A 44,499-nucleotide genomic window follows, 5' to 3' on the forward strand; every position below is an offset into this window, starting at 1 on the left:
CATTCGGTGCGGTTGCAAAGGTCCAGCTTGTATGGGATTTAGCGGATTTATTTATGGGCCTTATGGTTATCGTAAACTTGATTGCTATTACATTGTTATCAAAAATAGCCTTTGCCGCTTTAAAAGATTATGTACAACAGAAAAAAGCCGGCAAGGATCCTGTTTTTTATAAAGATAGTATTGACGGCATCGAGAATGTTGAATGCTGGGAAGAATCCCCAGAGTCCTCCAGAAGAGCGAATGCCATATAATAATGAAAGCTGCTAAGATAACATCTTAGCAGCTTTTTTTGCTATTTCACTGAATTGTCTTTAAAAGCAGCTTTTTTAACAAAGGCTTAATTTTCAGCCGCAAATCCTCCGCATGATTCGCAACGAGGAAGTGATGGTTATAAATGTTTTTCATCAATTGATACGTTTCTTCCTTTACCTCTCCCTCTTCAATGAAGATACCGATAACATCTAATCCGCTTTTGCGGGCAAGCTTCACGGCTTCATGCGTATCCAAGATGCCGTCTTGATTATAATCGAGCGCAGAAGGTTCACCGTCTGTAAAGATAAGAAGGAACTTGTGCTTCTCCCACCGTTTTGCTAATGCTTCGGATACAATTCGGATGATATAGCCATCTCGGTTATCTTCTTCTTCGCGAAGCTGCATAATTTCCGGTCCGATGCTTGGAATACCAGAGTTTTGGTACGTGATAACTTCATGAATGACGTTTGGTTTATATTCCTTTTTCGCATTGGATGCATCTTCCCAGAAGCCGCTGATTGCATGCGGGATTTTCAAGGATTTTAACGCTTCATGAAACAGGACGACGCTTTTTTTCGTTTCTTCCATTTTGTTATACATCGAGCCGGAGCAGTCAATCAACAGATGAAAGGCAACATCAAGCTCCTTTGATTCTTGTCCCTTCTTATAAAACATACGCGGCTGTTTTTCTGTGTAAATACGAAGGAATTTTTTCCCTAGGCGGCCGTAAAATTTCTCCGTATGTGCATTCGTTTTGTTTTCAATCGTTTTTTCGATTGTTTTCTTCAGTTCTTTTACATCTTTATTTACAAGAGATTTGATTACTTGATATGCTGCTTTTTCATCTGTTCGCGGCTTGCGGGCTTTTTGGAACGTGTGAGCTGCACCGATATTGAACTTGCCGTATTGTCCTTCACCGCCGGCAGAAGCCTGCGAGGCACGAGCATCCTTTGCGTCGGCTTGCTGGAAGTTAGTTTTTGTGCTTTGTTTGGAATTGCCTTGTACGGAGCCCAGCGCCTGATCTTGATCCTCAGATTCACGCGCAGCATTGCCCATCAAATTTGTTTTCGTTCCGCTTTCGAGCTCGAAGCGCAGAAAGTTTTCAGTCTCGTTGTTTTTATTTTCGCGGTGCCATGTGGAGAAGGATTCCTCCATTTTGTTTTTCTTTTCGTCATCCTCGAGCTCCTGCATATCACAGTTTGCCAATTTTTTGGCGCGGTCTTCTTTTTCGATTTCTGCCGCGCTGCTGTTTAAGGGGGCAAGACCAAAGTAGTTATTAATCATGTCACCTGATAACAGTTCTTCTAGACGATAGCGGATTTTTTCAACGGTATACATCGTGTCTTCCGTATTACGGGAGTGGAATGCTTCATATAAAATTAAATCGATATGCTCTAAGTGCTCGTTGTTGAAGCTTTCGTATTTATCGTTTGTCAGCGTTAAGTAGCATAAACAGAAAAGCATATCTGCCTGATAGTTTCGGATTCGATTGATTTCATACTGCGACTCAAAGTAGCTGCGGTATACGTCTTTGCGGCGTGCAAAGATGGCTTTCGTTCCCGGACGAGCTGCTTTGATTTTCTCTTCTACACGCAAGTCTTCAAGCAGCACGAACAGCTGCGTTAAAAAACTGCGAAGCGGAGAATCCTGCAGTTCATTTCCATATTTGCGAACGATCTTCATATTAGAATAATGCTTATAGCCAAGAGCTTTTAAGTACACTTCGCTTTTTAGACCAATTGCTTTGTCTTCAGCGCTGCGGTCATCCCAAAAGTGGCTGACAACGACTTTGTTGTCCAGTTCATCGTAGTAAGCTTGAAAGCCATACTCTAAATAAGCGTTTTTTTCCTTCAAGAGCGCGTACATTAAGTTTTCCATCCGCAAAAAAAGCGATGCATCAATTTTCTTTTCATTGAATATCTGTCTCATGCCTTATCCCTCAAGGAAGTAGCTTTCCGCGAGCTCACGAAGCGTCATTTGTTCTGTGTCATCGCTCATCTTCGCGATAATGCTGCGTTCGATGGCACGCATAACCGGGATATAAACGCTTAAATCGCATGCGTCAATAATGCCGCGTATACTCGCCGCTTCTTCGCTGATGCGCCCATCTCTGGCAAGCGGAATCAAATCGCTTGAAAATTGAGCGAACTTCCCGATAACTGCTGTGTTCGTTTGCTTGGACTCAGTTAACAGCAGCTCTTTTAGTGTATCACCTTGAATATAAGGCACTTCAATAATAACGAAGCGATTTTTCAGCGCTTCGTTCAATTCGCTCGTGCCGACATAGCCTTCGTTGATTGCGGCAATTACCCGATACTCCTCATCGCCGTACACAACTTCTTGGGTGAACGGATTTGTAATCATTTTGCGATAATCTAAAGCTCCATGAAGCAACGGAAGTGTTTCCGGCTTCGCCATGTTAATTTCATCAATATATAAGAAGTGACCATCTTTCATTGCCTTCATAAGCGGTCCGTCCACGAAAACGACTTCAGATGCGCCGTCATTTGTTTTTAATGTGTTATAGCCGAGAATGCCTTCTACGTCCAAATCAACAGAACAGTTAATGCTGTGCATCGGCTTTTGGAATATATAAGAAAGCGTTTCGGCCAGCACAGTTTTCCCGCTTCCTGTCGGCCCTTTTAATAGAACATTTTTGCCAAGAAGCAAAGCGGTAATCGCATCTTCTAAAATGCTTGCATCCTGTGCTTTATAAAGTTTGCTTCCAATTAGGGCTGTGTCTTTGCCTGCTTTTGTTTTATTTTGCTCATGCATGTTCATAAGGTGTTTTTGTAATTGTTCATTTATGTGAAACTGCTCCAGCATGTAATTCCCACCATTCATTAATTTCTTAGTACTTCTGCTATGATAACGCGTTTTCTTCCATGGTGCAAAGGAAAGGGCGGAAATATGCAGAAGAAGCCCTTCTCTGAAAAAGGGCGCCCATAGTTTGTTTATAATTTAATACCATCTTTGGCGGCGGGTGCATTATTGGGACAAGGCTTCGACAGAGATTATTCATATGCAGCACCGTATCCGTACGGCGTGACAATGCAGTATTTAAGAAAGTTTAATGTAACGTCTCGCATTATATAGTTACCTTCTTAATCTAAAGGATGAAAAAATTGTATTCTTCTTGTAATAGAGGAGATTTTTAGTGGAAAAAACGTGTTGACTCACATATAATAAAACTAATATATTTAGTTTTATTATTAATTAAATTAGTTTTAGGTTGATATTGTAAACAAACATTTTAAACAAAGGGGATGTATTATGATAGGGATACAATATGCTAACTTAGCGCTGCGGTTTCTTTTGGAATTGTGCGCATTAGCGGCGCTTGGATATTGGGGGTTTCAGGTGAAAGGCGGAATAATCATTAAGACGGTAGCAGGAATTGGTGCTCCGCTGCTGGCAGCGGTCATTTGGGGAATGTTTGTTGCACCGCGTGCATCGATGCAACTGTCAGGCTGGATGCATTTTATTGTGGAGTTGCTCGTTTTCGGAAGTGCAGCAGTTGCCCTATATGCAGCTGGACGTCATGGTTTAGCGGGAGCCTTCATGTTGGCAGCAGCGGCAAATCGCATTCTTATATATATATGGGGACAATGAGAATCGAATTTCTTTGGTTTCTATTTTGCTTTTTGTAAACAAGTTGTAATCAAAAAGAAAGATTTTAACACTTTTCATATCCCCTGGTGTTCGATAGGATAGTATAGGCAGCATTCCTTCTTTGGACGAAACGATTGCCATATTGTTGTATAAAAAGGAGGGATATCATGAAATTTTCAGTCAAAAAAGACCAAGTTCTTACAGGAACGGTATTTGCGCTCGCGCCAATCGGTTTGCTTTTATTCATTTTAGGCATTGTCGCAAGCGGATTTATCGCATTTTTTGCTGCTTTGATCGGAATTGCAGGCATGGCGGCAGGCGGTTTCCTTATATGGTCGCTTTCTCGTTCTTATATAGAAATTACGGATGAACATGTAGTCAATCACTTCGGACCGTTTCAAAGACGAGTTACGCTGGATCGTGTACGGGCTGTTCGGTATATAAAAGAAACGTCCCTAGACGTTACATGGTCCTTTATGCGCGTGCAGCTTTGGCTGTTTCCGCATGATGTAGTTACCATCGGCATGCCGGAAGACGAAGAGGCATTTTTAACGGCGCTGCAGCAAAAGGTCCCGGATGTGAACATTACCGATATTCATGCAGCATTGTAGCAGCTTATAGGTATATTTATATAAGCAGAGCTTGTTAGGCAAACAAGCTCATTTTTGTGTCTTTAATTAATTGAAAATACTGACAATTAACAGACTCATGTGATATCATTCTTTGTATATTACATTTTAAAAAACGATTTTCAAATCATATAAAATAAATCGTAATTAATTCGATTTGGGGTGATATAATGTTAAAAAGCTTGTCTGTAAAAAGGAGCTATGAACAGTTGATTTTATTTCGTATAAAATCGTAAAAAACTATATAAAACTATATAAAACCGTGACCTTTAGGCTTGTATAGTCTGTTCCTTGCTTTCAAGCCCCAGTGAGTGTAGAAGCAGGAAACTGTTTCAGCACGATGAACTATCCTAAAGCGTTATGGATTGAAACCTGTAACATTAATCTGGAGATTTCAAAATATATATTGGTTCTAAAAAATAAAATGAGAGAGGAGGACTGGTTGATTTGAGATGGTTTTATATGTTTTTATATATTTCAAATTAACCAGGAGAAAATGTTATGGGGAAAACCATTCCTGTATACGTTCTGAGCGGTTTTTTAGGCAGCGGAAAAACAACGGTACTTCTTCAGATGATCGAGGCGTACAAGAAGCGAAATGAGAAACCGGCAATTATCTTAAATGAGCTTGGCAAGGTGAATGTAGAAGGACATTTATTTTCAGAAGACCGCGTTAATGAACTGCTGGATGGATGTATTTGCTGTACGATTCAAAGCAATTTCCGCAGTGTGCTTGATCAGTTGGCGGAGGATATAAGCGAAATTGATGCGCTTATTATTGAAGGGACTGGAGTAGCCAACCCGATTGAGCTGATTGAAGTGTTGACGGAAAGCCGCTACAATGAGCATTTTCATCTGCAATCCATTATCGGTGTCGTCGATGCAGCGCGTTTTTTGGAGTATTTAAACATCTTTTTCAGTTCCAGTGCCATGCGCAAGCTATTCAAGGATCAAATTAAATGCGCATCTTATATCATTCTTAATAAAATAGACATGATATCTGAGAAGAAGCTCATGGATGTTGAAGTAAAACTGCGCTCCTTTACTGCAGAAGGCGTGCCTGTGTATAAAACAACCTTCGGAAACATACAGCCGGAAGAAATGTTCCAAAAACGTATTATGGCTTACGAGCCGACAGAAGATGAAACAGCCGGTACGTCTCGTCAGCATCATGCGGCAGTAAAAGCAATTCGCTTGGAAAGCTTTCCGCCGCTCAATCAGAAGCAATTGAAGGATTGGATGAAGAGATTGCCCGATAACATTTACAGGGGAAAGGGCATCGTTCGTTTGGAAGGAAAAGAGGGGCTGTATGAGCTGCAATATGCTTCCGGGGTGCTGCACATGCGACATATGTATGTAGAGAATCCGAACATTGCATCAAGTCTTGTTTTCATTGGAGAAGGAAATGCAGTGAAGGAACTTGCCACATCCTTTGAGGAGCAGTTTATCATACGAGAAACCGTCTAGGAGATAATCTGAGTTGGCGATAGAATGCGTAGGTATTAGAATCGCTGAACATGTAATGGAAGTATTGTAAACGAAAGTACCGATCTCTTTTAAAAAGCGGACTGCTGCATTAATAAATGAAGCTATCTGTTCCATGCAGTGCAGGAGCAGATAGCTTTATTTTTGGTTAAAACAGAGAATTTTATAGGTGAAAGGTTGTGCCTTTCTTAGGGAGGCTGTTTATATACGAATCGACTTAGACTACACTTCCTTTAACAGAATTGGAATCGATAGCATCCGGGTCTGCAACACCGGTGATAGGGATATAAATTGGAGAAAGATCACCGTTGACCTCTCCAAACCCCTGATTACGTTTTACAGACACGAAAATATCCACTTGTTGATTTGGCCCTATAACTGCAGTGGAAGCCTGGTCCATTACATTAATCTTAAATCCTAGGAAGTTAACGACCATAGGCGCAAAATTCATTGTATCAATCCCTTTCTTCTGGAGTTGTAGGGACAGAATTAAAGGTAGACAAGGAGTCCATAAGATCTTTATCATCGACAAAGCTGCGGTTTGCCATAAATTCACTTTGATCTCCGAAGCTTTGCCCGAAGCCTTGATTTTTCTTATCGGAATTATGCCAATCGGCCAGTAAATTTTGTCCTATGTTAACCGCTGAAGCATTTTCAAAGGAATTAATCTTCAGTAAAAAAATATTAATATTAATATAAGGGGTTGGAGCAGGCATATAGAACGCCTCCTTTTTTGCTTTCAAATATATGCTTCTTTGCAATGAATTATGATAGCGGTGAGGGGGGATAGAGTGGACGTAGAAAAACTTAAACAGCTGATGGAGCTTGCAGCCAATGTATACGGAACAAATTTCTGGCAGGACATTTTCGACCAAAATTATACAAATCGATTGATGGGTGAAGGGCAAGGAAAAATGGATTTTTTAAAAGGTGTCATGCCAAATGCATTTGAAAATGCGGGGGTAAGTTCAACTCAAAATCCTAATCCACATTCTAAAAAAAATCAAGATCTAAATAGAAGAGGTGAGTTTCCCCCAATTGACATTATAAAAAAAGCGGGAAAAATTGTTATTCTTATAGATCTGGCTGGCATTAATAAAGAGGATATTGAATTAATGTTTAACAAAGATTATTTAATTGTAAAAGGTGTTCCCGGATCAAGGTTTAAAGAAGGGGAAATTGAAGTGATTTATTCGGAACGCCAGCATGGAGCATTTAATCGTCAAATTCCGTTACCAGAGCCGACAGATGGAACAAATATATCAGCTAAATTTTATAACGGTGTACTGCAAGTCAGCTATCCATTAATGGAACAAAAAGGGGATATTATTCCGATAGAATAATATCCGATGGGTTCATTATACTTTTGTAGAGTTATTATCAATCAAGTCCTCATCATCTCCAATGGATATATGATGATATATTGCAACTTCATCTCCATTTTGTTCCCCGAATCCAGAGGTCTTTTTGTTAACAGCATTTTTGTTTCTTTGGACAGTAGAGCCGGCAGATACACGGCAGCCCGTTCCGACAGTGTTTATTTTAATATGCCCCATATTAATTTTGGAAGGTAAAAAAAACATTTGGAAACCTCCTTTTCTTATTAAATGCGATACAAAAATAGGACATGTTATAGGACTTCATACATATACATTATATATGAGGACAATAAAGTAAAATCAGCTATACAAAGTGAGGACTTAGTATGTCACTAAAAAAGTTATTCTTTTTTACAAATAAAAATTCCAATATAGAGAAAAAATTAGAGTCGTTGGAGCAAGAAATAAAAAGATTAAGTCTTCTGCAGCAACAAGGAAATCAAGTACAGCCTCCTGTTGTAATAGAAAAGGTGAATATAGAAAAAATAGCAGTAGATAAATTTGAGTTAAATAATAATTTTGGCCAGCTTGGAATAAAAGAGCTGAAAGGCCGATTGAATATAGGAGCAACGTATGGGGGAGATTCTATTTGGCCTGAGGACATGATGGACCAGAATGATGAAAAAGATAAAGTGAAAAAAGATGAGAGAAAAGAAAAAACAACAGAGAAAAAGCCTGCAGATGGTCCTAAAATTAATATTCAGCCGAGAAAATCTAAATAAAGGCCGTTGTTGCTTAAGTTGCGTGAAAGTTTACTCAGCTACATTGTCTTTCCATTTGGCACTCAGTGTAAGTGGGGGTATCAGCGTTATCGCCGCATCCATATTATATCTCTGGAACAAATGCAACAAGGAATATTACGTTGAAAGTCACGCCTAAGGGAGGCGTGATATTTTTTTATGTGCAAAATTAAGAAATCTTAAGAATTTGTCTCATGGTATTTTAATGTTTGCCAGGTAAAATATATACAAGTGAATAAAAAACCACCTTTTGATAGTGGGGAGAGATTAAAAGACGTGCAGAAGCAGTCAAACCTTTGGTTCGTGCAAGGGTAAACCAGAGAGAAGAAGCATATCATACTCCCTTTTGGTTGCACATCGCACATGGACATGTCGAAATTATCATTCACTCATATATAGACATTGCACTTTAACGGAAAAGAGGGGAACGATATGAACGCCGTTTATTTTATCCAGCAATTCATAAGAGAGCCTAGAACAGTCGGTGCGGTGGCGCCGAGTTCCAAATATTTAGCGAAGCAAATGATTGCGCCGATCGATTTTGCGAGTGCAAAATGTATTATAGAATACGGTCCGGGAACAGGTATATTTACGGAACAGCTTATTCAGCATAAAAAGAAAGAAACCGTGCTGTTCCTTTTAGAAACAAACGATCGATTTTACATGGCGCTGCAAGAAAAATACGGGCATCTGCCAAATGTTCATATTATTCACGATTCAGCGGAGTGCGCAGGTTATCACATGAGAAAATACGATATGAAACAGGCTGATTATGTTGTGTCAGGCCTGCCGTTTACGAGTCTGCCTAGAGATGTAGCCAAGCGTATTTTAAGCAAGACGGCAGAGCTGTTAGGAGAGAATGGGGAATTTATTACCTTCCAATATTCAAAGGTAAAGCAGCGATTTTTTCAGTCATTCTTTCCTAAAATCGAAAAGAAGCGCGTACTTTTTAACTTGCCGCCTGCCTATGTGTTTACATGTCGGAAATAGATTATTCTTCTCCTCTTGAGCCCCATCACCATCAAGCTGAGAAACTATTACACCTTCAAGATGATTAAAAAGCTATGCTTTTTGTAAATGATTACATAAAGTATAGCTTTTTTCTATTTGGAGGTATCTGAAAATTGTAACTTGATAGATGTGTGGCGGTACCCCATGCCCATCAAGCTAACAAAAACAAATGTCCCAAAACGACAAAAATACCCCATCCTTTCTGTATATGTTATCGAAGGAATAGTGTTTTTGTCGTTGTATGGCTTAGCTTCTTAACTTGATAGGCATGTGACGGTGCTCCTAAAATAACAAAAAACAAGTTTTTTAGTATCATGAAAATGCGGATTTACAATGATAAGAAAAGAAATTCTCTAAATTGTTGTTTCAAAACAAAAGTTTTTAGTTTTGAAACAAGTCTTATGGGGACAATATAACTTTCTGTTTTATAATGTTAATATATATTAATGTGAATATATTAAAAGTATTGTATTTATAATTCGTGCAAATTGATTAGTTAGGTGGTTATTATTATGAACTCTATAAAGAACATAATATCTAGGCGTTTAGAAAATATTACTTATGCTCGTTATGCATTCTTTATTGTTTTATTTTTGAGTATATTGTTAAATGGATTTGTTTTTTCCAATTTTACCTTAGCACCATTTTTTCATCTTAGTATAATGTTGTTAGGAATTGCTTTTTGGAATAAATCAAAATGGTTTTTGTTTATTTTCACTAGTTTAATCACCTTTTGTCGATTTTATTTCTCTCATGAAACGTTTCCATTATTCGAGGTAGTGGTTCTCTCTCATTGGATTACTTACTTTTTAATAACCTTAATGGCAGCTAGTCTAACAAAGAATTCCTTAAAAGCGAAAAAAAATTCCATTGATTTGGTACAGGCTTTAGCGAAATCCTTAGATGCAAGAGATCCTTATACAGCTTTTCATTCAAATAATGTGGCAAATTATGCCTTAAAAATCGCTGAAGAAATTGGGTTGCCGAAGTCAACACGTGAATCAATTTACATTGGGGGATTGCTTCATGATATTGGAAAGATTGGAATTCCTGAGAATATTTTAACGAAGTCATCACGATTAACTGAAATAGAATATGATACTATCAAAAAACATCCGACCATAGGGTATGAAACTCTTAAACACATATCATCGCTTCAAGAGAACCGTATTTTAGATATGATACGTTATCATCATGAAAGATATGATGGATTAGGATATCCAGAAGGATTAAAGGGAGATCAAATACCTTTAGTAGCTCGTATTATGGCAATTGCTGATTCTTTTGATGCCATGACATCCAAACGTTCTTACCGCTCTGAACAAATCCTAGAATTTGCAAAAAATGAAATACAGAAAGGGTTACACACACAATTTGACCCAGAAGTAGGAAATATATTTCTAGATATTTTAAAAAGAGAGGGACCGAATATTTTACAAAAAAAGGAATGGGATGATAATCCTAAGAAGATCATACAATAATAAGCTGCCGATAAGACGATTATGTAAACCTAAAGAAACCACCATATGGCAGTTTATATATACAAGTGAATAAAAAAACGTCTTTTTTATTCACTTGTATATAACGCTGTCGGCTATGCCCTGTCACTTAAGAACCTCGAAGACTCCGTTTTTCTTACCATCCCATCCGCAGGCGAAGAGAGGTAATATGGGCTGTGTGATGCTTTCCATGCCATGCGTACAGCGCTAAAGTTTTATCGAGCTTCATCGTTCCAAGTTCAGGATGACGGAATGTGCGGCCGAAATCCGCCTCGCTTAAGGAACGAAGAAGAATGGTCCATCTCCCGTGCAATCCTTCAAGCAGAGATAGAGAAAGGTCAACGGGCACGTTTTTTGCATCCTCCAACAAAGCCCAGCGCTCTTCGTAATATGGTTTAATCGTTGGATCTTCCTCTGTTAATGCCAGTTTAAATCGAATGAAGCTGTTCATATGACTGTCTGCCATATGATGAATAACTTGGCGAACTGTCCAGCCGTCCGGTCTATAAGGCGTATCAAGCTGTTCTTCGGATAACCCTTCAATCGCACGCCTCACAGCGGAAGGATTCTTTTCAATATCGCGAATCCAGCGCTCGCGCTGTTCATCTGTCATTGTATTTGGTGCTTCAAATTTTCCGATTGGATAGCGTAAGTCCATGTATGTTCCCCCTCTGACAATGTCTCTTCTACTAATTAGAGAAACAAAGGATTTTTCCTGCCGATATATATAAATTCATCTTAATTTTCCAACATATCCAAACTCGTCCCATATACGCATGCAACACAGGTAAACATGTGCTGCGAAAAGATATTTCCTCGTTTACACGAATATCCATAACATGCAGCCGTACAGCGGACATCTTGAAGGGTCTGACCGCTTCTGCACGTCTTTTGATCTCTCTCCACTATCAAAAGACGTTTTTTTATTCACGTGTATATAGAAGGTATTGCCGAGAGGACAGTCAATATATCTTGTGTGGATATGGTAAACATGACATTTATTTAAAACTTTGTTTACAGAAATGTCATCTCATACTATAATAAAACAGGAATTATATTGATAATAATTATCAATTTCAACGAGGTGCGTTATAATGTATATAAAACCATGGAAAGTTATGTCAACGTTTACAATTGCAGCGTCTCTTTTAATTACAGCAGGCTGCGGTCAACAACAAGCGTCTGGCGAAGCAAAGAAGAAAGAAGATTATGCTGTTCCCGTTACGGATTATACATTTGATACGGCGGGTAATATGTTTGCATACGCAGAGTTTGAGCTTTCAGGAGAGCCGCTTGCGGAAACTTTAGGATTAAACTTGGATCTATTAGATCCTAAGAAACGCAACAAGCCGACAGAGTTTGACTACATAGCGGGTATTGAATCTTATGAGTACTCTGAAGAAGGAATGTACGAGGTAGTAGAAAAATCCGGTCTTGGTTTGCACTTAATTAATGGTCCTATTGTCGAAAAATTGGCAAAAGAAGGCGGGAAGCAAACGCCGCAAATATTGGAAGAACGCTTTTATAAGCTGGCGGACAGCACAGGCTATCCGAAGGAAGAAATCTTTAGAAATATGTATCCTACATTTATGGAATACAGCAGCGGCGATCCGCATTATGTACAAAAGGTAGATACATCCGAATACGCAGAAAATGATGATAAAACATATACGCCAGTATATCAAGTAGACTTTAAAACTTTGCGCTGGGACCGCGATAAGATGAGCAAAACATTGACACCGGCAGCATACGGCGGAGCATTCTTGAAGCAAGCGCTTTGGACGGGCGACTTCTTAGGCGGCTTCCATACAGTAGACAAGGATGAAGAGCTGGAAGCAACTGCAGCTGATCAAGATAAAGACCCGAACATCCGCCTTGGCGTAAGCACGGCTGATGGTTTCCAAGGTGTTGTCTTAGCAGAAGAAATTTGGAATAAGCTTGCGTATATTCGTGACGGGCTCTTTTACGATGCAAAAACGAAGCAGCTGACAAGCGGGGCAGGCAGCCAATACAATCCGGCAAACGGCTTTGTATACTTGCCGCATGAAATTAAGGTAACAGAAGAAGGCAAAGACGCGGCAAAGGCTTCTAAGCTGGAAGTTTCCGATTCTCGCAGTCTATTGCGCGACCAATGGATGATGCTTTGGCCAGCTTCCGAGTTTTACGGCACAACAGATCAGCGTCCTGACAACAAAAACGTAAACCCTGCATTCCAAGCTGTATTTGACGGTGCACCGTTTGCAGCTGCACCGAAGGAAAATACAGATGGCACAGCGGAGAACGATGTAAAAGCGCAAGATCCGTATTCTGTAAACCGTGATGTATTGCTTCAAGTGTTTAAAAACTTAGAAGCGATGCACTTCAATAAAGAAATCGGCGCGTTCATCAGCACGAATGACGGCCAAAAACAAGGCGACTACGTAGATTCATTCGATGCGGGCTACACGCTTGAAGCATTGCGTATTTTCCAGCGTGCCATTGACGGTTTGCCTGTAGGATATGCAAGCGGTGCAGATGCACAAGGTTTGCAGACAGAAGAAGGAAAGCGTGCGATTGAGATGATGAAAAAGCAAGCGGACTTTATGATGGATAAGATGATGACCAAAGACGGTCTTATCGCAAATGGCTTTACAGTGGGTAAAGGGCCGGATGAAAAGCCTGCAGCACTGGAAGCGCAGCTTGGCGCAATACGCGGCTTGACTGCAGCGTACCTTGCGACAAAAGAGGACAAGTACCGTGAAGCGGCACGAAGCCTTTATAACGCGGTTGACACAAAAATGTGGGATAAAAAATTGAAGGTATACAAAACGGTAGACGGGAAAATGCAATATACGCCGTATACAGCTGGAAGTGTATCCGCAGCTCTTCGCTTGGCGCTTTTAAATCTTGGCAACACAGAAGCTGATAAACAGCAATACCCGTCTCTTGATAAAGAAACTGTTATTTCCCGTTATGTAGACTTCTATAATAGAGTAATAGATGGTCCGTCCTTGCAAGAAGGAATGCAAGCCAGCGAACTTTGGGATACGGGAGACTCCTATAAAAAAGGAGACAAGAGCGGCAACACTGATAAAGATACTGTGCCGCAAGTGCAAGCAGGACACGGCAAGTACGGCATTGCCCCTGTTCTTGTGAATGTAGAAGTGAAAAATAAACAATAAAGAAGGGTCATGAAATGAAAAAACTCTCTCTTTTCTTGCAAACGCTCCTATTCGTAGGGGCGTTTGCGGGTTGCAGCATACAAGCGTCAAATGAACAAGCTGCTCGCAAAACGGCGGTGCATAGCGACAATATCATCATGAGCAAGGATGAAAAGCACATTTATACCGCGAATCTGGATGCCAATACAGTCTCTATTACTGATGCAGCTACAAAAAAGGTAGAGAAAGAGATTAAGGTCGGAAAAGAACCGCGGCAATTAACGTTAAGCCCGGATGAATCGCGTTTATATGTTTCCTGTATGCAGGATGACCGGGTGGATGTAATAGATTTGGAGAAAAAGAAGGTTGTAAAGCATTTAAATACGGGAATTGAACCGTTCGGATTGGTAACTAGCCAAAACGGAGAACTTTTATATGTTTCGAATTTTCGCTCCGGCACTGTATCAGTCATCGATATAGAAAAGGAGAAAGAAATTAAGTCTATCGCAATCGGCGATCGTCCGCGTACATTAACGATGACAGCTGACGGTAAGAAGCTGTACGTTCCGCATTACTTAGACGGGAAAATCAGTGTGGTGGATCTTGCACATAACAAAGTGCAAAAAACGATTCAGCTCGCAGCTTCACCGGATAAAGAGGACCGCAAGAAAAGCCAGGGCATTCCAAATACGCTAGAGCAGTTCGTCATTGCACCTGACGGTAAAACAGCGTGGGTGCCGCATCTGCTGACAAATGTAGATACACCTATCCATTTCGAGGAAACCATTTTCCCGGCAATCTCAGTCATTGATTTGGAAAAAGATGAAGAAATCACAGGTGAGCGGAAAGAATTGTTTGAAGAAATGAACGTAAAAGACAGCAAAAATGCTACGATTATCATGGCTAATCCGTATGACGTAGCTTTCGATTCAAAAGGAACAAAAGCATTTGTCATCATGTCCGGAAGTGAGGATCTCGTTGTATTCGACTTAACGCGCGGCGGAAATGCTTCTCAGGTTGTAAGACGCATTCCGGGGGATAACCCGAGAGGAGTCGTTTTTTCTAAGGAAAAGGATGTATTATTCGTTCATAATGCGATGAGCCATGATTTGGCAGTTTTGCAAGCGCCTGAGTCAACTTCCTATGCGAAGGTAAAGCTGACAAATGACAAAATTAAGCTGATTGGAAAAGATCCGCTTTCTGCGCTTGTTCGCGAAGGGAAAACGATTTTTTACAGCGGCAACTCGGACGAGTTTGCAGCACCCATTACGGGAAACAACTGGATGAGCTGCGCATCCTGTCATAGCGACGGCGATATTAACTCGCTGACACTTACAACGGCGAAAGGGCCAAGGAATGTAACGAGCAACATTCTTACTACAAAAACAGGATTGTTTATGTGGGACGGATCGCGCGATGACTTTACAGACTATATTCATACTGTGCAAGGTGAAATGGGCGGCATGATGAATGTTGATCCAGGTCAGCCGATCCCTGCTGATGTACAGCATATGTATGATGCGCTGCTTGCCTTTTTAGATGATCCGTCTTCATTTCCGGTACCGAAAAGCCCGTATCGGGAAAACGGCAAATTGACAAAAACAGCGCAACAGGGCGAAGAGCTGTTTAACGGAAAAGGAAATTGCTTAAGCTGTCACGGCGGCGACTATTTCACTTCAAGCGTAAAAGCGGTTGATGCAGCCGGAAAACTCACGACAGCCAACACGCAATTTTTATATGATATCGGAACAGCAGGTGTTACCGATAAAGATTCATCAGGTGATGCACGCGCCGGCTTCAGCAATCCGAGAAGCCGCACGAAGTTCGATCCGCCAACGCTGAGAGGCGTGTGGGCAACAGCGCCGTACTTGCATGATGGCAGCGCTAAAACAATTGAAGAAGCGATTGAAAAGCATCAGTATGAAGAGAGAAACACATTATCCAAGCAGGATGTGCAAGCGATCGCTTCTTACGTAAAATCACTGGAATAATATAAAATCCTTGCATGGATGAACCATGCAAGGATTTTTTTCATTCTCCCTTTGCATTCAGGGGTACTTTGCAATATGATTAGTAATACTGTATGGTAAATAAACCCAATATACGATAAGGAAGGGGGATGGGGATGCACGCGAAGCAACATTTGGACTATATAGCGGAACAAGATCGTCTCGTTTTTACAAAATCATATATTCAGCTTGTGTTGGAGGCAGCCCGGAACAACGAGAGAGAGTACAGGGAGCATATACGTCAAGCAATCATGAATTTGAATTCCGCAGACAGCTCCTTGGGCTATATCAGCCTTTTGACGAACGCAAAGTTTTTAGAGATGACGGAGCGGGAGCACCATCATTTAGAGCGCATTCAGCACAGACCGTATTTTGCGAGAATCGATTTTCAAAACGTATCACAGAACAGTCCGGAAACCTTATACATCGGAAAGATTTCTTTATTTGACAGAGAGTCACAGGAAGATATTATCGTAGACTGGCGTTCGCCGATTGCAAACGTGTATTATGACGGCAGATTAGGGAATGTGTCCTACGAAGTGGAAGATGAAGTGATTGAAGGCAGCTTGTCCTTAAAAAGACAATATCTCATTGAAGACGGAGAGCTCAAGGAGATACGCGATATTGATATTACTACAAAGGATGAACTTCTGCAGCAGTCACTGTCGGGAAATGCAGAGAATAGATTAACTGAAATCGTTTCAACGATACAAGAAGAGCAAAATAGAATTATTCGCGCGGATTTGTACCATCCTCTTATCGTACAGGGAGTGGCAGGAAGCGGCAAAACAACGATTGCGCTTCATAGAATTGCTTATTACATTTATAAGCACGCGCAATTTTTCTCCCCGGAAGCTATTATGATTCTGGCTCCGAGCAAGCTGTTTTTAACGTATATTTCCGAAGTGTTGCCAGAGCTTGGCGTAGATCGTGTCCAGCAAACGACTTTTCTTGATTTTGTGAAGGAGTGCGTGGAGCACAAACTCGTATTTTCTGCCATGGACGAAGCGCTCATATTTTTGTTGCAGGAAGAAGATGAACAGAAGAAAAGAGCAAAGGAGCAGCTGCTTTCTTTTAAAGGCTCCTTACAGTTTGCAAAGATAATCAGCCAATATATAAAAGATATTGAGAAAGGGCTCCTGCCACAAGAGGACTTTCGCATAGGAACGCTTACTGTTTATAAATATGAACGGTTAAAGAGGCTGTTTCTTTATGAATATAAGTACTTGCCTGTCTACAAACGAATTGATAAGCTCAAGCGCGTCTTGCAAAGCCATGTGAAAACGAAAAAAATAAACATGGAAAAAAGAATTATCGAGCACTATGACGGGAAAATTGAAAGAGCTCTTCATATACGGGACGCGAGCAAGCGAAAAGAAACAGTTACACGTCTCATGGAGAAGAAAGAAGCGCTGCTTGAAGAATTCAAGAAAGATTGCCGTACAGCTGTTTCAAGCTATATAAAAAAGTTTCCGAAAAAAGATGTGTTCGCTTATTATGACGAGTTGCTCAGCAACGAGGAGTTGATTAGGAAGTACGGTCCAGACGGTTTAAGTGAAACGATTGTACAAGATCTGACTGCTTCCATACGCCAGCGAAAGTATCATTATAAAGCAGAGGATGCGGCAGCATTACTATATTTGCAGCATCATTTGTACGGTGTAAAAAAGACGGTGAAAACAAAAAGTATTATCATTGACGAAGCACAGGATTATACGATGTTTGAAATGTTTGTGTTAAAGAAGGTATGCGGTACCGAGCTGTTTACGATACTTGGAGATTTGTCCCAGGGCATTCACGGGTACCGCGGAATAAAAGATTGGGGCATGCTTGTAAAACGTATCTTTCCAAAAGCAAATTATTTAACGCTCGAAAGCAGCTATCGTACAACAATAGAAATTATGAATCTGGCAAACGCTGTGCTGCAGGGAAATAGCGAAGTGCGGGTTCCTCTCGCTGTGCCTGTTGTCCGCCATGGCGCCAATCCGGGATTTGTTTCATACAGCGGTGAAGCACAGCTGGTACAGGCAATCGAGCAATTTGTACAGGAGGGAAAGGAGAGTTTGTTCCGATCCTTTGCCTTGCTGGGAAGAACGAAGGAAGAATGTGAATCTCTGTTTCAGGCTCTAGACAATAGTTCTTTGAAAGTCGCGCTCATGACAGAGCAGCAGGAATTGCAGCATGACTATGTATCCATTTTGCCTGTTCATATTGCTAAGGGCTTGGAATTCGATTGTGTAGGCATCGTATCTTATCGGGAAGTATTTACACGAGAAGAGCTGGACGTAAAACTGATGTACGTGGCGATGACGAGACCGCTTCATCGGTTATCCATCTTTGCCAAAACGAGAGAGGATGTCCTGTTAAACGATATAAATGATGCTTTAGTCCAATGGAAGCAAGAAGGAGATCCAAACGCTGTGTATGACGAACACAGCTGTATATAAAACAGCGGCTGAATAAGTGAAAGATTTGACGAGCTTGCTTGTAATGGTGACTTTGCAAAACAGAAACATATACAGAAGCAAAGAAAAGCTGAGTTTGCAAAGCAAAAACAAATAGGGGCTTTGTTCATATAGTGAATGCATAAGCCAGTTTCCTTCTGTAATTACTTGAAGCTGAAGACCGATGAAGGAAAGCGCACCGTCAGCTGCATTCATCCAAGCTAAATAATGAAAAGCAAAGCGCATTGGTTTCTCTCCTCTCAAGTATATATAATTCCATTTTATCCCTTTTGTATAGAAAATAATATACTTTAACGAAAGAGACCTTGCCTTATAAAGGCAAGGTCTCTTTCGTTTCTGATAAAGTGAAACTTCCATCATTGGGGGATTCTTTTATCCCCCAATGATGGTTAGTTGAACCAATCAGGCTTTTACGGGCAGTGATCCCCCACTTAAACTTCATTGTACACGCTAAGTTTTGAAATGGGGATCTTATACTGCCCGTTAATGCGTGATAAAGAAAATTGTACGGCTTGCAGTGAATGAAGATATGCTGTGTCAAATAACGGAACAGATACATCGTTTTGCCCGATAAGTAACGGAATTTCTGTACATGTAAGAAGAATCCCTTCCGCCCCTTCAGTGATAAGGTTTTGAATGATGCTCTGAAAACGTGCTTTAGAACGAGGAGAAAGAATGCCCTTGCTCAGTTCATTTATAATAACATCATGTATCCATTCCCGGTCTCTATAATCAGGAGAGAGTACTTCCAAATTATGTTCTTGCAGTCTATTTATATAAAAATCTTGCTCGAGTGCATGCTTTGTGCCGAGTACGCCGATTTTCCGGATAGAGTAAGAGTGAATGCTAGCAGCGCTTGCGTCACAAATATGAATCAGCGGAATAGAGATGGCTTGCTGTACCTCGTCTGCAAAGAGATGAACCGTATTCGAACAAAGAAGAAGACAATCTGCCCCCATTTCCTCGACCTCGCAGGCTGTTTCTATCAGCGCATTCTTTAATAAATCATACTCCTGCCGATCCATCCATTCTGTAACTTGTGTAAAATCCATTCCTTGAATAACGAGGTGTGCACAGTGTGATAAAGCATCGTGTGTTAATTCATTCATATATGTGCAATACAGGGATGTAGATTTCCAGCTTAATCCGCCGATCATTCCAATTGTTTTCATCAATAGTCCTCCTATAAATTAAGTTGTGACAGAGGATCTAAAAAGAAAAGACCTCTTGTCATAAGAGGCCGTAGTTTCGGATCGGACCTCTTATCTTTCAGAGCCATTGCTCTGCAGGATGTAGCACCTTCCTGAATTTCAGGGGTTGCTGAGGCTTCGCAGGGCCAGTCCCTCCGCCTCTCATGATAAGAATAAGCGATATGCAATTTACAACATTATGGCAGAATTCTTCTAAAAAAACAACAGCTTTTTTAGAATTTTTTAACAACTATATAAGTCCACTTTGTTATTCCGACGTATCTACCGTTTGCCATGTAGAACAAAAGGGAAACTGCGCTCGCTTCCTCTCTATGGTTTACCCCTGCATGGGCCACGAAAAGGGTTTGACTGCTTCTATGCTTAGTCGGATGATCTCTCTTTCCTAAAAGAAAAGTTTTTATGTCGATTTTTTTAGTTGCATTTATATAAACATGCTTTTATCGTTTGTATATCGTGATTATTGAATTCTATTTAAAGAGTTTGTAAAATAACTTTGCCTCTAATTATGTTATAAATATATTATGAAAGGGGTAGAGATATGAATCTTACACAGCGCATTGCCGGTTTTATTCTTGCTATCATTCTATTTATTACAAGTACAGCTGGCGTGTATGCAGAAACCGATCAAGACAAGCTCAACCAACAGCAGCAGCAATTGCAACAAAGCAATGACAGCATGGAGCAAAAGCTACAACAACGGAAGCAGGTAGAACAACAAATACAGGAAACTCAAAAGGATATAGAGAAAGGCGATCAAGCCATTGCTGAAAAAGACAAAGAGATTGCTTTGTTACAGGGAAACATTGAGCAGACAAAGCAGCAAATTGAAAAAAAGAAAGAAGAAATCGTAGTACTTGAGAATAAAGTTTCAAATCGTAAGGAAGTAATGCGGAATCGTGTTGTTTCTATGCAAAGCAATGACAATTCCAGCTTACTGGTAGAAATCCTTATCAATTCAGAAAATCTTGCGGATCTTCTTGAAAAAATGAATGCAGTTGTAACAATTCTAGATGCAGATAAAAATATATTAAAAATGCAGCAAAAAGATTTAGAAACAATAGAGAAGGATAAACAAATTGTCGATCAAAAGGAACGGCTGCAGGAAGCGGAAATGGAGAAAATGAAAAAGAACCAGGCCGAACGAGCAGCCCAGCAGCAAAAGAAACAGGAAGCAGTTGCAACTCTACAGGCCAAGTACACAGAGCTTTCAAGCTTAATTGCTTTGGACGATGAGCAAAAGAAAACTATAGAAGCGAATATAAAGGGGCTGCAAGAAGCAATTGCACGTGAACAGGAGGCAAAGAAAGCTGCCGCTGCCGCTGCTGCCGCTGCTGCCGCCAATCCACAACCGACAATTAAGCAGCCAACCGAGAAGCCTCCAGTGAGCGGGCAGGTAATGTACATGGAAGCCACTTCTTATAGTGTAGAAGGAAGTATCAAGCATGGGGAAGCAAGATCTGCATATGGAATAGATATGACCGCGAATCCTAATATAAGAATGATTGCTGTGGATCCGAAAATTATCCCTCTTGGAAAACGTGTATGGGTAGATGGATATGGAGAAGCGATTGCAGGGGATACAGGCGGGGATATCCAGAATCATAGAATTGATGTGTTGTATCCGACTGAAGCAGAATCAAAACAATGGGGCAGAAAAATTGTGAAAGTAATCATCTTGAACTAATGCTGCCAACGGACATCTCTTGTAAAAGAGATGTCTTTTTTGTTCGGTAAAAAATAATATTGTACTTATGTAAAATGAACTTAACGCCGTTGCTGTTGCTTATTGTATTGGCAAGTATTCTCTCGTATGTACACTACAAGCAGAAGCGAACAAAAATTTCGTTTTGGCTTTTCCCGTTGTTGTTCCCAGAAGCGGATGAGCGGGAGAAAATGATTACGGCGCAAGCGTGCCGCAATTCGTTCATCTCGCTTTGGATTATGATTCCTGTCAGCACCATTTTGCTTTCCGTGTATCCGATGCTTCTTGATTCTGTTTCAGAGTTTCCTGTTTACTTGCTTTTGGGTGTAATGTTTATTCTTATTACGGTGTTTCATACCACTCTTTACAAAAGAATTTCCGAGTAGCAGAAAGAAGTTGAATGGAATGTTTAAACATAATAAAAACAGCTTGGGCTCGCCAAGCTGTTTTTATTATTTATCCTGCATTAACGAGTGACCTCCAGATCTTTTTGTTTGTTCTATCGTATAATCCGATTCATTATATTTTAGGCGAGAGGTCTTGCGTCTCAAACGTATAAAAAGCGCAGCTAACTGTAACTATAGGAAGAGGAGCAGGTTTTTATGGCTCCCTTCTTTATTTTTGAATCCGATTAAACAATATTTAAGTCAAAATAATAATACAAACCCTTCAGTATTGGCATTTTAATATAAAGGACAAATATAAGGTAATTATATACAAGTGAATAAAAAAACCGTTTATAGTGGGGAGAGATTAAAAGACGTGCAGAAGCGGTCAAACCTTTGTAGTGGTTCATGCGAGGGGAAACCGGAGAGAAGAAGCATACCATACTCCCTTTTGGTTGCACATAGCACATGGACATGTCGAATTTATCATCCGCTCATATATGGAAAGAATTTCCTACCCAAAAAAAGATAGCACATCTATACAACTATATGTTATTATATGTTCAGAAGAGAAAGCGCTTTCTATTATTTATATTGCTTGATTTGGAGGAGGCTATTATATGTTGCAAGTTTTACAACGTATTGGTAAAACATTAATGCTGCCAATCGCGGTTCTGCCAGCAGCGGGTCTTTTGCTGCGCCTTGGCCAACAGGACTTATTGAATATTAAATTCATGGCAGCGGCGGGAAATTCTATTTTTAGTAATTTAGCGCTTCTTTTTGCAATTGGTATTGCAGTCGGCTGGGCAAAGGATAATAATGGTGCAGCCGGATTAGCGGGAGCTATCGGGTACTTTGTTTTAACAGAGAGTGCAAAAGCTATTGATAAAAACATCAATATGGCTGTTCTTGGCGGTATTATCGCCGGTATCATCGCAGGGGCGCTCTATAACCGTTTCCGTGATACAAAATTGCCGGACTGGCTCGGTTTCTTCAGTGGAAGACGCTTCGTGCCGATTGTCACAGCGGGGACTATGCTCGTGCTTGGCGGAATCTTTGGTTATGTATGGCCGCCAATTCAAGACGGTATTAATACATTAGGACAAGGCATCATAGGTATGGGAGCAATTGGTGCTGGTCTGTTTGGTTTATTGAACCGTTTATTGATTCCTTTAGGATTGCATCACATTCTTAACAACTTGTTCTGGTTCGTATTCGGTGAATATGGCGGAAAAACAGGGGATATCGCTCGTTTCTTCGCAGGTGACCCTCATGCGGGATCTTATATGACAGGCTTCTTCCCGATTATGATGTTTGGTTTGCCGGCAGCGGCTATCGCAATGATTGCGGCGGCGAAGCCTGAAAAACGAAAAGCGGTTACAGGGATGCTCCTTGGACTTGCTTTGACTTCATTTTTAACAGGTATTACAGAGCCAATCGAGTTTTCATTCATGTTCTTGTCTCCACTACTTTACGGAATTCACGCTGTGTTGACAGGTACGTCTTTGTGGATTACCGATTTATTGGGAATTCGTGACGGATTTACGTTCTCGGCAGGATTTTTGGACTACGCGTTGAACTTTACCATCGCGAAAAAACCAATTCTATTGCTTGTTATCGGGCTTGTATACGCTGCGATTTACTTCATTGTCTTCTACTTCCTAATCAAAGCGTTGAATTTGAAAACGCCTGGACGCGAAGATGAAGAGGATATGGTAGACGGCGATGCGGATCTCGCAAGCGGAGCTGAAACAGATCTTACAACCGCGTACCTTGCAGGCCTTGGCGGAAAAGAAAACTTAGTAGATATTGATAACTGTACAACTCGCTTACGTTTGAAGGTCAAAGACGCCTCTGCAGTGGATGAAGCTGCGTTAAAACGTGCAGGAGCAAAAGGGGTTATTAAATTAAATGATACAAGCGTGCAAGTAGTCGTTGGAACGAATGTAGAATTTGTTGCAGAGGGACTAAAGCAACGCGTATAGATACGACAAAAAGGGAAAGTACTCACTTTCCCTTTTTTGCATACATAAGTAAGAAAGGGGACAAGGAATGTGAAAAATGGGAGAAAACTTTTAGCAATGGGGTTAACTGCGGCGGTTACAGTCAGTACTTTTGCATGGAACGGGCAGAAGGTTTCTGCGGAAACGAAGATGAATCCGACAAAAGCGGCGCATGTATTGATGAACCATATGTCGCTTGAAGAAAAAGTCGGACAAATGCTCATGCTGGATTTCCGAATGTGGAAGAAACAGGGAGAAGCAACGGCAACCGGCTTTACAGTTATGAATGATGAGGTAGGAAGCATCATTCAAAAGTATCATCTCGGCGGTGTAATTTTGTTTGCTGAAAACACGATTGGAACAGAACAGACAACTCGTTTAGTGGACGGGCTGCAAAAAGCAAGCCCCCATATCCCGCTGTTTGTGACAATTGACCAAGAAGGGGGGATTGTAACTCGCCTTCAATTCGGAACAAATCTTCCTGGAAATATGGCGATTGGAGCAACGAGGGATACGAAAGAGGCTTATCAGGCAGGAAAAGTAATAGGAACTGAATTAAAGGCTTTAGGGATAAATGTAAATTTCGGTCCGGATATGGACGTCAACAACAATCCGGGAAATCCTGTAATCGGAGTGCGTTCCTTCGGCAGCAATCCAAACCTTGTAGCTGAGATGGGAAAAGAAACGATTCGCGGCCTGCAAAGCCAAAATATCATTGCGGCACCAAAGCATTTCCCAGGGCATGGCGATACTGCTGCAGACAGTCATTATGGTTTGCCTCTTGTAGCCCATTCTAAGCGCTTGCAGCAAGTAGAATTGTATCCTTTCAAGCAGGCAATCGCTAATGGCGTTGACATGATTATGACGGCTCACGTTCAATTTCCAGCATTCGATGATACAAAATATATCAGCAAAAAAGACGGTCAGGAAATTATGGTGCCCGCTACGCTGTCTCGCAAGGTATTGACTGACTTGCTGCGAAATGAAATGAAGTTTAACGGTGTGATTGTAACAGATGCGTTAAATATGAAAGCCATTGCAGATAACTTTGGGCAAGAAGAAGCGGTCATTATGGCAATCAATGCAGGTGTTGATATTGCGCTTATGCCGGCACAAGTAAATTCTCTGGGTAGGGAACAAAATCTTGCAAATGTATTCAATGCGGTTATAAATGCTGTAAAGATAGGGAAAATCGAGCCAAGAGAAATCGATGACTCTGTAGAACGTATCTTGGCATTGAAGATCAAGCGCGGACTTCTTCCAGTAAATCCAAACCAAGTTCCATTGGAGCAAAAGGTAGCGAATGCCATGCAAGTAGTCGGCAACCCTGCACATCAAGCAATTGAAAAGAACATGGCTGAAAAAGCGGTCACTCTTTTAAAGAACGAAAATCATATGCTTCCGTTTAAGCCGAAAAAGGGCGAAAAAATATTAGTATTGGCGCCGTTTCAAGATCAAGTGGATGCTATGAAGATGACGATTGAGAATTTAAAGATAAACGGCAAGCTGAAGGACGTAACGGTTACGGGGCTGAAATTTGGCAATACATCCTTTGATGAAGCAGCCAAAGCAGCTATCGATGCAGCTGATTATGTAATTACAGGCTCCTACATTGTGAAAAATGATCCAGCTGTAAATGACGGTGTAATTGATGATACAGTGCAGAACAGCTCCAAATGGGCTACCGCGTTTCCAAGAGCCGTCATGAAGTACAGTCAAGAAAAGAATAAACATATTGTTATGATGAGCCTGCGCAATCCGTACGATGCTGCCAATTTCCCTGAGGCAAAAGCAGCATTGGCTGTATACGGCCATAAAGGATACGCGAACGGACGATTCAATCAGCCGAATATTCCTGCGGGCATGCGCGCCGTTTTTGGTGAAATCAATACAACAGGAAAGCTTCCGGTAGACGTGCCTGCCGTCATGAATCCGGGTGTGATGTATCAGTTCGGCTACGGGCTAGACATGAGAGGCAAACAGCTATAAAAAAAAGGTATCCCATGAGCGGGATACCTTTTTTATTACATGGAGAAGAAAATCCAAACCGTACCGACAACAGTAACTATAGCGATAAAGAAGCTGAATACAACCGCAATCGTTTGTGTAATTCCTTCTCCTTCGGACATATGCATGAACATTACCAATTGCAGAATGGCTTGCACAAATGCCATTGCGATGATAACTGTCAAAATCGTTGACAATGGAAGAGATGTATATAATGCTACATACACTGCTCCGAATGTCAGCACTAGAGACATAATAAAACCGAAAACGTGAGACCAAGGAAAACCTTTATGATGGTGTTGCTGTACATTATGTTGTGCCATGGTTAAGCCACCATCCCGTTCAAGTAAACTAATGTGTAGATAAAGATCCAAACAACGTCAAGGAAGTGCCAATAAAGACTGATGATGAACACTTTTCTTGCCGTAACCGGAGTCAATCCTCTTCTTAAAATCTGGATAATTACACCTGTCGCCCAAAGGATACCGCCCGTAACGTGGGCTCCGTGCGTCCCCAGAAGAACGAAGAAGCCGGATAAGAAGCCGCTCGTTTGAATAGTTGCGCCATGATGTACATATGTGATGAACTCATCAATTTCCATGAATAAGAAGCCTGCTCCAAGGAGCAATGTAATAATAAACCATGTTAATAAGCTTTTCAAGTTGCCTTTGCGCATTTCATGAATCGCAATACCGCATGTGAAACTACTCGTTAAAAGAAGAAGTGTTTCAATCATTACCGGTTTTAATTCAAAGATGTCCATAGCTGTCGGACCGTGGCCTGTACGTCCCGCCAACACCAGGTAAGAAGCGAAAAGTGTGGCAAACAGCACGATTTCCGCTCCTAGGAAGATCCAGAACCCAAGAATATTCAAGCGGCTTTGGCCATCTTGATATTCAAGTGGGGCATTTTTGTATTCTTCACTGATTGCTGCCATTATGCTTCACCTCTCATGCTACATTTTCTGTCTTTTTAATTTCATCGACGCTGATATAGTAGCCGTCGTCATAGTCAAACGAACGAAGGAATAGTCCGATTAGAATGCCGACACCGCCGATAACCGCAAGCGGAATCCACTTAAATACGAGTCCGAACCCGGCGATAAAGAAGATGACGGATAACGGGAATGCAAGATTTGTGTTGCTTGGCATATGAATCGGTTTTAAGTTCTTCCAATCAATATGGGACTCACCGTTTTTCTTCATGTACCACCAAGCATCGATGGATTTGATTTCAGGAAGCGCGGCAAAGTTGTAATGTTGAACAGGAGATTGCGTCGCCCATTCAAGCGTTCTGCCATCCCATGGATCGCCCGTTGCATCGCGTTCCGCGTAGCGTGCGCTCCAGTAGATGTTATAGCATAGTACAAGGAAGCCGATACCCATCATAACTGCACCGACAGAAGAAATCTGATTCAACCATGTCCAGCCTAAATCTGGTGAATATGTGTACATCCGACGTGTCATGCCGTCAAGACCTAAGAAGTACTGCGGCATAAAGCAGACGTTATATCCGATACACCATAACCAAAATTCGATTTTGCCAAGACGTTCATTTAGTCTATGACCAAACATTTTTGGGTACCAATAATATAAACCGGCAAACATACCGAATACTGTACCTGTAATCAATACGTTGTGGAAGTGGGCAATTAGGAAGTAGCTGTTGTGGTATTGATAGTCAGCTGCCGCCATCGCAAGCATTACCCCTGTCACACCGCCGATTACGAAGTTTGGAATGAATCCTAATGTCCAAAGCATAGGCGTCGTAAAGCGAATGCGCCCTTTATACATTGTCAATAACCAGTTAAAGATCTTAACACCAGTCGGAATTGAAATTGCCATTGTCGAAATCGAGAAGAATGAGTTGACCGCTGCGCTTGCACCCATTGTAAAGAAGTGATGCAGCCATACAAGACCGCTCAAAATCGCAATCGCAACCATAGAGTACACCATTGCGCTGTAACCGAACAAGCGCTTGCGAGAGAACGTACTTACAACTTCAGAGAAAATACCGAATGCCGGCAGGATAACGATATATACTTCAGGGTGACCCCATACCCAGAACAGGTTAGCCCAAAGCATTGGCATACCATCATTTGCCATTGTAAAGAATGCCGTGCCAAATGTACGGTCGAATGTCATAAGCGCAAGGGCTACTGTCAATACAGGGAAAGCGAAAATGATAATAACACAAGTGACTAAAATCGACCAAGTGAACATCGGCATTTGCATAAGCTTCATGCCAGGTGTTCTCATTTTTAAAATTGTAACTAAGAAGTTAATACCAGTCATAAGCGTACCGAGACCGGCAATCTGAAGTGCAACTGCATAATAGCTGTTTCCGACACCAGGACTGAATTCTGTTCCTGCAAGAGGGAAATACATCGTCCAGCCAGCGTCAGGAGAACCGCCGATAACGAACGCAATGTTGAACAGCATCGCACCCATAAAGAACAACCAGAAGCTAATTGCGTTCAAATACGGATAGGCAACGTCACGCGCTCCTATTTGTAAAGGAATCGCAATGTTCATCAATCCAATAACGAACGGCATCGCCATAAAAAGAATCATAACTGTACCGTGCGTCGTGAAAATACCGTTGTAATGTTCAGCAGTCAAGTAAGGTGTACCAGGGAACGTAAGCTGTGCACGGATCATTAATCCATCCATACCGCCGCGGAATAGCATAACAACCGCGGAAAGAATATACATGATACCGATTTTCTTATGGTCAACAGATGTTAGCCATTCATCCCAAAGCCATCTCCACTTTTTGTACTTTGTCAGTACAAACATGATACCTAATGTCACCAGAACAATCGAAGCGTCGGCACCATAAATAATCGGATCGCCTGTGACAAAAAATTCACTAAGCTTCACTGTTTTCACTCCAATCTGTAGTCAGCTTTACTTTTTGTTTTTGTAGTAATTGTAATCGCAGTATTCAAGAGATTTCGGATCTACATAGTTTAAGTGATTGCTAGAGAACGTCATGCGTCCTACTACACCAGGCTTTATAATTTCGTTATATTTGTCTTTGGACAATTTCGGTGCTGTGTCCTTCACTTCTTTTTTCCACTTGTTGTAGTCTTCTTGTGTTTGAGATACAACCTGGAATTCCATGTCCGTAAAGCCTTTACCAGAGAAGTTTGCACTTCGCCCTGAATATTCGCCAGGCTTATCCGCTTGCAGGAACAAGTCCATAATCATGCCGTCCATTGTATACTTTTGACCGCCAAGCTCAGGAACCCAGAAGGAGTTCATTGGACCTATGGCAGTCAGTTTGAATTTTACTGGAACACCGGCAGGAATATTGACGTAGTTAACGGTTTCAATATTTTCCTCTGGATAGCTGAAAATCCATTTCCAGTCTGCAGAAGTAACGTAAATCTCAATAGGTTTAATATCTTTAGATTGAACAGGTGGTTTCTCCGAAGCAAATGTTGTTTTAACCGTCGGAATAGATAAAGCGATAACGATTAAAACAGGAACCAAAGTCCAAACAACTTCCAACAATGTGCTGCCATGTTGTTCAGGTGGCTCATAATCCATATTATCCGGTCTTTCACGATAACGAATGATAACAATCGTGAATAATATGAATACGACCGCGATAACAGTTAACAATAATGCAAAAGACCAAACAATCAAGTCGTATTGACTTTTTGCAACAGGACCTTGCGGATTCAACACCGCAAGATTTTGACATCCGCCAAGGAACGTCATAATAAGTGAGAGTGGAAGAAGCGAAGCAAGCTTCCAAAACGCTTTCTTAGATTGCACGGTATAAAATCTCCTTTCTTTTTTGAGTAACACTATGTCAATAAAATAATATAACCTTATGACTCTTTTATTGGCAATAGTTTGACGCACATTGTAAAAAAATAGACACAAATGAACATTTTCTACCTTGCATAACATTTCTAAGGCAAAAATATTGTATACCATTTTTTATAACACATCGTTGATTTTAGAATTTTCTGTTAAATAAAGTTATGCCAAAATATATAATAATATCCATTGACAGTTGTAAAGCTTATGAAACCTAGAGAGATAAAAAATGGAAACGCTTTCTAAATAAAAAATATTATGAAATATGTAAGATTTCTTATTTGAAGAATGAAAGATTTTATCAATAATGAAAATACAATATTTTGTATAAAAAGAGAAAAAAAGGATACGATTTGAAATCTGGCAAAAAAATGCAAAAGGAATTTCAAAAAAGCAGAAATAAAAGGACGAGAAGAAGGGTGAAATTATATTTATATAAATATTTTACGCGATGCTTCTTGACATCTTCCTGACATATTTTTCTCGTATTTTCAATGCAGCAATTCATAAAAAGGAACTATCTGGACAAGCGGCTGTCTGATAGAACAAAATAAAGAGAAAGGGAGCTGTCATTTGCCAATCCCTTTAATAAAGGATAGAAAAATAGGTGTGAAAATAAATGAAGAAAATCTTAATTGTTGAGGATGAAAAAGCAATTGGAAAAGTGTTGAGTGCGTACCTTCGCAAAGAAGGGTTTGAAATTATGCTTGCAGAGAACGGCAGACAGGCCTTGGATTTATTTGCGGAATGGAAGCCAGCGCTTGTGCTGCTTGATGTAATGCTCCCGGGCTTTGATGGATGGGAACTCTTATCGCGTATTCGCTCGCAAAGCTCATGCCCGGTTATTATGCTTACGGCACTCGGACAAGTGGAACAAAAGCTGAAAGGCTTCTCGGGCGGTGCAGATGATTATATTACAAAGCCGTTTGCACCTGAAGAGGTTGTGGCACGCGTACACGCGATTTTGCGTCGTCCATCTCCAATGATGGATACGGACAGCGTTTATTTTGGCAGCCTTAAAATAGATTTTCATGCCCATACCGTGTCCTTGCACGGCACACAGCTGGATTTGCTGCCGCGCGATTTGTCTCTTTTGCTGTTTCTTGCCAAGCATCCAAATCAAACTCTTACGCGCGAACAATTGCTTGATTATGTTTGGGGGATAGAATATGAAGGCAGTGACAGAGCCGTCGATTTATCTATCAAACGATTGCGCCAGGTTCTTAGGGAATGGGATGAAGAGGAAGGCGAAATTAAAACATTGAGGGGATTGGGGTATCAATTCAGTGTCTACAAATAGGAGAGTTCCGCTGCTTCAATATTGGACAAGACGTTATGTTCTCATTTTATTCGGCAGTTTATTAATAGTGGGCTGCTTGTCAAGCTGGTGGATTCAAAAAACGACTTTAGAAAATCGGCTGCGCTTAGTAGAAATCTATGCTCAAGATGTAGCTGAGAAGCTGGAAGAGCTGACAAATGATCAGCTTCAAGGGAATATTCGCAAGCAAATCCGCTTGAGAGAAAAGTATTTTTTTGAGAAGAAAAATATTGTAAAGCGTACTGATATGTATGTGAAAATTGTCAATATAAGAGGGAAAGCATTATATGAAAATACCTCTTTTCCAATTGCTTCTGTTTCTGCAGCTGCACCGGACGAACAAATTACCGAGAAAAAGCAAGACCAAAAGGGGAAAGAATGGTATGAAATTGCAACCCCGCTTCTGAAAGATGGCGAAGTTACCGCTACTCTATATATAGCAGTACCGGAAAAAGTACTGTCTGAAAAAACGAATGTAAAGGATTATGCGCTCCTCATTGTTTTCTTGCTTACACTGGGATTCGCAGGATGGCTTGTTATTTATATGCTGGCAAAAAAGCTGAGCAGACCGATTGAGCACGCAGCCGCTGCAGCCCGCCAAATTAGTCTTGGCAACTATGATGTAGAAATGAACGAGCAGGTAGCAGAAAAAGAATTATATGAACTGACCGCTTCCTTTAAAGAAATGGCAGATAAACTAAAACAATTAGAGGAGCTCCGCACAGCGCTCCTTGCAGGCGTTACACATGAACTCAAAACACCTGTTACTTCCATTGGCGGCTGTATCCAGGCTGTCAAAGATAAAGTGGTTACAGGAGAGGAAGCGGAGGAATTTTTAGATTTGTCACTTTCAGAGGCGAAACGGCTTCAGCATATGGTAAACGAGCTGCTCGACTTTAATGCCTTTGCTTCTGGAGTTGTAGATGTAAAATGCGAGAATGTTCAGGTGAATGACCTTCTCTCTCAAATCGTGCAGCAGTGGAAAATTATTAAGGAGAACGCTCAGGTTTCCTTGAATTGGAGAATGCTTGAAGCGGAACTGACAGCTTACGCAGACGCAAATCGTATACAGCAAATCGTTTGGAACCTGTTAAATAATGCAAAAGAAGCGAATTTAGCTCACCCTTCTATCTTTATTTCTGCTGAGGAGGAGGAACAATATATTGCGATTCGCGTTACGGACAGAGGAGCAGGTGTACCTGAAGATGAACAAATTCTTATTTTTGAAAGGTATTACCGCGGAAAAGAGAAAAAATTTCAAAAGCGCGGTCTCGGTCTCGGCTTGTCTTTAAGTAAGGTGCTGGCAGAAGCTATGGGGGGAGATTTGTCTCTTGAAAGGAGTATACCATTTGAAGAGACAACCTTCGTTTTGCGCATGCCAAAACCTATATAATTGCAACTTAATATACAAAAAGGGTTACAGCAAAACTGTTCTTCCTTTAAAATGAGAGAGAGAATATATACAGGAGTAAATAATAATGCTGAAGAAAAGTAAGATTTTCATTCCGTCTTTATTTTTATTAGTTGTAGCAGGCGGATGCAGTGCAAATATATTTGAAATGATGGAAGAGGGCAAAAACAAAGTTGTTCAAACGATGCAGGAGCTGCGTCTAGATTTTTTCGGAGAGCTAAAAGAACATGCAATGATTGAACAAGTTCCTTTTATCCAGCAGCAGCCAGAGCTGGACAGGGGCTGTGAGGTAACGAGTCTTGCTATGCTGCTGCAATACAAGGGAGTCAAAGCGGATAAAATGACGCTCGCCAAAGAAATTGAGCGTGTTCCATTTGAACAAAACGGCTTGCACGGCAATCCGAATGAAGGATTTGTAGGAGACATTTATACGACAGGAAAGTCCGGTTATGGTGTATATCATAAGCCTATCTTCAAGCTGGGGCAAAAGTATTTGCCAAATGAACTGCTGGATTTAACTGGACGGGACATCAAAGATATTTATAAGGCGGTAAGTATGGGCGCACCGGTGTGGGTAATTACGAATGCCACATTCGAGCCTTTAGACGAGAGCGAATTTGAAATGTGGCATACAAATGCTGGAGAAGTCAAAATCACGTATCAAGAGCACAGTGTAGTCATTGTGGGATACGATCAGAACAACGTTTATGTCAATGACCCGCTTGCAAACAGTCCGAAATCAGCGATCCCGCGTGAGGGTTTTGAAAAGGCGTGGGAGCAGATGGGGAAACAAGCGATATCTCTGGTGCCTCAGTCATAGGCGCAACATAAAAGGGAAGCGGATCCTGCCGCTTCCCTTTTATTATCACACAGGGGACGGCTGCACTATCGCTTCTTTTTTGAAAATGGGTTAACTAGTCCATACTCTTATGTTCTTGCCACTACGTTCAGCTTATTTTCAGGGTAGCCTAAAAATAACAACCAGCGGGCATAAGCCGCGCTGGTTTTACAATTAAGAAGAAACGGTACTGTTTTTTTCGTATATCTCTTCGAATTTTGCAGCCATATCAAAATCGAGCTGCGTTAATCCTCTTGCGTTCCAGGATGTAAGAGACACAATAACCGACTTATATTGAATTGTAATAAACGGATGATGGTTCAAATCCTCAGATAATCCTGCCATTTCATTCACAAATTGAATGCCTTGCAGGAACTCTTTGAACAAGTATCTTCTCTCAATCCATTTTTCATCTTTCAAGGTCCATTTCGAGAGGCTGAGCAATTCCTTTTGGATGTCTTCCATTTGCAACGGAGTCATTCAATTTTCATCCCCTTATCTTCGAGAAGTTGCAATCCATTTAAAATAAGCTTTTGCATTGTTGTATTCTCGCTGAGCTTTATTAGCTCCTGCTTAATATTTTCTTTTTCTTCTGTTTGCACATTGTATAAATCAAAGAGTTCTAATATTTCTAAACGAAGAAGCCATTCTTTTTTATATGATTCGCGAAGAGTTTGCAAGATGGAAGCAGTGAGACGCGAGCTTTGTTTATTCCAATGATTTTGTTCACGGATTTCGCGAACGTGTTGATAGAGCTGTTCAATCTGAGACCAAGTACGGGGTATTGGGTTTGTTTCTTCCGGAACGACGTCTTCAAAGAAGGTTTCAGGATCTGCAGCACCGGCAAACACTGATGTAATAGATGCACCGACCGCCATATCAAACGCACCCCACGAGCTTTCAAATAGAGTTTGATCGTTTAAAGTTACGGTGCAATTTTCAAAGGAAATCAAAATGATTTTTCCGCCTTGCTTTGTTATATTTGTCACGATTCCTGTAACATGAACACCGCTTTTAAATCTTAGAGAAGCCGAGCTTCCTTGCATGATGCTGAGTGTATGAAGAGCTTCTTCTGTACAATCTTCCAGAGCGATATCGTCTTCTAGTAACCCAATCGGTGTTCCGAAGCCGTGGAAGTGAACATCTTTTGTATGCTCGGCAAGCTGCTGATCATTTGCGCATAATGCAGTAGGACCTTCCGTTTTCATATAAACAGCTTCTCCGTTTGCATCTTTGATTAGGGAAGCGATTGTACCTGTTACTTGCAGACCTGAACTGAACACAGCCGTTGCGTTTTTTCCGGAGCGAACCGCTTTCTCCAAGCTTTCTGTACCGCCTTTTCGGAATGCCATAGTGTCGGAGAATTTATCGACAGCTTCAATTAATTCATCAAAGGATCGGCAAACGAAAAGCTGAGGCTGCATAGCTGTCACATCATAATCCGTGTTGACGCAAGCTTCTACAGAGAATGGAATTTTCTTCACGGCATCCGTTAAGCAATGCTTGCTTTCGCCTACCGAAGAGAGCAAGCCAGCCCCGTAAATTTTCGGATTTTCAATGTCTCCGATTAATCCGTATTCCACTGTCCACCAAAACAGACGGCTGATTTGCTTAATTTCTGATACATATTGTACCGCTTTTTGTTTTTGCTCCACAAGCTTCTTGGCTGCAGCAACGGCCTCTGGAGTAGAAGTGCGGCTTTCCATCACAATCGTTAAATTGCGGATAGCAGAAAATACTTCATGCTCTTCTTTTGTCGCAAATGCTTTGGAGCCGATTTTGCCGAACATCTTTACATATTCAGCGTACTTCTCATCAAACAAGATAGGGGCGTGACCGGCAGCCTCGTGAATAATATCCGGTGCAGGCGTATATTCAATATTTTCCAGCTTGCGAATATCTGTCGCAATCGGCAAGATACCATAGCCTTGAAAGCCGAAGAATGCAGCGCTTGGAATTAAACCGTCAATCGTTGCAGCTCCCCAGCCTGCACGTGCCAGACAAGCATTCATTTCTTCTACTTTTGGAAGAGCGTCTATTTTAATGCCCGAGGACTGTAGCCCCTGTACGTAAGCAGGGTGTGCCACATCCTTCAGGAAATGGTGATTTTGTCTCATCACATAGCGCCAAACTGCGTGATCAATCGGTGTATATTGATCGTAATGCTGCTTGCTTACATACGGCTTCAGATGTTTCGGAATTTTTTGAACTGCTTGCTTTTGTGTTTCCATCTTAACTGCCTCCCTTATTATGAATGAACTGCCACTTTTATAAATTCTGAGTTTGTAAGCGCTTTCCTTCTTTGCTAATAAAAAAACAGATAATCTTGTCGATTATCCATTGTCCAGTTCATTTTGCAGCTTCTATCATTACAATAAGGGCATCACGTAAAAATTGCCGAGTTCTTTGAATGCGAGGGTCTATTTTATCATAAATTAGGCGAGAATCCCCCCACTTCAAGTGGAGGAGGTTCATTCGTACGCTTCATAGTCATCATCTTCGTATGGGCATCATTATGATAATAAGTACAGTATTTATTTTACAACAAAGCGTTGTTTATTAATGCGTATGCATTTTTGAAGTTAAGGGGATACCAAACGAGATGAAGAAAGAGAAAGGAGGAATATGATGGAATATCCATTCGTTCCGAGCGAAGATGTGGAGCAGGCTGCAGTTCAAGCTCTTCAGATGCGCGGTATACAGCTGGAGGATATCGCGCAATTGACTTACTTTTTACAAAGCCCGTACATCCCGGATTTAACGATGGAAGAGTGTGTGGGAAGCGTAAAAAGCGTGCTGCGCAAAAGAGAGGTGCAAAATACGCTGTTAACCGGAATCGAGCTTGATATATTGACTGAAAAGGGACAGCTGTCGGCGCCGCTGCAGCAATTGATTCAAAAAGATGAGAGCCTATATGGAGTGGATGAGGTGTTGGCTCTCTCCATATTGAATATCTACGGAAGTATCGGCTTCACGAATTATGGTTATATCGATAAGCTAAAACAAGGTGTGTTGGAGCGTCTTAATGATAAAACAACCGGAAAGGTGAACGCGTTTTTAGACGATTTGGTGGGCGCCATCGCTGCCGCCGCATCAAGCCGATTGGCTCATCGGTACCGTGCCGAACTGGAACAAAAACCTGATACGTTATCATGAAAAAAGAAACCTCGATGCATGAGGTTTCTTTTTTATGATTATACAAGTCCAAGCGCCCGAACAATTTGAGCAACAAGGAAAGTGACTGCAATTGCAATGCCTGTAGGAATTGCGAAGGACAGAAACGTCCATTTCGCACTTTTTGTTTCTTTATAAATATTGACCAGCGTAGTGCCGCATGGGAAGTGAAGCAGTGAGAAAAGCATCATATTCAATGCTGTCAGCCAAGTCCAGCCTTGGTCTAAGAAAATTTGCTTCAGCTGTACAGCATCTTCAACTTCAGTTAATGATCCTGTGGACAAGTATGCCATAAGCAACACGGGAACTACGATTTCATTTGCCGGCAATCCGATAATGAATGCCGCTAAAATATATCCGTCTAATCCGAGCAATTTTGCAAATGGATCGAGGAAGTTCACAATATATACGAGAATACTAGTATCTCCAACATAAATGTTCGCGAGCACCCATGTAAGAACTGCTGCAGGGGCGGCGACAATAACGGCGCGTTTTAGAACATACCATGATTTATCTAAAGTAGAGCGGACAATCGTATCCCAAATTTTCGGCTTGCGATAAGGAGGCAGCTCAAGCGTATAGTGCGTCGGTACGCCTTTTAGCGCTGTTTTCGAGAGAATCCATGAGACAAACAAAGTTATCATGATTCCGAATACAACCATTCCAACAACCGCACCGGCTGTTACAAGTGTTTGCAAACCGCCGGTATATCCTGCCGCCATGAATAAGGAAGCAAGCAAAATCAGTGTAGGCCATCTGCCGTTACAAGGAACAAAGTTATTCGTTAAAATCGCGAGCATGCGTTCACGCGGAGATTCGATGATCCGCGTGGACATAATGGCTGCGGCGTTGCAGCCGAATCCCATTGCCATTGTCAGAGATTGTTTGCCGTGCGCCCCCGCTCTTTTGAACAGACGGTCCATATTAAAAGCGACGCGAGGCAAGTAGCCATAGTTCTCCAACAGCGCAAATACAGGGAAGAAAATGGCCATCGGAGGCAGCATGACGCTTATGACCCATCCGGTGCCTCGAAATAAACCAAGAACAAGAATACCGTGCAGCCATTCGGGTGCGTGTATTGCTTTGAACCCTGCTGTTAAATATCCTTCCATCCAATTGAAGAAATCGGCGATCATAGAGGACGGAACATTGGCTCCTGCAATTGTAATGTAGAAAATGAGAGAAAGTATAGCCAGCATGATTGGAAAGCCCCAAATAGGGGAGGTAAATACTTTATCAAGCTTTTCAGAGCGGCGCAGTTTTTCTTTGTCCTTATATTGCACAGCTTCTTTGCAAATCGTTTTGGAGGAACGATAGATGCTCCCGACGATATCATCGCGGATATCTCCTTTGACAAGCGTCTGTGCATGCTGAATAACTGAGTCTAAAGGAAGCTTATTGACTGAACGATACTCCATTGACTGGCACCTCCCTTATAACAGGTTCTTTATGATTGCGCTGCAATGCTTCTAAAAAGTTTTTGTCACCATCCAAAATGCGAAGTGCTACCCATCTTGCCGGGTAGGCGTCGCCAAACAAATGATAGATATCCTGTTCTAACGAGGAAATCATGTTTTCGATATGCTCGCTGTATTGAATTTGATAAGGATTTGTTATGATTTTTCTCTCTGTTACTTTTTCAATTGTATCAAGGAGATTGGACAGACCTACTTTATTGCGTGCCGAGATTTTGACAACTGGTACGCCCAGCGAACGGGAGAGTTTCTCCTCGTCAATTGTAATTCCTTTCTTATGGGCCTCATCAATTAGGTTGACACATACTACAACACGCGTTGTCATTTCCATTACTTGAAGAGCAAGGTTTAAATTACGCTCCATAGAAGTTGCATCCAGTACAACAACAGTTACATCCGGTTTTTCAAAAATAATGTAATCGCGGGCTACTTCTTCGTCTGCGGAGTTTGAATACAAAGAATATGTTCCAGGTAAGTCGACTACCGTATAACGCTTGCTGTTGTGCTCATATTCTCCTTCCGCCTTAGCTACTGTTTTTCCGGTCCAGTTTCCCGTATGCTGACGAAGCCCGGTCAGTGTATTAAATAGAGTGCTTTTACCTGTGTTTGGGTTACCTGCCAATGCAATGCGGTATTCAATCATCAGAATCCTCTCCTATTAAGCTTCCAAATATAAGGGAGCTTTCTTCTTTTCTGAGTGCAATTGTTGTATTGCTTACTTGATAAGCCACGGGATCACCGAGCGGACTTGGTTGCAGAACCTTTACTGTTGCTCCAGGGATGAATCCAAGATCCAATAAGCGTCGCTTCATTGTTCCTTCGAGCTGAATTTTCTCCACTTGTACAAGACTGCCCATTTGGAATTGAGACAACGGCAGAAAATTAGATATAACCATAATAGTTACCCCTGTTCTATTTTTTTAGTTTTGTATTAAAAAGTTTACCTAAGGAAACTTTTTGTTAATTATAATACTATGCAAACCCAGAATTTATGTCAATTTATATTTTTAAAGTATTCGCTAATTTTTAAAATGGTGCCAACTAATTTGCGTGAGTGCAAACTTCGCAGTGCAAAACTACCAGCAACTGCAGCTTTATGTGTAAATCTAATGCTTAAAAAAAACGATGAGATAACAAATAGGAAAAGAGTATTTCGTTTACATTAAATTTACAAAATTAAAACTGTATTTACATTAACCTTTTATTTCTTAAATTCAGAAGAGTGAATAAAAGAAAACAAACAAAGAAAATGCTGATTTGATAAGGATAAAACAGAGTGGAGCAGAAAAAGTAAATTCGATACTCGTATTTACTTAAAATTAAAAATTGCTTAACACTAACACAATATTGCTGTCCTACAATGTATTTGTGCCTAAGGACGGGCACGAAACAAAAAACGTCGATAGAAAAACCTAAAATTATATGGGGGTTACAAACATGGTTAAAAAAGGTTTAAAACTTACTCTAGCAGCACTAATGGTTACTGGGGCTCTTGCAGCTTGCGGTAAAGCAGGGAACCAAACTAGCACTGATACTAGCAAAACGGCGAAGCAAGAACTTTCTGGTACAATCACAGCTGCTGGTTCTACAGCATTACAACCACTTGCTGAAGAGGCTGCTACTGAATTCATGGGTACTAATCCTAAAGTTTCTATCACAGTACAGGGCGGCGGCAGCGGAACTGGTATTAACCAAGTAGCTTCTGGTGCAGTTCAAATCGGAAACTCCGATGTGCCTGCTTCTGAAAAATTAGATGCTGAAAAAGCGAAAGAGCTTGTAGATAATAAAGTTGCTGGTATCGCGTTTGCGTTAGTAGTTAACAAAGATGTAACTGCAACGAACTTAACAACTCAACAAATTCAAGATATTTTCTCCGGTAAAGTTACAAACTGGAAAGAAGTTGGCGGCAAAGACGAAAAAATTAACATAATCAACCGTCCTGCATCTTCCGGTACTCGCGCTACATTTGAAAAGACAATTTTAAAAGGTACAAAAGCTAATGACGCAATCGGAACTACTCAAGATTCTAACGGCGCTGTAGAACAAGCAGTCAACTCTACTCCAGGAGCTGTAAGCTACCTTGCAATGTCTTATATGGTTGGCGATAAAAAAGGTACATTAAAAACTGTGAAAATCGATGGCGCGGAGCCAACTACTGCAAACATCGCTGCTGGTAAATATCCATTCTGGTCTTACGAGTACATGGTAACGAAAGGCGAAGCAAAAGACGCTGTTAAAGGCTTTATCGACTATGTAAAAGGCAAAGACTTTGAAAAGAAAGCAGAAGAAATGGGCTACATCCCAATGACTAAATTAAGCAAGTAATTGCAAAAAGAACAGGCTGGCTGTCAAGCCAGTCTTGTTCATTTCAATACGTTAGGTAAGGTGATTGAAGAAGTGATGAAGGGGAAGAAACAAATTAACTACGTCAAAAGTGAGTATATTGGAAGAACGCTTGTTACATTATGCGGATTTCTAATTGTGCTTACAACCTTGGTGATTATTGCTTTTATTTGCGGAAAAGGAATTCAGTCTTTTACGCAGAGCGGAATATCTTTTACAGAGATGCTGACATCTAAAAATTGGAGCCCGAACAGTGATAAGCCTGCATTTGGTGCATTTATCTTTATTATAGGCTCTACGCTTGTCTCTTTGGGTGCGGTTCTGATTAGCGCGCCAATTGCAATCGCTCTTGCGATTTTTATGAATTTGATTTCGCCTAAATTCGGCAACAAAGTATTAAAACCTGTATTGGAATTGTTAGTCGGAATTCCTTCTGTTGTATACGGTTTATTAGGTGTAACAATTCTTGTGCCTCTTTTGCGTGCATGGTATGGAGGAGTAGGATTCAGTTTAATTGCAGGTATCATAGTGTTAAGCATCATGATTTTGCCGACAATTGCAAGCATTGCTTCCGATGCTATTCGCTTCGTTCCTTTTGAGTACCAGGAAGCCTCTTATGGCCTGGGATCTACGAAATGGCAAGCAATTAGCCGTATTATTGTGCCGGCAGCGAAGAACGGAATTTTAACAGGTATCGTTCTTGGATTAGCGCGTGCTTTCGGAGAAGCATTAGCTGTGCAAATGGTCATCGGCAACACAGTTAAACTGCCGACAAGTGTATATAGCCCGACTTCTACGTTAACTGGAATATTAACAATGGATATGTCAAACACTTTAGATGGCACAGCATGGAATAACGCATTATGGACATTGGCAATGATTCTGCTTTTAATTTCCTTCATATTCATTTTAGTAATCAGAGCGATTGGGCAAAGAGGTGAACGTTAATTATGAATGCAAGAACAGTTAATAATATATGGACGGGGATTTTATATGCGACTTCCGCACTAGTTGTAGCTTTGCTGCTATTCCTCGTATATGAAATCATTGCAAAAGGCTGGGGCTTTTGGGATTGGGAATTTATTACTGGCAACCCAAGCAATACACGTGCTGGAGGCGGAATTGGACCGCAGTTATTTAACTCTTTCTACATGCTTGTTTTAACATTAATTATTTCGATTCCATTGGGTCTTGGTGCTGGTATTTACCTTGCTGAATATGCAAAAAAAGGCAAGTTTTTAAACTTTGTGCGCTTATGTATTGAAACGATGGCTTCTCTTCCTTCCATCGTTGTAGGTCTATTCGGTTTATTAGTGTTTGTTACTCTGACAGGATGGGGATATACCGTAATTGGCGGCGCGTTAGCTCTTACCATTCTAAACCTGCCCGGTTTAACGCGCGTATGCGAGAATGCCATTTTAGAAATTCCTTCAAGCGTAAAAGAAGCGAGCCTTGGATTAGGATCCACAAAGTGGCAAACATTAGTAAGAGTAAGTATTCCTTCTGCGTTGCCGCAAATTATTACTGGCGTCATTTTGGCGGCGGGAAGAATTTTTGGGGAAGCGGCTGCTTTAATCTATACAGCTGGATTAACAACACCGTTATTAAACTCTGCTGCTGATTTTTCCAGTCCGATGCATCCGCTTAATCCGTTCCGTCCTGCTGAAACGTTAGCAGTTCATATTTGGAAGCTGAACTCAGAAGGAATTGTACCGGATGCCAAATTAATTGCAACAAAAGCTGCGGCAATTCTAATCATTATGGTTCTAGTGTTTAATATATTAGCCCGCTTTGCCGCAGGCGTACTGCACAAATACTTATCTGGAACGAAAATTCGCAAACGTAAGGTAAAAGCTGCTGCGTAAACTATTGAAGCTGACTTGTTATGAGTCAGCTTTTTGTTTATATTCCTTCATAAATAAAGCTTCTTTAATAGGAGTGAAAATTTCTTTCAAACATACCCCATTACATGTTCCTGTTCATTACTTATACACTAAATATTATAGGGATTTCGTACAAATATAGAGAGGCAGACGTTTATTAGGATATAATGAAAAAACGAAAGTGTATTTTAAACAGTTTGCAGTTAGTGAATTTTATGTGCGAATAAAGAATAATAACAGCAGTTTCTTTAGATATGAAGGCTTTTGAAGATAAACCGAGGAAGCCTATGGGCAGGAGATCTAAGGTTAAATGGGGGTACAAGTATGTTTAGAAAAGGTTTTAAGCTGATGATTGCGGTATTTTTACTTTCAAGCATAACTGCGGGGTGTAAAGCGTCCGAGCCTCAAAGTAACATAACGGTAAAGCAGAAAGAAGCAATATCCGGCACTATTATAGCAGCAGGTTCTACCGCGCTGCAGCCGCTTGCAGAGAAAGCTGCTGCAGATTTCATGAAGCAACATGCCCATGTTTCCATTGCAGTGCAGGGAGGTGGCAGCGAGACAGGGATTAACCAAGTAGCTTCTGGTTCTATACAAATAGGAAATTCCGATGTGCCTGTACAAAAAGTCTTAGAAAATCAAAAATCTAAGGGGTTAGTTGATAATAGAGTGGCAGCTCTTGCGTTTGCCGTAGTAGTGAACAGCGGTGTAAATATAGAGAACTTGACTACGCAACAGGTACAGGATATCTTTTCCGGACGATTCACAAGTTGGAAAGATGTAGGCGGAAGCGACGCGCCTATTCACGTTATTAATCGACCTGTTTCTTCCGGCACTCGTACGATCTTTGAAAAAACATTATTAAGGGATCAAAGAGCAAATGACAGCATTGGGACAATTGAGGAAACAAATATGGCTATAGAACAGGCCGTTCATTCTACTCCCGGCGCAATCAGTTATCTTGCTATGCCCTACTTAGTAGGGGAGAGAAAAGATGCGTTAAAAATAGTGAAGCTGGACGGAGCGGAACCGAGTATGAACCACATTATCACTGGAAAGTACCCGTTCTGGGCTTATCAATATATGGTAACGAAAGGAGAGGCTAAGGGGGCCGTTAAGGAATATATAGATTATATTATCAGCAAGAATTTTGAACAGCGGGTAGAGGAACTGGGATATATTCCGATGACAAAGCTGAAGCAATAAGCTCTTGAACAATTGTCTTATACCATGTTAATAAATTATGAGCGGAAGGATCCGTTTTATAGTATTAAAAAGCCTCCTCGTTTTCATTTCGAGGAGGCTTTTATATATGAGTGAATGATAGCAAGGGTCTTGGTACTCATGCTCTTACCTTCTCGTCCTTGTTTTGTGTATGACGCTTTACAAAACGAGAACGTTTTAGAAGCTTTGACATTAAGAAGTCATCATATAAAACGCCGTCCATTAAACAGGCGCCCCGTTTTGCGCCTTCAACGCGAAACCCCATTTTTCTGTATAAGCGAATAGCGGGAATATTGCTTGATAACACAACAAGCTCCAATCGAACGATACCGGCCTGCTTTGCCCATTTTTCCAGCTTTTCAAACAGTCGTGTACCTAAACCCATGCCTGCGTATGATTGCAGAACGCCTACAGAAATAGTTGCTGTATGCTTTGTTCGATTTGCGGTCTCGCCTGTTGCAGTAATATATCCAGCCAGTTTTCCATTTTTCTCTGCGACCAATATAGTAGAGTTTAGCTGCTGTAAATGCTGGCGAATGGATTCCTTTTGCTCTTCCACTGTGAGATTGCGTTCGCCTTCCTCGTACAGCATATTTTCTGTTTCACTATCTATTGTTTTGCATAATTTTAAAAATGCTTCTGCATCCGTTTCACGGATTGTCCTAATCATGTATGCTCACTCCTAAAAGGTTTTAAGTTATTTACTGCGATAGCTTGTGTTTTACGATAACGCTTTTAAATTTGAGAATAAGCAATGTTACGCAACTGTGACGTGTTAGTAATAGTATTTTCGGTTTTTTTAATATTCATTAGCAGTATTCGAATAACTTTAATGATTGTCATGAAGAAAGAAGTGAACAGAGAAAAAGCGAATATACGGTTAGCGGATTAAGCTAAACATTATTTATTATAGAAGAAACAGTTTTCTGTTAAGCTGTCTCATTGTTTTGCTTTCGGAAAAATATATGTAAACATTTTAAAAAAAGCTATTGATTTTTTAAAACGAAATTGTTATATTAATATTCGTTGTCACAAACGAAACGGTTTGAAAAACAACTTGAAATAAGTTGTTGACAGCGAGATTATAAAATGTTAAATTATAAAAGTCGCCTTGAGGCGATGAACAGTTCTTTGAAAACTAAACAAAATGCGAAACGTCAATTTTTATTTTAAAGCTAGACAAACACTTTTATGGAGAGTTTGATCCTGGCTCAGGATGAACGCTGGCGGCGTGCCTAATACATGCAAGTCGAGCGAACCTCTTCGGAGGTTAGCGGCGGACGGGTGAGTAACACGTGGGTAACCTGCCTGTAAGACTGGGATAACTTCGGGAAACCGAAGCTAATACCGGATACTTTTTTGAGTCACATGACTCGAAATGGAAAGGCGGCTTCGGCTGTCACTTACAGATGGACCCGCGTCGCATTAGCTAGTTGGTGAGGTAACGGCTCACCAAGGCGACGATGCGTA

At 41.0% G+C, this 44,499-nt stretch carries 41 protein-coding genes, 1 rRNA gene and 1 riboswitch; of the genes, 24 read left to right on the top strand and 18 right to left on the bottom strand.

From position 1 onward, the window contains the following. A partial coding sequence (locus H540_RS29645) for an alanine:cation symporter family protein (protein WP_034670979.1) occupies window positions 1-251 on the top strand: 251 nt, incomplete at its 5' end. 46 nt (window positions 252-297) lie between these two features. On the opposite strand, the gene H540_RS0113230 is transcribed toward H540_RS29645, so the two are convergent. Together H540_RS0113230 and H540_RS0113235 are read right to left on the bottom strand one after the other, a co-directional pair. Then, window positions 298-2,181, bottom strand: coding sequence for a vWA domain-containing protein (locus H540_RS0113230; protein WP_028401078.1), 1,884 nt, complete (start codon window positions 2,179-2,181; stop codon window positions 298-300). Window positions 2,182-2,184: 3 nt separating this feature from the next. Beyond that, entirely contained in the window at window positions 2,185-3,078 is an 894-nt protein-coding gene (locus H540_RS0113235; RefSeq protein ID WP_028401079.1) for an ATP-binding protein, read from the bottom strand. A 447-nt stretch (window positions 3,079-3,525) separates the two neighbouring features. Here H540_RS0113235 and H540_RS0113240 point away from each other — a divergent pair, with 447 nt between their 5' ends. From H540_RS0113240 to H540_RS0113250, 3 genes are all read left to right on the top strand, one after another. Then, window positions 3,526-3,864, top strand: coding sequence for a YrdB family protein (locus H540_RS0113240; protein WP_051317096.1), 339 nt, complete (start codon window positions 3,526-3,528; stop codon window positions 3,862-3,864). Between the two features lie 167 nt (window positions 3,865-4,031). Further along, the gene (locus H540_RS0113245) at window positions 4,032-4,475 is read left to right on the top strand and encodes a PH domain-containing protein (RefSeq protein WP_028401081.1); all 444 of its coding nucleotides are present in this window, start codon (window positions 4,032-4,034) and stop codon (window positions 4,473-4,475) included. Window positions 4,476-4,994: 519 nt separating this feature from the next. Continuing rightward, window positions 4,995-5,960 carry a CobW family GTP-binding protein gene (locus H540_RS0113250; protein ID WP_028401082.1) on the top strand — a complete coding sequence of 322 codons (966 nt, stop codon included), beginning with the start codon at window positions 4,995-4,997 and terminating at the stop codon, window positions 5,958-5,960. Window positions 5,961-6,195: 235 nt separating this feature from the next. On the opposite strand, the gene H540_RS0113255 is transcribed toward H540_RS0113250, so the two are convergent. Together H540_RS0113255 and H540_RS0113260 are read right to left on the bottom strand one after the other, a co-directional pair. Beyond that, the gene (locus tag H540_RS0113255) at window positions 6,196-6,429 is read right to left on the bottom strand and encodes a hypothetical protein (protein WP_028401083.1); all 234 of its coding nucleotides are present in this window, start codon (window positions 6,427-6,429) and stop codon (window positions 6,196-6,198) included. Window positions 6,430-6,433: 4 nt separating this feature from the next. After that, window positions 6,434-6,694: a spore germination protein gene (locus tag H540_RS0113260; RefSeq protein ID WP_028401084.1), complete on the bottom strand. Its 261-nt coding sequence runs from the start codon at window positions 6,692-6,694 to the stop codon at window positions 6,434-6,436. Window positions 6,695-6,769: 75 nt separating this feature from the next. On the opposite strand from H540_RS0113260, the gene H540_RS0113265 reads away from it, so the two are divergent. After that, complete coding sequence (locus H540_RS0113265; protein WP_028401085.1) at window positions 6,770-7,321, top strand: Hsp20/alpha crystallin family protein; 552 nt, start codon at window positions 6,770-6,772, stop codon at window positions 7,319-7,321. Window positions 7,322-7,336: 15 nt separating this feature from the next. Here H540_RS0113265 and H540_RS0113270 read toward each other — a convergent pair whose 3' ends face one another. Beyond that, a complete protein-coding gene (locus H540_RS0113270; RefSeq protein ID WP_028401086.1) occupies window positions 7,337-7,561 on the bottom strand; it encodes a hypothetical protein in 225 nt (74 codons plus the stop codon). Between the two features lie 122 nt (window positions 7,562-7,683). Between H540_RS0113270 and H540_RS0113275 the strand changes: the two genes are divergently transcribed. From H540_RS0113275 to H540_RS29650, 3 genes are all read left to right on the top strand, one after another. Continuing rightward, complete coding sequence (locus H540_RS0113275) at window positions 7,684-8,079, top strand: hypothetical protein (RefSeq protein ID WP_028401087.1); 396 nt, start codon at window positions 7,684-7,686, stop codon at window positions 8,077-8,079. Between the two features lie 450 nt (window positions 8,080-8,529). After that, window positions 8,530-9,087, top strand: a complete 558-nt coding sequence (locus H540_RS0113280; protein WP_028401088.1) for a class I SAM-dependent methyltransferase — start codon at window positions 8,530-8,532, stop codon at window positions 9,085-9,087. A 533-nt stretch (window positions 9,088-9,620) separates the two neighbouring features. After that, window positions 9,621-10,589, top strand: coding sequence for an HD-GYP domain-containing protein (locus H540_RS29650; protein WP_051317097.1), 969 nt, complete (start codon window positions 9,621-9,623; stop codon window positions 10,587-10,589). A gap of 154 nt (window positions 10,590-10,743) precedes the next feature. Here H540_RS29650 and H540_RS0113290 read toward each other — a convergent pair whose 3' ends face one another. Further along, window positions 10,744-11,265 (bottom strand): YfiT family bacillithiol transferase, encoded by a 522-nt coding sequence (locus H540_RS0113290; RefSeq protein WP_028401089.1) that lies wholly within the window; start codon window positions 11,263-11,265, stop codon window positions 10,744-10,746. 436 nt (window positions 11,266-11,701) lie between these two features. Between H540_RS0113290 and H540_RS0113295 the strand changes: the two genes are divergently transcribed. The 3 genes from H540_RS0113295 to helD all read left to right on the top strand — a co-directional run bounded on the left by H540_RS0113295 (window position 11,702) and on the right by helD (window position 18,203). After that, window positions 11,702-13,768 (top strand): hypothetical protein, encoded by a 2,067-nt coding sequence (locus H540_RS0113295; RefSeq protein WP_028401090.1) that lies wholly within the window; start codon window positions 11,702-11,704, stop codon window positions 13,766-13,768. A gap of 14 nt (window positions 13,769-13,782) precedes the next feature. Next, complete coding sequence (locus H540_RS0113300) at window positions 13,783-15,738, top strand: beta-propeller fold lactonase family protein (protein WP_028401091.1); 1,956 nt, start codon at window positions 13,783-13,785, stop codon at window positions 15,736-15,738. Between the two features lie 134 nt (window positions 15,739-15,872). After that, window positions 15,873-18,203 carry an RNA polymerase recycling motor HelD gene (gene helD, locus H540_RS29655; RefSeq protein WP_051317098.1) on the top strand — a complete coding sequence of 777 codons (2,331 nt, stop codon included), beginning with the start codon at window positions 15,873-15,875 and terminating at the stop codon, window positions 18,201-18,203. Here the strand turns inward: helD and H540_RS33180 are convergent. Both H540_RS33180 and H540_RS0113310 read right to left on the bottom strand, forming a co-directional pair. Further along, window positions 18,141-18,446: a DUF5658 family protein gene (locus H540_RS33180; RefSeq protein WP_155891018.1), complete on the bottom strand. Its 306-nt coding sequence runs from the start codon at window positions 18,444-18,446 to the stop codon at window positions 18,141-18,143. The two genes, helD and H540_RS33180, sit on opposite strands and share 63 nt — an antisense overlap. A 206-nt stretch (window positions 18,447-18,652) precedes the next feature. Continuing rightward, entirely contained in the window at window positions 18,653-19,393 is a 741-nt protein-coding gene (locus H540_RS0113310) for an aspartate/glutamate racemase family protein (protein ID WP_028401092.1), read from the bottom strand. An 87-nt stretch (window positions 19,394-19,480) separates the two neighbouring features. Beyond that, window positions 19,481-19,585, bottom strand: a riboswitch (SAM riboswitch). Window positions 19,586-19,970: 385 nt separating this feature from the next. Between H540_RS0113310 and H540_RS0113320 the strand changes: the two genes are divergently transcribed. The 4 genes from H540_RS0113320 to H540_RS0113335 all read left to right on the top strand — a co-directional run bounded on the left by H540_RS0113320 (window position 19,971) and on the right by H540_RS0113335 (window position 25,512). Beyond that, complete coding sequence (locus H540_RS0113320; protein ID WP_028401093.1) at window positions 19,971-21,116, top strand: 3D domain-containing protein; 1,146 nt, start codon at window positions 19,971-19,973, stop codon at window positions 21,114-21,116. 59 nt (window positions 21,117-21,175) lie between these two features. Then, window positions 21,176-21,520: a hypothetical protein gene (locus H540_RS29660; RefSeq protein ID WP_051317099.1), complete on the top strand. Its 345-nt coding sequence runs from the start codon at window positions 21,176-21,178 to the stop codon at window positions 21,518-21,520. 620 nt (window positions 21,521-22,140) lie between these two features. Further along, window positions 22,141-23,505, top strand: a complete 1,365-nt coding sequence (gene nagE, locus H540_RS0113330; protein ID WP_028401094.1) for an N-acetylglucosamine-specific PTS transporter subunit IIBC — start codon at window positions 22,141-22,143, stop codon at window positions 23,503-23,505. A 96-nt stretch (window positions 23,506-23,601) separates the two neighbouring features. Next, on the top strand, window positions 23,602-25,512 hold the full coding sequence (locus H540_RS0113335) for a glycoside hydrolase family 3 protein (RefSeq protein ID WP_028401095.1): 1,911 nt from the start codon (window positions 23,602-23,604) through the stop codon (window positions 25,510-25,512). Between the two features lie 35 nt (window positions 25,513-25,547). On the opposite strand, the gene qoxD is transcribed toward H540_RS0113335, so the two are convergent. Genes qoxD through qoxA form a run of 4 tightly spaced genes read right to left on the bottom strand, consistent with a single transcriptional unit; the run spans window position 25,548 to window position 29,315 of the window. After that, window positions 25,548-25,853 (bottom strand): cytochrome aa3 quinol oxidase subunit IV, encoded by a 306-nt coding sequence (gene qoxD / locus H540_RS0113340; RefSeq protein WP_028401096.1) that lies wholly within the window; start codon window positions 25,851-25,853, stop codon window positions 25,548-25,550. A gap of 2 nt (window positions 25,854-25,855) precedes the next feature. Beyond that, the gene (qoxC, locus tag H540_RS0113345) at window positions 25,856-26,467 is read right to left on the bottom strand and encodes a cytochrome aa3 quinol oxidase subunit III (protein ID WP_028401097.1); all 612 of its coding nucleotides are present in this window, start codon (window positions 26,465-26,467) and stop codon (window positions 25,856-25,858) included. A gap of 13 nt (window positions 26,468-26,480) precedes the next feature. Continuing rightward, window positions 26,481-28,412, bottom strand: a complete 1,932-nt coding sequence (gene qoxB, locus H540_RS0113350) for a cytochrome aa3 quinol oxidase subunit I (RefSeq protein ID WP_028401098.1) — start codon at window positions 28,410-28,412, stop codon at window positions 26,481-26,483. A 27-nt stretch (window positions 28,413-28,439) separates the two neighbouring features. Further along, on the bottom strand, window positions 28,440-29,315 hold the full coding sequence (gene qoxA / locus H540_RS0113355) for a cytochrome aa3 quinol oxidase subunit II (RefSeq protein WP_028401099.1): 876 nt from the start codon (window positions 29,313-29,315) through the stop codon (window positions 28,440-28,442). A gap of 667 nt (window positions 29,316-29,982) precedes the next feature. Here qoxA and H540_RS0113360 point away from each other — a divergent pair. The 3 genes from H540_RS0113360 to H540_RS0113370 all read left to right on the top strand — a co-directional run bounded on the left by H540_RS0113360 (window position 29,983) and on the right by H540_RS0113370 (window position 32,912). Continuing rightward, window positions 29,983-30,663 carry a response regulator transcription factor gene (locus tag H540_RS0113360; protein WP_028401100.1) on the top strand — a complete coding sequence of 227 codons (681 nt, stop codon included), beginning with the start codon at window positions 29,983-29,985 and terminating at the stop codon, window positions 30,661-30,663. Then, window positions 30,650-32,074, top strand: coding sequence for a HAMP domain-containing sensor histidine kinase (locus H540_RS0113365; protein ID WP_051317100.1), 1,425 nt, complete (start codon window positions 30,650-30,652; stop codon window positions 32,072-32,074). The genes H540_RS0113360 and H540_RS0113365 overlap by 14 nt, the downstream gene beginning before the upstream one ends. 85 nt (window positions 32,075-32,159) lie before the next feature. After that, window positions 32,160-32,912 (top strand): C39 family peptidase, encoded by a 753-nt coding sequence (locus tag H540_RS0113370; protein ID WP_028401102.1) that lies wholly within the window; start codon window positions 32,160-32,162, stop codon window positions 32,910-32,912. Between the two features lie 192 nt (window positions 32,913-33,104). On the opposite strand, the gene H540_RS0113375 is transcribed toward H540_RS0113370, so the two are convergent. Then, the gene (locus tag H540_RS0113375; RefSeq protein WP_028401103.1) at window positions 33,105-33,410 is read right to left on the bottom strand and encodes a 4a-hydroxytetrahydrobiopterin dehydratase; all 306 of its coding nucleotides are present in this window, start codon (window positions 33,408-33,410) and stop codon (window positions 33,105-33,107) included. Continuing rightward, complete coding sequence (locus H540_RS0113380; RefSeq protein ID WP_028401104.1) at window positions 33,407-35,161, bottom strand: aromatic amino acid hydroxylase; 1,755 nt, start codon at window positions 35,159-35,161, stop codon at window positions 33,407-33,409. The genes H540_RS0113375 and H540_RS0113380 overlap by 4 nt, the downstream gene beginning before the upstream one ends. 397 nt (window positions 35,162-35,558) lie before the next feature. Between H540_RS0113380 and H540_RS0113385 the strand changes: the two genes are divergently transcribed. Continuing rightward, on the top strand, window positions 35,559-36,086 hold the full coding sequence (locus tag H540_RS0113385; protein ID WP_028401105.1) for a phosphatidylglycerophosphatase A family protein: 528 nt from the start codon (window positions 35,559-35,561) through the stop codon (window positions 36,084-36,086). A 38-nt stretch (window positions 36,087-36,124) separates the two neighbouring features. On the opposite strand, the gene H540_RS0113390 is transcribed toward H540_RS0113385, so the two are convergent. The 3 genes from H540_RS0113390 to H540_RS0113400 are packed head-to-tail and all read right to left on the bottom strand — an operon-like array spanning window position 36,125 to window position 38,475. Then, entirely contained in the window at window positions 36,125-37,522 is a 1,398-nt protein-coding gene (locus tag H540_RS0113390) for a nucleoside recognition domain-containing protein (protein WP_028401106.1), read from the bottom strand. Then, window positions 37,500-38,222, bottom strand: a complete 723-nt coding sequence (locus tag H540_RS0113395; protein ID WP_028401107.1) for a FeoB small GTPase domain-containing protein — start codon at window positions 38,220-38,222, stop codon at window positions 37,500-37,502. The genes H540_RS0113390 and H540_RS0113395 overlap by 23 nt, the downstream gene beginning before the upstream one ends. Beyond that, window positions 38,215-38,475 (bottom strand): FeoA family protein, encoded by a 261-nt coding sequence (locus H540_RS0113400; protein ID WP_028401108.1) that lies wholly within the window; start codon window positions 38,473-38,475, stop codon window positions 38,215-38,217. The genes H540_RS0113395 and H540_RS0113400 overlap by 8 nt, the downstream gene beginning before the upstream one ends. A 541-nt stretch (window positions 38,476-39,016) precedes the next feature. Here H540_RS0113400 and H540_RS0113405 point away from each other — a divergent pair. The 4 genes from H540_RS0113405 (at window position 39,017) to H540_RS0113420 (ending at window position 43,011) form a co-directional block, all read left to right on the top strand. Continuing rightward, on the top strand, window positions 39,017-39,904 hold the full coding sequence (locus tag H540_RS0113405; protein WP_155891019.1) for a phosphate ABC transporter substrate-binding protein PstS family protein: 888 nt from the start codon (window positions 39,017-39,019) through the stop codon (window positions 39,902-39,904). 75 nt (window positions 39,905-39,979) lie between these two features. Beyond that, window positions 39,980-40,870, top strand: coding sequence for a phosphate ABC transporter permease subunit PstC (pstC, locus tag H540_RS0113410; RefSeq protein WP_028401110.1), 891 nt, complete (start codon window positions 39,980-39,982; stop codon window positions 40,868-40,870). 2 nt (window positions 40,871-40,872) lie between these two features. Next, window positions 40,873-41,787 carry a phosphate ABC transporter permease PstA gene (pstA, locus tag H540_RS0113415; RefSeq protein WP_028401111.1) on the top strand — a complete coding sequence of 305 codons (915 nt, stop codon included), beginning with the start codon at window positions 40,873-40,875 and terminating at the stop codon, window positions 41,785-41,787. A gap of 342 nt (window positions 41,788-42,129) precedes the next feature. Continuing rightward, window positions 42,130-43,011 carry a phosphate ABC transporter substrate-binding protein PstS family protein gene (locus H540_RS0113420; protein ID WP_028401112.1) on the top strand — a complete coding sequence of 294 codons (882 nt, stop codon included), beginning with the start codon at window positions 42,130-42,132 and terminating at the stop codon, window positions 43,009-43,011. A gap of 136 nt (window positions 43,012-43,147) precedes the next feature. Here the strand turns inward: H540_RS0113420 and H540_RS29665 are convergent, their stop codons facing one another. Further along, the gene (locus tag H540_RS29665; protein WP_051317101.1) at window positions 43,148-43,699 is read right to left on the bottom strand and encodes a GNAT family N-acetyltransferase; all 552 of its coding nucleotides are present in this window, start codon (window positions 43,697-43,699) and stop codon (window positions 43,148-43,150) included. A 518-nt stretch (window positions 43,700-44,217) separates the two neighbouring features. On the opposite strand from H540_RS29665, the gene H540_RS0113430 reads away from it, so the two are divergent. After that, window positions 44,218-44,499, top strand: a 16S ribosomal RNA gene (locus H540_RS0113430); the annotation flags it as partial.

Source organism: Ectobacillus panaciterrae DSM 19096, assembly GCF_000430785.1.
GTDB classification, from domain to species: domain Bacteria; phylum Bacillota; class Bacilli; order Bacillales; family Bacillaceae_G; genus Ectobacillus; species Ectobacillus panaciterrae.

What these genes read in the sequence shown, in the direction of transcription:
- H540_RS29650 (WP_051317097.1), top strand. Translation starts at nt 9,621, where the DNA reads ATGAACTCTATAAAGAACATAATATCTAGGCGTTTAGAAAATATTACT.
- H540_RS0113255 (WP_028401083.1), bottom strand. Translation starts at nt 6,429, where the DNA reads ATGAATTTTGCGCCTATGGTCGTTAACTTCCTAGGATTTAAGATTAAT.
- H540_RS0113395 (WP_028401107.1), bottom strand. Translation starts at nt 38,222, where the DNA reads ATGATTGAATACCGCATTGCATTGGCAGGTAACCCAAACACAGGTAAA.
- H540_RS0113260 (WP_028401084.1), bottom strand. Translation starts at nt 6,694, where the DNA reads ATGCCTGCTCCAACCCCTTATATTAATATTAATATTTTTTTACTGAAG.
- H540_RS0113375 (WP_028401103.1), bottom strand. Translation starts at nt 33,410, where the DNA reads ATGACTCCGTTGCAAATGGAAGACATCCAAAAGGAATTGCTCAGCCTC.
- H540_RS0113400 (WP_028401108.1), bottom strand. Translation starts at nt 38,475, where the DNA reads ATGGTTATATCTAATTTTCTGCCGTTGTCTCAATTCCAAATGGGCAGT.
- nagE (WP_028401094.1), top strand. Translation starts at nt 22,141, where the DNA reads ATGTTGCAAGTTTTACAACGTATTGGTAAAACATTAATGCTGCCAATC.
- H540_RS0113275 (WP_028401087.1), top strand. Translation starts at nt 7,684, where the DNA reads ATGTCACTAAAAAAGTTATTCTTTTTTACAAATAAAAATTCCAATATA.
- H540_RS0113300 (WP_028401091.1), top strand. Translation starts at nt 13,783, where the DNA reads ATGAAAAAACTCTCTCTTTTCTTGCAAACGCTCCTATTCGTAGGGGCG.
- H540_RS33180 (WP_155891018.1), bottom strand. Translation starts at nt 18,446, where the DNA reads ATGCGCTTTGCTTTTCATTATTTAGCTTGGATGAATGCAGCTGACGGT.
- H540_RS0113335 (WP_028401095.1), top strand. Translation starts at nt 23,602, where the DNA reads ATGGGGTTAACTGCGGCGGTTACAGTCAGTACTTTTGCATGGAACGGG.
- pstA (WP_028401111.1), top strand. Translation starts at nt 40,873, where the DNA reads ATGAATGCAAGAACAGTTAATAATATATGGACGGGGATTTTATATGCG.
- H540_RS0113320 (WP_028401093.1), top strand. Translation starts at nt 19,971, where the DNA reads ATGAATCTTACACAGCGCATTGCCGGTTTTATTCTTGCTATCATTCTA.
- H540_RS0113385 (WP_028401105.1), top strand. Translation starts at nt 35,559, where the DNA reads ATGGAATATCCATTCGTTCCGAGCGAAGATGTGGAGCAGGCTGCAGTT.
- qoxD (WP_028401096.1), bottom strand. Translation starts at nt 25,853, where the DNA reads ATGGCACAACATAATGTACAGCAACACCATCATAAAGGTTTTCCTTGG.
- H540_RS0113295 (WP_028401090.1), top strand. Translation starts at nt 11,702, where the DNA reads ATGTATATAAAACCATGGAAAGTTATGTCAACGTTTACAATTGCAGCG.
- helD (WP_051317098.1), top strand. Translation starts at nt 15,873, where the DNA reads ATGCACGCGAAGCAACATTTGGACTATATAGCGGAACAAGATCGTCTC.
- H540_RS29665 (WP_051317101.1), bottom strand. Translation starts at nt 43,699, where the DNA reads ATGATTAGGACAATCCGTGAAACGGATGCAGAAGCATTTTTAAAATTA.
- H540_RS0113310 (WP_028401092.1), bottom strand. Translation starts at nt 19,393, where the DNA reads ATGAAAACAATTGGAATGATCGGCGGATTAAGCTGGAAATCTACATCC.
- H540_RS0113240 (WP_051317096.1), top strand. Translation starts at nt 3,526, where the DNA reads ATGATAGGGATACAATATGCTAACTTAGCGCTGCGGTTTCTTTTGGAA.
- pstC (WP_028401110.1), top strand. Translation starts at nt 39,980, where the DNA reads ATGAAGGGGAAGAAACAAATTAACTACGTCAAAAGTGAGTATATTGGA.
- H540_RS0113290 (WP_028401089.1), bottom strand. Translation starts at nt 11,265, where the DNA reads ATGGACTTACGCTATCCAATCGGAAAATTTGAAGCACCAAATACAATG.
- H540_RS0113370 (WP_028401102.1), top strand. Translation starts at nt 32,160, where the DNA reads ATGCTGAAGAAAAGTAAGATTTTCATTCCGTCTTTATTTTTATTAGTT.
- H540_RS0113280 (WP_028401088.1), top strand. Translation starts at nt 8,530, where the DNA reads ATGAACGCCGTTTATTTTATCCAGCAATTCATAAGAGAGCCTAGAACA.
- H540_RS0113405 (WP_155891019.1), top strand. Translation starts at nt 39,017, where the DNA reads ATGGTTAAAAAAGGTTTAAAACTTACTCTAGCAGCACTAATGGTTACT.
- H540_RS0113390 (WP_028401106.1), bottom strand. Translation starts at nt 37,522, where the DNA reads ATGGAGTATCGTTCAGTCAATAAGCTTCCTTTAGACTCAGTTATTCAG.
- H540_RS0113420 (WP_028401112.1), top strand. Translation starts at nt 42,130, where the DNA reads ATGTTTAGAAAAGGTTTTAAGCTGATGATTGCGGTATTTTTACTTTCA.
- H540_RS0113245 (WP_028401081.1), top strand. Translation starts at nt 4,032, where the DNA reads ATGAAATTTTCAGTCAAAAAAGACCAAGTTCTTACAGGAACGGTATTT.
- H540_RS0113230 (WP_028401078.1), bottom strand. Translation starts at nt 2,181, where the DNA reads ATGAGACAGATATTCAATGAAAAGAAAATTGATGCATCGCTTTTTTTG.
- H540_RS0113270 (WP_028401086.1), bottom strand. Translation starts at nt 7,561, where the DNA reads ATGTTTTTTTTACCTTCCAAAATTAATATGGGGCATATTAAAATAAAC.
- H540_RS0113380 (WP_028401104.1), bottom strand. Translation starts at nt 35,161, where the DNA reads ATGGAAACACAAAAGCAAGCAGTTCAAAAAATTCCGAAACATCTGAAG.
- H540_RS0113360 (WP_028401100.1), top strand. Translation starts at nt 29,983, where the DNA reads ATGAAGAAAATCTTAATTGTTGAGGATGAAAAAGCAATTGGAAAAGTG.
- qoxC (WP_028401097.1), bottom strand. Translation starts at nt 26,467, where the DNA reads ATGGCAGCAATCAGTGAAGAATACAAAAATGCCCCACTTGAATATCAA.
- H540_RS0113250 (WP_028401082.1), top strand. Translation starts at nt 4,995, where the DNA reads ATGGGGAAAACCATTCCTGTATACGTTCTGAGCGGTTTTTTAGGCAGC.
- H540_RS0113235 (WP_028401079.1), bottom strand. Translation starts at nt 3,078, where the DNA reads ATGCTGGAGCAGTTTCACATAAATGAACAATTACAAAAACACCTTATG.